The organism is Geodermatophilus sp. SYSU D00742 (genome assembly GCF_054049935.1).
The window spans coordinates 1-56937 of the sequence record NZ_JBJGYJ010000023.1 but is presented as its reverse complement, the minus strand read 5'-3'; the positions used below and the strand labels follow the sequence as shown (position 1 = coordinate 56937).

At 74.5% G+C, this 56937-nt stretch carries 53 protein-coding genes (1 of these 53 only partly in view); 43 read left to right on the top strand and 10 right to left on the bottom strand.

All coding sequences use genetic code 11. The annotated features are described in order from the left end of the window. On the bottom strand, positions 1 to 785 hold the 5' portion of the coding sequence (locus tag ACI78V_RS15920) for a mandelate racemase/muconate lactonizing enzyme family protein (RefSeq protein ID WP_456852409.1). 319 nt of this gene lie to the left of the window's left edge; only the first 785 of its 1104 coding nucleotides appear in the window; the start codon lies at positions 783 to 785; its stop codon lies beyond the left edge, outside the window. After that, positions 782 to 1732, bottom strand: coding sequence for a LysR substrate-binding domain-containing protein (locus tag ACI78V_RS15915; RefSeq protein WP_456852407.1), 951 nt, complete (start codon positions 1730 to 1732; stop codon positions 782 to 784). Before ACI78V_RS15915 ends, ACI78V_RS15920 begins: the two co-directional genes overlap by 4 nt. Before the next feature lie 225 nt (positions 1733 to 1957). On the opposite strand from ACI78V_RS15915, the gene benA reads away from it, so the two are divergent. The 6 genes from benA (at position 1958) to ACI78V_RS15885 (ending at position 11714) form a co-directional block, all read left to right on the top strand. Next, a complete protein-coding gene (gene benA / locus ACI78V_RS15910; protein ID WP_456852405.1) occupies positions 1958 to 3346 on the top strand; it encodes a benzoate 1,2-dioxygenase large subunit in 1389 nt (462 codons plus the stop codon). An 11-nt stretch (positions 3347 to 3357) separates the two neighbouring features. Next, positions 3358 to 3897 carry a benzoate 1,2-dioxygenase small subunit gene (gene benB / locus ACI78V_RS15905; protein ID WP_456852403.1) on the top strand — a complete coding sequence of 180 codons (540 nt, stop codon included), beginning with the start codon at positions 3358 to 3360 and terminating at the stop codon, positions 3895 to 3897. A 12-nt stretch (positions 3898 to 3909) separates the two neighbouring features. Beyond that, entirely contained in the window at positions 3910 to 6681 is a 2772-nt protein-coding gene (benC, locus tag ACI78V_RS15900) for a benzoate 1,2-dioxygenase electron transfer component BenC (RefSeq protein ID WP_456852401.1), read from the top strand. 53 nt (positions 6682 to 6734) lie between these two features. Further along, complete coding sequence (locus tag ACI78V_RS15895) at positions 6735 to 8102, top strand: MFS transporter (protein ID WP_456852399.1); 1368 nt, start codon at positions 6735 to 6737, stop codon at positions 8100 to 8102. Continuing rightward, complete coding sequence (locus ACI78V_RS15890) at positions 8099 to 10795, top strand: LuxR C-terminal-related transcriptional regulator (protein ID WP_456852397.1); 2697 nt, start codon at positions 8099 to 8101, stop codon at positions 10793 to 10795. Before ACI78V_RS15895 ends, ACI78V_RS15890 begins: the two co-directional genes overlap by 4 nt. 238 nt (positions 10796 to 11033) lie before the next feature. Continuing rightward, positions 11034 to 11714, top strand: a complete 681-nt coding sequence (locus tag ACI78V_RS15885) for a response regulator transcription factor (protein WP_456852395.1) — start codon at positions 11034 to 11036, stop codon at positions 11712 to 11714. Between the two features lie 39 nt (positions 11715 to 11753). Here ACI78V_RS15885 and ACI78V_RS15880 read toward each other — a convergent pair whose 3' ends face one another. Then, the gene (locus ACI78V_RS15880) at positions 11754 to 12620 is read right to left on the bottom strand and encodes an LON peptidase substrate-binding domain-containing protein (RefSeq protein WP_456852393.1); all 867 of its coding nucleotides are present in this window, start codon (positions 12618 to 12620) and stop codon (positions 11754 to 11756) included. A gap of 126 nt (positions 12621 to 12746) precedes the next feature. Here ACI78V_RS15880 and hisD point away from each other — a divergent pair, with 126 nt between their 5' ends. From hisD to hisH, 5 genes are read left to right on the top strand one after another with little or no spacing between them, the layout of a single operon-like run. Continuing rightward, positions 12747 to 14051, top strand: a complete 1305-nt coding sequence (gene hisD, locus ACI78V_RS15875; RefSeq protein ID WP_456852391.1) for a histidinol dehydrogenase — start codon at positions 12747 to 12749, stop codon at positions 14049 to 14051. Further along, the gene (locus tag ACI78V_RS15870; RefSeq protein ID WP_456852389.1) at positions 14048 to 15160 is read left to right on the top strand and encodes a histidinol-phosphate transaminase; all 1113 of its coding nucleotides are present in this window, start codon (positions 14048 to 14050) and stop codon (positions 15158 to 15160) included. The genes hisD and ACI78V_RS15870 overlap by 4 nt, the downstream gene beginning before the upstream one ends. Before the next feature lie 5 nt (positions 15161 to 15165). Continuing rightward, positions 15166 to 15762, top strand: a complete 597-nt coding sequence (gene hisB, locus ACI78V_RS15865; RefSeq protein ID WP_456852387.1) for an imidazoleglycerol-phosphate dehydratase HisB — start codon at positions 15166 to 15168, stop codon at positions 15760 to 15762. A gap of 27 nt (positions 15763 to 15789) precedes the next feature. Further along, positions 15790 to 15966 (top strand): hypothetical protein, encoded by a 177-nt coding sequence (locus ACI78V_RS15860; protein ID WP_456852385.1) that lies wholly within the window; start codon positions 15790 to 15792, stop codon positions 15964 to 15966. A gap of 55 nt (positions 15967 to 16021) precedes the next feature. Next, complete coding sequence (gene hisH / locus ACI78V_RS15855; RefSeq protein WP_456852383.1) at positions 16022 to 16657, top strand: imidazole glycerol phosphate synthase subunit HisH; 636 nt, start codon at positions 16022 to 16024, stop codon at positions 16655 to 16657. Positions 16658 to 16751: 94 nt separating this feature from the next. Here the strand turns inward: hisH and ACI78V_RS15850 are convergent, their stop codons facing one another. Next, positions 16752 to 17516, bottom strand: a complete 765-nt coding sequence (locus ACI78V_RS15850) for an SDR family NAD(P)-dependent oxidoreductase (RefSeq protein WP_456852381.1) — start codon at positions 17514 to 17516, stop codon at positions 16752 to 16754. Positions 17517 to 17542: 26 nt separating this feature from the next. Next, a complete protein-coding gene (locus ACI78V_RS15845; protein ID WP_456852379.1) occupies positions 17543 to 18142 on the bottom strand; it encodes a nitroreductase family protein in 600 nt (199 codons plus the stop codon). A 261-nt stretch (positions 18143 to 18403) separates the two neighbouring features. Here ACI78V_RS15845 and ACI78V_RS15840 point away from each other — a divergent pair, with 261 nt between their 5' ends. The 12 genes from ACI78V_RS15840 (at position 18404) to ACI78V_RS15785 (ending at position 32139) form a co-directional block, all read left to right on the top strand. Further along, positions 18404 to 20017, top strand: coding sequence for an ABC transporter substrate-binding protein (locus ACI78V_RS15840; protein ID WP_456852377.1), 1614 nt, complete (start codon positions 18404 to 18406; stop codon positions 20015 to 20017). A gap of 404 nt (positions 20018 to 20421) precedes the next feature. After that, the gene (locus ACI78V_RS15835) at positions 20422 to 21525 is read left to right on the top strand and encodes a zinc-dependent alcohol dehydrogenase (protein WP_456852375.1); all 1104 of its coding nucleotides are present in this window, start codon (positions 20422 to 20424) and stop codon (positions 21523 to 21525) included. A gap of 13 nt (positions 21526 to 21538) precedes the next feature. Then, on the top strand, positions 21539 to 22543 hold the full coding sequence (locus ACI78V_RS15830) for an amidohydrolase family protein (RefSeq protein ID WP_456852373.1): 1005 nt from the start codon (positions 21539 to 21541) through the stop codon (positions 22541 to 22543). 794 nt (positions 22544 to 23337) lie between these two features. Beyond that, positions 23338 to 24951, top strand: a complete 1614-nt coding sequence (locus tag ACI78V_RS15825; RefSeq protein WP_456852371.1) for an ABC transporter substrate-binding protein — start codon at positions 23338 to 23340, stop codon at positions 24949 to 24951. Continuing rightward, positions 24948 to 25982 (top strand): ABC transporter permease, encoded by a 1035-nt coding sequence (locus ACI78V_RS15820; RefSeq protein WP_456852369.1) that lies wholly within the window; start codon positions 24948 to 24950, stop codon positions 25980 to 25982. Before ACI78V_RS15825 ends, ACI78V_RS15820 begins: the two co-directional genes overlap by 4 nt. Next, entirely contained in the window at positions 25969 to 26862 is an 894-nt protein-coding gene (locus tag ACI78V_RS15815) for an ABC transporter permease (protein ID WP_456852367.1), read from the top strand. Before ACI78V_RS15820 ends, ACI78V_RS15815 begins: the two co-directional genes overlap by 14 nt. Next, the gene (locus tag ACI78V_RS15810; RefSeq protein ID WP_456852365.1) at positions 26859 to 27965 is read left to right on the top strand and encodes an ABC transporter ATP-binding protein; all 1107 of its coding nucleotides are present in this window, start codon (positions 26859 to 26861) and stop codon (positions 27963 to 27965) included. The genes ACI78V_RS15815 and ACI78V_RS15810 overlap by 4 nt, the downstream gene beginning before the upstream one ends. Then, complete coding sequence (locus tag ACI78V_RS15805; protein ID WP_456852363.1) at positions 27962 to 29086, top strand: ABC transporter ATP-binding protein; 1125 nt, start codon at positions 27962 to 27964, stop codon at positions 29084 to 29086. Before ACI78V_RS15810 ends, ACI78V_RS15805 begins: the two co-directional genes overlap by 4 nt. A 17-nt stretch (positions 29087 to 29103) precedes the next feature. After that, the gene (locus tag ACI78V_RS15800) at positions 29104 to 29658 is read left to right on the top strand and encodes a UGSC family (seleno)protein (protein WP_456852361.1); all 555 of its coding nucleotides are present in this window, start codon (positions 29104 to 29106) and stop codon (positions 29656 to 29658) included. A gap of 73 nt (positions 29659 to 29731) precedes the next feature. Beyond that, on the top strand, positions 29732 to 30802 hold the full coding sequence (locus ACI78V_RS15795) for a hypothetical protein (protein WP_456852359.1): 1071 nt from the start codon (positions 29732 to 29734) through the stop codon (positions 30800 to 30802). After that, on the top strand, positions 30799 to 31029 hold the full coding sequence (locus ACI78V_RS15790) for a hypothetical protein (RefSeq protein ID WP_456852357.1): 231 nt from the start codon (positions 30799 to 30801) through the stop codon (positions 31027 to 31029). The genes ACI78V_RS15795 and ACI78V_RS15790 overlap by 4 nt, the downstream gene beginning before the upstream one ends. Positions 31030 to 31206: 177 nt before the next feature. Then, positions 31207 to 32139, top strand: a complete 933-nt coding sequence (locus ACI78V_RS15785) for an SDR family NAD(P)-dependent oxidoreductase (protein WP_456852355.1) — start codon at positions 31207 to 31209, stop codon at positions 32137 to 32139. A 155-nt stretch (positions 32140 to 32294) separates the two neighbouring features. Here ACI78V_RS15785 and ACI78V_RS15780 read toward each other — a convergent pair whose 3' ends face one another. From ACI78V_RS15780 to ACI78V_RS15770, 3 genes are all read right to left on the bottom strand, one after another. Beyond that, on the bottom strand, positions 32295 to 33206 hold the full coding sequence (locus ACI78V_RS15780; protein ID WP_456852353.1) for an SDR family NAD(P)-dependent oxidoreductase: 912 nt from the start codon (positions 33204 to 33206) through the stop codon (positions 32295 to 32297). A gap of 93 nt (positions 33207 to 33299) precedes the next feature. Further along, positions 33300 to 33971 (bottom strand): 3-oxoacid CoA-transferase subunit B, encoded by a 672-nt coding sequence (locus tag ACI78V_RS15775; protein WP_456852351.1) that lies wholly within the window; start codon positions 33969 to 33971, stop codon positions 33300 to 33302. After that, positions 33971 to 34729: a CoA transferase subunit A gene (locus ACI78V_RS15770; RefSeq protein WP_456852349.1), complete on the bottom strand. Its 759-nt coding sequence runs from the start codon at positions 34727 to 34729 to the stop codon at positions 33971 to 33973. The genes ACI78V_RS15775 and ACI78V_RS15770 overlap by 1 nt, the downstream gene beginning before the upstream one ends. 412 nt (positions 34730 to 35141) lie before the next feature. On the opposite strand from ACI78V_RS15770, the gene ACI78V_RS15765 reads away from it, so the two are divergent. The 3 genes from ACI78V_RS15765 to ACI78V_RS15755 are packed head-to-tail and all read left to right on the top strand — an operon-like array spanning position 35142 to position 38878. Beyond that, positions 35142 to 36251, top strand: coding sequence for an NDMA-dependent alcohol dehydrogenase (locus tag ACI78V_RS15765; protein ID WP_456852347.1), 1110 nt, complete (start codon positions 35142 to 35144; stop codon positions 36249 to 36251). 10 nt (positions 36252 to 36261) lie between these two features. After that, a complete protein-coding gene (locus tag ACI78V_RS15760; protein WP_456852345.1) occupies positions 36262 to 37740 on the top strand; it encodes an aldehyde dehydrogenase family protein in 1479 nt (492 codons plus the stop codon). A gap of 10 nt (positions 37741 to 37750) precedes the next feature. Further along, positions 37751 to 38878, top strand: a complete 1128-nt coding sequence (locus ACI78V_RS15755) for an NDMA-dependent alcohol dehydrogenase (RefSeq protein WP_456852343.1) — start codon at positions 37751 to 37753, stop codon at positions 38876 to 38878. A gap of 112 nt (positions 38879 to 38990) precedes the next feature. On the opposite strand, the gene ACI78V_RS15750 is transcribed toward ACI78V_RS15755, so the two are convergent. Then, positions 38991 to 39854, bottom strand: a complete 864-nt coding sequence (locus ACI78V_RS15750) for an IclR family transcriptional regulator (protein ID WP_456852341.1) — start codon at positions 39852 to 39854, stop codon at positions 38991 to 38993. A 368-nt stretch (positions 39855 to 40222) separates the two neighbouring features. Here ACI78V_RS15750 and ACI78V_RS15745 point away from each other — a divergent pair, with 368 nt between their 5' ends. The 8 genes from ACI78V_RS15745 to hisF all read left to right on the top strand — a co-directional run bounded on the left by ACI78V_RS15745 (position 40223) and on the right by hisF (position 46512). Next, positions 40223 to 40786, top strand: coding sequence for a UGSC family (seleno)protein (locus ACI78V_RS15745; RefSeq protein ID WP_456852339.1), 564 nt, complete (start codon positions 40223 to 40225; stop codon positions 40784 to 40786). Beyond that, positions 40783 to 41886 (top strand): hypothetical protein, encoded by a 1104-nt coding sequence (locus ACI78V_RS15740; RefSeq protein WP_456852337.1) that lies wholly within the window; start codon positions 40783 to 40785, stop codon positions 41884 to 41886. Before ACI78V_RS15745 ends, ACI78V_RS15740 begins: the two co-directional genes overlap by 4 nt. Next, entirely contained in the window at positions 41883 to 42719 is an 837-nt protein-coding gene (locus ACI78V_RS15735; RefSeq protein WP_456852335.1) for an SDR family NAD(P)-dependent oxidoreductase, read from the top strand. The genes ACI78V_RS15740 and ACI78V_RS15735 overlap by 4 nt, the downstream gene beginning before the upstream one ends. Next, positions 42716 to 43579 carry an SDR family NAD(P)-dependent oxidoreductase gene (locus tag ACI78V_RS15730; RefSeq protein WP_456852333.1) on the top strand — a complete coding sequence of 288 codons (864 nt, stop codon included), beginning with the start codon at positions 42716 to 42718 and terminating at the stop codon, positions 43577 to 43579. Before ACI78V_RS15735 ends, ACI78V_RS15730 begins: the two co-directional genes overlap by 4 nt. Before the next feature lie 76 nt (positions 43580 to 43655). Further along, complete coding sequence (locus ACI78V_RS15725) at positions 43656 to 44579, top strand: SDR family oxidoreductase (protein WP_456852331.1); 924 nt, start codon at positions 43656 to 43658, stop codon at positions 44577 to 44579. A gap of 21 nt (positions 44580 to 44600) precedes the next feature. Next, entirely contained in the window at positions 44601 to 45332 is a 732-nt protein-coding gene (gene priA / locus ACI78V_RS15720; RefSeq protein ID WP_456852329.1) for a bifunctional 1-(5-phosphoribosyl)-5-((5-phosphoribosylamino)methylideneamino)imidazole-4-carboxamide isomerase/phosphoribosylanthranilate isomerase PriA, read from the top strand. After that, positions 45329 to 45721: a RidA family protein gene (locus ACI78V_RS15715; RefSeq protein WP_456852327.1), complete on the top strand. Its 393-nt coding sequence runs from the start codon at positions 45329 to 45331 to the stop codon at positions 45719 to 45721. The genes priA and ACI78V_RS15715 overlap by 4 nt, the downstream gene beginning before the upstream one ends. Next, positions 45718 to 46512 carry an imidazole glycerol phosphate synthase subunit HisF gene (gene hisF / locus ACI78V_RS15710; protein WP_456852325.1) on the top strand — a complete coding sequence of 265 codons (795 nt, stop codon included), beginning with the start codon at positions 45718 to 45720 and terminating at the stop codon, positions 46510 to 46512. The genes ACI78V_RS15715 and hisF overlap by 4 nt, the downstream gene beginning before the upstream one ends. 39 nt (positions 46513 to 46551) lie before the next feature. Here the strand turns inward: hisF and ACI78V_RS15705 are convergent, their stop codons facing one another. Continuing rightward, complete coding sequence (locus ACI78V_RS15705; protein WP_456852323.1) at positions 46552 to 47175, bottom strand: TIGR03085 family metal-binding protein; 624 nt, start codon at positions 47173 to 47175, stop codon at positions 46552 to 46554. 109 nt (positions 47176 to 47284) lie between these two features. Here ACI78V_RS15705 and ACI78V_RS15700 point away from each other — a divergent pair, with 109 nt between their 5' ends. From ACI78V_RS15700 to ACI78V_RS15660, 9 genes are all read left to right on the top strand, one after another. Next, positions 47285 to 49060 (top strand): ABC transporter ATP-binding protein, encoded by a 1776-nt coding sequence (locus ACI78V_RS15700; protein ID WP_456852321.1) that lies wholly within the window; start codon positions 47285 to 47287, stop codon positions 49058 to 49060. Continuing rightward, complete coding sequence (locus ACI78V_RS15695; RefSeq protein WP_456852319.1) at positions 49057 to 50886, top strand: ABC transporter ATP-binding protein; 1830 nt, start codon at positions 49057 to 49059, stop codon at positions 50884 to 50886. Before ACI78V_RS15700 ends, ACI78V_RS15695 begins: the two co-directional genes overlap by 4 nt. A gap of 114 nt (positions 50887 to 51000) precedes the next feature. Then, on the top strand, positions 51001 to 51450 hold the full coding sequence (locus ACI78V_RS15690) for a hypothetical protein (protein WP_456852318.1): 450 nt from the start codon (positions 51001 to 51003) through the stop codon (positions 51448 to 51450). Between the two features lie 73 nt (positions 51451 to 51523). Continuing rightward, on the top strand, positions 51524 to 52039 hold the full coding sequence (locus ACI78V_RS15685) for a hypothetical protein (RefSeq protein ID WP_456852317.1): 516 nt from the start codon (positions 51524 to 51526) through the stop codon (positions 52037 to 52039). 9 nt (positions 52040 to 52048) lie between these two features. Next, positions 52049 to 53701 carry an FAD-binding dehydrogenase gene (locus ACI78V_RS15680; protein ID WP_456852315.1) on the top strand — a complete coding sequence of 551 codons (1653 nt, stop codon included), beginning with the start codon at positions 52049 to 52051 and terminating at the stop codon, positions 53699 to 53701. Continuing rightward, positions 53698 to 54384, top strand: a complete 687-nt coding sequence (locus ACI78V_RS15675) for a hypothetical protein (protein WP_456852313.1) — start codon at positions 53698 to 53700, stop codon at positions 54382 to 54384. Before ACI78V_RS15680 ends, ACI78V_RS15675 begins: the two co-directional genes overlap by 4 nt. 35 nt (positions 54385 to 54419) lie before the next feature. Beyond that, positions 54420 to 54794 (top strand): phosphoribosyl-AMP cyclohydrolase, encoded by a 375-nt coding sequence (hisI, locus tag ACI78V_RS15670; protein ID WP_456852311.1) that lies wholly within the window; start codon positions 54420 to 54422, stop codon positions 54792 to 54794. Continuing rightward, positions 54781 to 56298, top strand: coding sequence for an anthranilate synthase component I (locus tag ACI78V_RS15665; protein WP_456852310.1), 1518 nt, complete (start codon positions 54781 to 54783; stop codon positions 56296 to 56298). Before hisI ends, ACI78V_RS15665 begins: the two co-directional genes overlap by 14 nt. Next, positions 56295 to 56937 (top strand): Trp biosynthesis-associated membrane protein (locus tag ACI78V_RS15660; protein WP_456852309.1); only part of this gene is annotated, 643 nt, incomplete at its 3' end. The genes ACI78V_RS15665 and ACI78V_RS15660, both read left to right, overlap by 4 nt.

Below are 56937 nucleotides of genomic sequence, written 5' to 3'. Positions count from 1 at the left end.
GCCGTCGCCGACCCGCCCAGGACCTCCCGGGTGACGTCGGCCGGGGTCACCGCCGACTCGTCGGCGATGAACGGCACGTCGCACTGCCGGACCAGCCAGCGGCGGCCGAGCACGTCGTCGGCGGGGCAGAGCTCCTCGGCGAACGTGAGTCCCAGGTCCCGCATGTCGCTCATGGCGCGGGCGGACTCCGAGGCCGTCCAGCCGCGGTTGCCGTCGACGTAGAGCTCGACGTCGGGGCCCAGGTGCTCGCGCAGCGCCCGCACGACCGCGGTGTCGAGGGACACCGGTCGGCGGCCGACCTTCACCTTGAACGTCGTGATGCCGTAGGTGTCGCGCATCCGTTCCGCCTCGGCCACCATCGCGGCCGGGGTGTCGAAGCCGAGCATGTGGGAGACCCGCATCCGGTCGGTGTAGCCGCCGAGCAGGGCGGACACCGGCTGGTCGAGCGTGCGGCCGAGCGCGTCCCAGACCGCCATGTCCACGGCGGACTTGGCGGCCGGGTTGCCCACCGTGCGGGCGAGGTCCTCGACGACCCGCTCCCGCTCCAGCAGCGTCCGGCCCACGACCTGCGGGGCGAACACCGACTCGACGACCGCGACCACGCCGGCCTGGGTCTCGCCGTAGGTGAACGGGCGCGGCACGGCGTCGGCGGTGCCCACGACGCCGTCGTCGGTGTGCACGCGGACCAGCACGTGCTCGGCGGCGTGCACCTCGCCGCTGGCGAACCGCAGCGGCTTGCGGTACGGGACCGCGTAGGGGATGGCCTCGACGCGGACGATCTTCATGCGGTGGCCTCCGGGCCGGGGGTGGTCAGGTGGGTCGGGTCGTGCTCCGGTCGCAGCACCCCGGTGGTCTCCAGGACGCCGAGCACCGAGCGGATCAGCGGGGAGCCGGCGGCGGGGGAGTCCAGCCGGGTGTGCCAGGCGAGGGCCACCTCGATGGACCCGGCGTCGGCCACCTCGCGGAAGGTCACACCGGGCACCGGCAGCGAGCGCGCCGAGGCGGGGACCAGCGCGACGCCGAGGCCCGCGGCGACCAGCGCCAGCAGCACCACGGTGCCGGTGACCTCGTGCTCGCGGCGCGGGGTGAACCCGGCGTCCCGGCAACTGCGCAGCACCGCCTCGTTGACCGCCGACTCGCGGTCGGCGTAGAGGACGAAGCCCTCGGTTCGCAGGTCGGCCATCGCGATCTCGGGCTCGGCCACCAGCCGGTGGTCGCCGGGCAGGGCGAGCACCAGCGGCTCCACCTCGATCGTGCGCAGGCCCAGCCCGTCCCCGGACACCGGTGGGCGCAGGACACCGAGGTCCAGGTTGCCGTCGCGCAGCCCGTCGCACTGGGCCGGGGTGAGCACGTCACCGTGGATCTCCAGCGCCACCCCGGGGAGCTCCCGCTTCACCACCCGGGCGATCCGCGGCAGCTGGGTGACGACGGCCGTGCCGGTGAACGCGATGCGCACCAGCCCGAGACGGCCGTCGGCGATCCGGCGCACGCCGCGGACGCTGTCGTCGACGGCGTCCAGGACGCGCCCGGCCTCCTCGCGGAGGAACCGGCCGGCCGGCGTGAGCCGCACCTGCCGGGTGGTGCGCGTGAACAGGGAGGCGCCGAGCTCGGCCTCGAGCTGGCGGATCGCCTGGGACAGCGCGGGCTGCGCGATGTGCAGCCGCTCGGCGGCCGCGCCGAAGTGGCACGTGTCCGCGACGGCGGCGAAGTAGCGCAGGTGACGCAACTCCACGGCGGGCTCCTCCCTGGGTGACCTGAGCCACGCTACGGACGCCACCGATAGGGCGCAAAGACGTATCAGGCGCGGATTGATAAGGCGCATCGATCGATCGACCCCTGGGTGGGGACTAGGCATTCACCCGGTGTGACGCGCACCACCCCGCTGTGACGCTGGGACGGACCGACCGGCCGCGGACCGCCACCGCGGGGCCCCGGAGCGAGCACCCCTGGAGGACTCATGACCCAGACGCTGACCCACGTGGAGTCGGTGCTGTCCGACGCCGTCGTCGAGGACGCCGAGGCGGGGATCTTCCGCGCCAACCGCCGGATCTTCACCGACGAGGAGCTCTTCGAGCTCGAGATGAGGCACATCTTCGAGGGCAACTGGGTGTACCTGGCGCACGAGAGCCAGGTGGCCCACCCCGGCGACTACGTCACCACCTACATCGGCCGCCAGCCCGTGGTCATCACCCGGGACAAGAGCGGCGAGCTGCACTGCCTCATCAACGCCTGCGCCCACCGCGGCGCGATGATCTGCCGCCGCAAGACCGACAACCGGACGACGCTGACCTGCCCCTTCCACGGCTGGACGTTCCGCAACGACGGGACGCTGCTCAAGGTCAAGGACCCCGAGGGCGCCGGGTACCCGGAGTCGTTCAACCGCGACGGCTCGCACGACATGACGAAGGTCGCGCGGTTCGACAGCTACCGCGGGTTCCTGTTCGGCAGCCTGAACCCCGACGTCGTCCCGCTGCGCGAGCACCTCGGCGACACGACGACCGTCATCGACATGCTCGTCGACCAGTCCCCGGAGGGGCTGGAGGTGCTGCGCGGGTCCTCGACCTACACCTACGACGGCAACTGGAAGGTCCAGGCGGAGAACGGGGCCGACGGCTACCACGTCACCGCGACGCACTGGAACTACGCCGCCACCACGTCGCGGCGCAGCACCGGTGAGTCGACGAACGCCACCAAGGCGCTGGACGCCGGCAGCTGGGGGAAGTCCGGTGGCGGCTACTGGTCCTACCCGAACGGCCACCTGTGCCTGTGGACCTGGGCCGGCAACCCCCAGGACCGGCCGCTGTGGGACCGCCTGGACGAGCTCAAGGCCCAGTTCGGCGAGGCCAGGGGCGAGTTCATGGTCAAGGGCTCCCGCAACCTGTGCCTCTACCCGAACGTCTACCTGATGGACCAGTTCAGCACCCAGATCCGGCACTTCCGACCGATCGCCCCGGACAAGACCGAGGTGACGATCTACTGCATCGCGCCGAAGGGCGAGAGCGCCGAGGCCCGCGCGCACCGGATCCGCCAGTACGAGGACTTCTTCAACGCCTCCGGCATGGCCACCCCCGACGACCTGGAGGAGTTCCGCTCCTGCCAGCTCACCTTCCAGGCGACCGCCGCGCCGTGGAACGACATGAGCCGGGGCGCCGAGCACTGGCTGCACGGCCCCGACCCGATGGCCGAGGCGCTCGGCATGACCGGCGTCGTGTCGGCCGGCCTGCGCAACGAGGACGAGGGGCTCTACCCCGTCCAGCACGGCTACTGGCTGCAGACCATGCGCGCCGCCCTCGCCCGCGAGCAGGCCACGGCTGCGACCGGCGCCGCCCCCGCCCCGACCGCCTGAGGAGGACCGTCATGACGATCACCGAGCCCCGCCCGGCCGTCTCCGACCGGCCGGCCCCCGACCGGATCGACCAGAACGCCGTCGAGCAGTTCCTCTACCGCGAGGCGCGCTACCTCGACGACCGCGAGTTCGAGAAGTGGCTCGACTGCTACGCCGACGACGTCGTGTACTGGATGCCCTGCTGGACCGACGACGACCGGCTCACCGAGGACCCGCAGCGCGAGATCTCACTGGTCTACTACGCCAACAAGGGCGGCCTGGCCGACCGGGTGTTCCGGATCCGCACCGAGCGCTCCAGCGCCACGTCGCTGCCCGAGCCCCGGACCAGCCACAACATCAGCAACGTCGAGGTCATCGAACGCCGCGGCGACGTCGTCGACGTCCGCTTCAACTGGCACACGATGTACTTCCGCTACAAGACGGTGGACCCGTACTACGGGACGTCGTTCTACACGATCGACTTCTCCGGGCCGTCCCCGCTCATCCGCCGCAAGACCGTGGTGCTGAAGAACGACTACATCCACCACGTCGTCGACGTCTACCACTTCTGAGGCGGCACCGTCATGACCCACACCCTCCCGGCGCGGGGCGACGCCCACCGCGTCGCGCTGTCCTTCGAGGACGGCGTCACCCGGTTCATCACCTGCGCGCCCGACCAGACCATCGCCGACGCCTCCTACCGCTCGCGCATCAACATCCCGCTCGACTGCCGCGACGGCGCCTGCGGGACGTGCAAGGCCTTCTGCGAGTCCGGCGAGTACGACGGCGGCACCTACATCGAGGACGCCCTCTCCGACGACGAGGCGCGGGCCGGCTACGTGCTGCCGTGCTCGATGAGGCCCCGGTCGGACCTGGTCCTGCAGATCGCCAGCACCTCCGCGGTCGCCAAGACCCAGGCGGCCACGCACACCGGCACCCTCACGGCGCTGGAGCGGCTCTCCCCGACCACCGTCTCGCTCACCATCGAGACGCCCGGTCGCGACGAGTTGGCCTTCCTGCCCGGCCAGTACGTCAACCTCACCGTCCCGGGCACCTCGGTCAGCCGGTCCTACTCCTTCAGCAACGGCCCCCACGAGAAGGCGCTGACCTTCCTGGTGAAGCTCACCCCGGGCGGGCTGATGTCGGGGTACCTGACCGACCGCGCGGCCGTGGGCGACCCCCTGACCTTCACCGGCCCGCACGGCAGCTTCTTCCTGCGGGAGGCCGACGACCCGGTCCTGCTGGTCGCCGGCGGCACCGGCCTGGCGCCCATCCTGTCGATCCTGCGCACGCTGCGGGACGGCGGCAGCGACCGGCCGGCGCACCTGGTCTACGGCGCCAGCACCGACGACGACGTCGTCGAGCTCGCGACGCTGGCGCAGCTGGCCGAGCAGGTGCCCGGGTTCACCTGGGACTACTGCGTCGCCGACCCGGCGACCACGGCCCCCAACCAGGGGTACGTCATGAGCCTGTTCCGGCCCGAGCACCTCTACGGCGGCGAGGTCGGCGTCTACCTGTGCGGCCCCCCGCCCATGGTGGAGGCCGTCCGCGGGCACTTCGCGGAGCAGGGCGTCGTCCCGGCCGGCTTCTACTACGAGAAGTTCGCCCCGTCCGGGACCGGGGGCGCGCCCGCGCCCGCGGAGACTGCCGGCGGCGCGCCCGCCCCGGTCGAGGCGGCCCCGCAGCAGCCGACCGCGGCAACGACCCCCCGGCCGCGCGCGGCCGAGGCGGTCGCTGCGCCCACCCCCGCCGCTGCGCCCACCCCCGTCACGGCGGCCGCGACGCCGGCGCCCGCGGCGGCCGCCGGCGGGGCCCGCGCCCTCGCCGGCCAGGTCCTCCTCCCACCCGCCGACCTCGCCCCGCTGGGCGCCACCGGCACGCCGGCACCGGTCGACGAGGCCGCCACCGCCCGCACCGTCGCCGGCCAGCGGCTGGCCCGGCCCGGCGCCGACGGTCCGGTCGTGCCGCTGGACCCCGACGGCGGCCTGCGCCCGGTCGGGGAGGGGCGGTCGGTCGCCGGTCAGGAGCTGTTCCCGGAGCGCGTCGACCTGGCTCCGCTGCACACCCGCGCCGCACCGCCGGCCGGTGGCTACGAGATCGGCGAGGAGCACCCCTCGGTGCACCACTCGGACGCCGTCTTCGAGGCCCGCCAGGCCCTCGAGCTCGGTGCGCTCGAGCTGACCCTCGGCCGGCTGTCCAGCCGGCAGATCGCCGGCTACCGGCTGCTGGCGGAGTCGACGGTGCCCTACGTCCAGGGCGATCGCTTCGTCGACGCCGCCGCCTACACCGAGGCCAACGCCGCGTTCCACGACTACCTGTTCACCCTCACCGGCAACGAGCACCTGCTGCAGGCCTACCAGGCGCTCGGTGTGAAGGGGCACATGGAGCAGGTGCTGCGGCACGCCACCTGGTGCCACCCGCGCTGCACGCGGGACCACCTCGAGATCGTCGACGCGGTCGAGGCGGGGGACCGCGCGCGGGCCCGGGACCTGGTCGTGCAGCACGCGGAACGGTCGAAGCAGACCGTGCGGCGGGCGATGGCCGACGCCGACGCCGGGGTGCGGCCGGCGTTCGTGAGCCCGGGCCGCTTCGACGGCAAGGTCGTGCTCGTCACCGGCGCCGCCCAGGGCATCGGGGAGCGCACGGCCCGCCGGATCAGCGCCGAGGGCGGTGCGCTGGTGCTGGCCGACCGCGCCGACCTGGTGCACGACCTGGCCGGCGAGCTGGCCGACGCCGGCCGGGAGGCGCTCGCGGTCACCGCCGACCTGGAGACCTGGGCGGGCGCGCACGACGTCGTCGAACGGGCCGTGGCCCGCTTCGGTCGCGTCGACGTCGCCATCCACACCGTCGGCGGCACCATCTGGGCCAAGCCCTTCCCCGAGTACCCGCCGGAGCAGATCGAGGCCGAGATCAACCGGTCGCTGTACCCGACGCTGTGGTCGTGCCGGGCCGTCGCCCCGGTCATGGTCGGGCAGGGCTCCGGGACCATCGTGAACGTCTCCTCGGTGGCCACCCGCGGGCTCAACCGGGTGCCGTACGCGGCGGCCAAGGGCGGGGTCAACGCGATCACCACCGCCCTCGCGCTCGAGCTCGCACCCTCCGGCGTCCGGGTCGTGGCCACGGCGCCGGGCGGCACCGAGGCGCCGCCGCGGCGGATCCCGCGCGGCCCGGCGCCGGAGACCGAGCAGGAGCAGGCCTGGTACCGCACGATCGTCGACCAGACCGTCGACTCCTCGCTGATGAAGCGCTACGGCACGCTCGACGAGCAGGCCGCCGCGCTGGCCTTCCTCGCCTCCGACGAGGCCTCCTACATCACCGGGACGATCCTGCCCGTCGCCGGCGGCGACCTCGGCTGACCCGCCGTCCCCCCGCTCGCACCCCACCCCCTTCACACACCCGGAGTCCCGCCATGCCCGAGAACGACCGCACGACGGAGGAGCGCCGACGGCGCAGCACCCTCTGGGTCGTCGCCCTGTCCACCGCCGCCCTGGTCTTCGACGGCTACGACCTGGTCGTCTACGGCACCATCGTGCCGACGCTGCTCGGGGACCCGAGCCAGCTCGGCCCGCTGTCGCCCGCGCAGGCCGGGACCCTCGGCAGCTACGCGCTCGTCGGCGTCCTCGTCGGGGCTCTCGCGGCCGGCGCGGTCGGCGACCGGATCGGCCGCCGCCGGATCATGCTGGTGAACCTCGCCTGGTTCTCGATCGGCATGGCGGCCACCGCGCTGGCGCCCACCGTCGGCACGTTCGCCCTGTTCCGCTTCCTCACCGGCATCGGCGTGGGCGCCCTGGTCGCGACGGTCGGGGCCCTGGTGGCGGAGTTCGCGCCGCCGGAGCGGCGCAACCGGCTCAACGCGGTCGTCTACAGCGGGATCCCGGCCGGCGGTGTCCTGGCCTCGGTGCTGGCGCTCGTCGCAGGCGACGCCGTCGGCTGGCGGGGCCTGCTGTGGATCGGGGCCCTCCCGCTGGTCACGCTCCTGCCCCTGGCGCTGGTCCGGCTGCCCGAGTCGCCGCGGTGGCTGGCCTCGCGGGGCCGGGCGGCCGAGGCGGCGGCGGTGGCGGCACGGACCGGCGTCGTCCTCGACGAGGCGCCGCCGGCCGCCCCGGTCCCGGCGCAGGCCGCTCCGGTCCGGTTCGGGTTCGCCGCGCTGGTCCGCCGGCCCCTCGCCGTGCCGACGCTCCTGCTGGGCACGATGAGCTTCGCCGGCCTGCTGCTGACCTACGGCCTCAACACCTGGCTGCCGCAGATCATGACCGGCAACGGCTACGGGAAGAGCTCGTCGCTGGCGTTCCTGCTGGTGCTGAACCTCGGCGCCATCACCGGCGGCCTGCTGGCCTCCTGGTTCGCCGACCGGGTGGGCGCGAAGCGGATCATCGTGGTGACCTTCGTGCTGGCCGCGCTCGCCCTCGCCCTGCTGCCCGCGCAGCTGCCCCTGGCGGTCCTGCTGCTGGCGGTGGCCGTCGCCGGTGTCGGCACCATCGGCACCCAGGTGCTGGTCTACGGGCTGGTCGCCAACTACTACCCGACCCGGGCTCGCGCCGCCGGCGTCGCCTGGTGCGCCGGGTTCGGCCGGCTGGGCGGGATCATCGGGCCGGTGCTGGGCGGGGTCCTGGTCGGTGCGGGCCTGGGAGGGACGACGGCGTTCTTCCTCTTCGCCGGCATCGCGCTGCTCGGCGCGCTGGTCACCGCCCTGGTGCCCCGTGCCCGGCAGGCCGGCGGCCAGCCCGCCGCGACGGCGCCGGCACCGGCAGTGGTGGGAGCTACCGTTACCGCGTGACGGGGGCCACACCGGTGCTGGTCGCCAGGGAGGCCGAGCTCGCCGGCCTGGAGCAGCTGCTCCGGGCCGGCGGGCTCGCCCCGTCCCTGGTCCGGGTCACGGGGCCGCCCGGGGTCGGCAAGACGGCGCTGGTGCGGTGCGCCGCAGACCGCCATCCGGGTCCGGTCCTCGAGGCGCGCGGGGCCCCGTGGGAGAGCGCCCGCCCCCACGCCCTGCTCGACCAGCTGCTGGCCGGCGACCCCGTTCCGCCCGATCCCTTCGGTGCCGCCGAGCTCGTCGCCCGGCGCGCCGCAGGCACGGCCGACGCCCGCGCCCTCGTCCTGGTCGACGACGCCCACTGGAGCGACCCGGAGTCCCTCCAGGCGCTGGCGACGGCGGTGCGCCACCAGCACCGGGCCGCCCTCACCGTCGTCCTGGTCGCGCCGGCCACGCCCGGGGAGGCGCCACCGGCCACCCTCGAGGTCCTGCTGCGGTCGGCGACCGCGACCGTCGCGGTCGAGCCGTTCTCCGCCGAGGACGTCGCCCGCCTCGCCGCCGCCCGCGGCATCCCGCTGTCCCCGGCGGCGACCGAGCACCTGTGGCGGCACACCGGGGGAGTCGCCGGGCACGTGGTCGCCCTGCTCGACGAGCTGCCCCGCGGGACGTGGACCGGTCACCGCCCCGAACTCCCGGCGCCGGCCGCCGTCGCGTCGCGGGTACGAGACCGGCTGGCCCGCTGCGGAGCGGAGGAGCGCGCGCTGGCCGAGGCCGTCGCCGTCCTCGGTCCGGCTCCGCTCCCTGAGGTCGCCGCGCTGTCCGGGGCGGGGGACCTGCTGGCCGCCCTCGACGGCGCCCAGCGGGCCGGCCTGCTCCGCCCCACCGGGCCGGGCCGGCCCACCGAGCTCGCGCCCCGGGACCCGCTGGTGGCCGCCGCCGTCCTCACCGCCATGGGGCCGGCCGCCGCCGCGCGGGCGCACCGCCGCGCCGCCGAGGTCGTCGAGGACCCGACCCGCCGGCTCGGCCACCTCGTCGCGGCGACCGTCGGCCCGGACGCCGCGCTCGCCGGCGACCTCGACGAGCTGGCGCGCCGGCGCTCGGCCGCGGGCGCCTGGGCGGAGACCGCGACGCTGCTGGCCGACGCCAGCCGGCTGTCCGAGGACCGCCGGTCCCGCGAGGACCGGCTCGTCCGGGCGGTGGACGCGCTGGTCGGCGCGGGCGACTCGGTCGGTGCGGCCGCGCTCGTGCCCGAGGTGGAGAGCCTGCGGGAGACCCCCCTGCGCAACGCCGTCCTCGGCTACCTCGCCGTCGTCCAGGGCCGGGCGGTGGAGGCGGAGGCGCGGCTCCGGCGCGCCTGGGACCTCGTCAACCCCGACCGGGACCCGGGGACGGCCGCGCTGGTCGGCCAGCGGTTCGTGCTGCACGAGCTGGCCCGCTGCCGGCCCGCGGAGCTGGTGACCTGGGCCGACCGGACGATCGGGCTGGCCGGCCCGGAGGCGCCCGAGGCGCTGGAGGCGGTCGCCATCCGCGGGCTCGGCGTGGCCGGCGCCGGCTCCCCGGCCGAGGCCCTGGCCGGCTACCGCGCGTTGTCCGAGCGGGTGCGCCACGGCGCCCAGGCCCAGCGGGTGCAGCTGGGCGAGGGCTGGCTGCACCTGGCCCTGGACGAGGTGGCGCAGGCCGCGGCGGAGCTGGAGAGCGCCGTCCCGACGACCTATCTCGGGGGCTCGCACCGCATCTCGCTGTGGTCGCTGGGCTGGCTGGCCAGGGCCCGCTTCGTCACCGGTGAGTGGGATGCCGCGCTGGGTGCCGTCCGCCAGGGCGTCGACCTCGTCGCGCGCACCGGGATGGTGCTGGTCGGCCCGCTGCTGCACTGGACGGCGGCGCAGGTCCACGCCCTGCGCGGGGACTGGGACGCCGCCGGACGGGCGCTGCGGGAGGCGGAGGCCGGGAGCTCCGACTACGCGATCATGCAGGTGCCCTCGATGCTCGCCCGCGCCCACGTCGCCGAGGCCCAGGCCGACTACGCCGGCGTCCTGCGTGCGCTCGAGCCGCTGAGCCAGGGGAGCCCGCACGGCTGGGTCGACGAGCCCGGCTTCTGGCCGTGGACCGACGTCTACGCCAACGCGCTGGTCCTCGAGGGGTTGCTCGACGAGGCCGACGCCTTCCTCACCCCCCACGAGCGGCGTGCCGCCGACCGCGGGCACCGCTCCACCCGCGCGCGGCTCGGGTACGCCCGGGGCCGCTGGTTCGGCGCGCACGGCGACCTCGAGGCCGCCCGCGAGGCGTTCCGGACCTCGCTCGGGCTCCTCGAGCACCTGCCGCTGCGCTACGACCGGGCCCGCGTCACCTTCGCCTTCGGCCAGACCCTGCGCCGGGCCGGTAAGCGCCGCGAGGCCGACGCCGCGATCTCGGCGGCCCGCGACGGCTACCTCTCCCTGGGGGCCGCCACCTACGTGGCGCGCTGCGACCGCGAGCTGCGGGCCGCCGGCCTGGGCGCCAGCCGGGCCGAGGAGGGGGCCGACCTGCTCACCCCGCAGGAGCGGACGGTGACCGGCCTGGTCGCCAGCGGGTTGTCCAACCGCGAGGTCGCCGCCGAGCTGTACGTGTCGGAGAAGACGGTCCAGTACCACCTGACCCGCATCTACACGAAGCTCGGTGTCCGCTCGCGGGCCGAGCTGGCCGCGCTGCGGGGGCAGGCGCCGACCGGGCAGGCGTGAGGCCGCCGGGGGAGCGGCCGCTGCCGGCACGGAACCGGCCGGGGGTGCCCGCGCCGGCCGGCCTCCTCGCTACGAGACGCCACCGATCCGGTACGCAGCGTCCAGGCACGCTCACCACCGCGCGCGGCCCGTAGGGACTTTGGTCAGCAGTTCCACCCGGCGACTTCCCGCCCGGACCGTGCGGCGGTCTCATGGTCGTGAGCCCCGAGACGGGGCCCGACCGCACGGGGGACCCTTGATGACCGCCCAGCTCGACCGTCCGGCCGCGCTCGACCGACCGCGCGTGCTCGTCGTCGACGACCACCGCACCTTCGCCGAACTGCTCTCCGGGGCGCTGCAGACGGCCGGGATGGACGTCCTGGGGACGGCGCACTCCGCCGCCCAGGCCGTCACGATGGCCCAGGACCTGCAACCGGACGTCGTGGTGATGGACATCGAGATGCCCCGGCAGGACGGCCTGTCGGCGACCCGCCGGCTGCGGGAGGTGGCCCCGGGCGCCGTCGTCGCCGTGGTCACGGCGCACCGGGACCCGGAGTGGGTGGTGCGTGCCACGCAGGCCGGTGCGTCCGCCTTCATCCCGAAGGACGGGTCCCTGACCGAGATGATCGACGTGCTCAGCCGGGTGCGGGCCGGCCAGATGCTGGTCGCCCCGTCCACGTTCTCCGCCGCCCCGACCGCCGGCACCCGTCCGGTGTCGGGGGGCGAGCTCCGGCCGCACCTGACCCGCCGCGAGCAGGAGGTGCTCGACTGCCTGGGCCGGGGGATGCAGGTCAAGGCGATCGCCCGGGTGCTGGGGGTGACCCTGGAGACCTGCCGCGGCTACGTGAAGGCCCTGCACGTCAAGCTCGGCGTCCGCTCCCAGCTGGAGGCCGTCGTCAAGGCCCAGCAGCTGGGTCTGCTGGCCTCCGGCCACGACTGACCGCCCGGTCCCCGCGGTCGCCCGTCCAACGGGGGCGGGTCAGTTGACGCTGGTCGGGCCGGCGAAGCGCTGCAGCGGGGCGGGCACCGCGCCGAGGGTCTCCAGCAGGGTGAGCTCCCGCCGCAGCAGCCGCGACTCCGCCCGCAGCCGCCGGCGCGTGGCGGACTCGGCGAGCAGCCCCTGCCGGTCCTCGGTGGTCAGCAGCGCCGCCGAGGCGACCAGGTAGGACAGCGCCCGCGGGTCGTCGGCCACACCCTCCAGCAGCGCCGGCGCCTCGGCCTCGTCGCCGGCGTCCCCGGTCAGGCCGGCGACCGCCACGACGTACCGCGCGAACAACTCACCGACCCCGCGCACCAGGACGTCCAGCGAGCGGCGGGCCACGTCGGTCACCATGTCGTCCAGCTCGGGGCCGGGGACCCCTCCGCCGGGCGGGGACAGCTCCTCCTGGTCGCCGGCGGCCTCCTCGGCCGCCTCCTCCTCGTCCAGCCACTCGACCTCGGCGCGCAGGTAGGGCGGGTCCTCGCCGACGACGACGTCCAGCAGCCGGAACCGGTCGCCGCCCACCGTGACGATGCGGAAGCCGCCGTCGGGCTGCGGACGCACCACCTGCAGCCGGGCGGTGCAGCCCACGTCGTAGAGCGCCTCGGCCGGCGCCACCCGCTCCACCTCCCAGCCCTGCCGGATGGCGACCACGCCGAAGAACCGCCCACCGCCCTCGGGCCGGGCGAGGAGGTCGCGCACGAGCCGCCGGTAGCGCGGCTCGAACACCTGCAGCGGCAGGACCACTCCCGGGAACAGGGGCGTACCCAGCGGGAAGAGCGGGATCAGGTCGCCCACGTCCCCTCCTCGCCGGCGCTCGTCGGCCGCGCGGGCGGCGCCACCGTGCCGGTACACGAGCTCGCGCACCCGCTCATGTCCGTCGAGCCTAGAGGTGGGGGAGGTGGCAACGGGCGGCGCGGCGGCCGCCCGTGCGGCCCCGTCTACCCTGGGGTGTTCCCGTTCCCCGCCTCGGAACCGCCCGGAGGTCCGCCCGTGCTCGCCCGCATCGACCTGCGTGGATCCGCGCTGCCGGGGGTGCGCGAGCTCTCCGGCCTGCTGCCCCGTGCCGCCACCGACATCGACTCGGTGCTGGCCACGGTCCGGCCCCTGTGCGAGGACGTCCGCATCCGCGGCGCCCAGGCGGTGCGGGAGATCACCGCCCGGATCGACGGCGTCGACCTCGAGGACTTCGCCGTGCCCCGGGCCGCGATCGACCGCGCGCTGGCCGAGATCGACCCGACCGTCCGCGCCGCGCTCGAGGAGGCCATCGCCCGCGTCCGGCGCGTCCACGCCGACCAGGCCCGCACCGACGTCACCACGCAGGTGGTCCGCGGCGGCACCGTCACCGAGCGGTGGGTCCCGGTGCGCCGGGTCGGCCTCTACGTGCCCGGCGGGCTGGCCCCGCTGCTGTCCAGCGTCGTCATGAACGTCGTCCCGGCGCAGATCGCCGGGGTGGAGTCCATCGCGGTCGCCTCCCCGCCGCAGCGCGACCACGGTGGCCTGCCCGACCCCGGCGTCCTGGCCGCGTGCGCGCTGCTCGACGTCACCGAGGTCTACGCCGTCGGCGGCGCCCAGGCCATCGCCGTGTTCGGCTACGGCGCGGGCAGCTGCGAGCCGGTCGACATGGTCACCGGCCCGGGCAACGTCTACGTGACGGCGGCCAAGCGGCTGCTGCGCGGGCTCATCGGCATCGACTCCGAGGCCGGCCCCACCGAGGTGGCGGTCCTCGCCGACCACACCGCCGATCCCGTGCACGTCGCCGCCGACCTGATCAGCCAGGCCGAGCACGACCCGCTGGCCGGCGCGGTGCTGGTGACGACGAGCGAGGAGCTGGCCGACGCCGTGGTCGGGCTGGTCCCGGGGCAGGTGGCCGCCACCAAGCACTCCGACCGGATCACCACCGCCCTCGAGGGCAGCCAGTCGGGCATCGTCCTCGTCGACGACGTCGAGGCGGGTCTGCGGGTGGTCGACGCCTACGCCGCCGAGCACCTGGAGATCCAGACCGAGAACCCGCGCGAGGTGGCGATGCGTGTGCGCAACGCCGGTGCGGTCTTCGTCGGCGCGTGGTCCCCGGTGTCGCTCGGCGACTACTGCGCCGGCTCCAACCACGTGCTGCCCACCGGCGGCTGCGCCCGGCACTCCAGCGGCCTGTCGGTGCAGTCGTTCCTGCGCGGCATCCACGTCGTCGAGTACGACGAGCAGGCCCTCGCCGAGGTGGCCGGCCACATCGACGCCCTCGCCGGCGCCGAGGACCTCCCCGCGCACGCCGCCGCCGTCCGGGCCCGGCAGCGCGCATGACGCGCCTGGAGGAGCTCCCGCTGCGGCCGGAGCTGCGTGGTCGCACGCCCTACGGCGCCCCGCAGCTGCCGGCGAAGTACCGGCTCAACACCAACGAGAACCCGCACCCGCTGCCCCCGGAGCTGCTGGCCGACCTCGGCGAGGCGCTCGGGCACGCGGCGCTGGAGCTCAACCGCTACCCCGACCGCGACGCCCTCGACCTGCGCCGCGACCTCGCCGCCTACCTGACGCGCACCAGCCGGGAGCCGATCGAGGCCGCGCAGGTGTGGGCGGCCAACGGCTCCAACGAGGTGCTCCAGCAGGTCCTGCAGACCTTCGGCGGCGCGGGCCGGCGCGCGCTGGGCTTCACACCCTCGTACTCGATGCACCCGATCATCTCCGCCGGCACCGGCACCGCCTGGGTCGACGGCCACCGGCGGGCGGACTTCACCATCGACCCGGCCGCGGCCGCCGCGCAGGTCCGCGGGGTCGCCCCCGACGTCGTCTTCGTGACCAGCCCGAACAACCCGACCGGCACCGCGGTGGAGCTGGCTACCGTGGAGGCGCTCTACGACGCCACCGACGGGGTGGTCGTCGTCGACGAGGCCTACGCCGAGTTCGCCCGCACCGGCACGCCGTCGGCGCTCACCCTGCTGCCGGGCCGGCCGCGGCTGATCGTCAGCCGCACGATGAGCAAGGCGTTCGGCATGGCCGGGCTGCGGCTGGGCTACCTCGCCGCCGACCCCGCCGTCGTCGACGCGCTGCAACTCGTGCGGCTCCCGTACCACCTGAGCTCGCTGACCCAGGCCGCCGCCCGGACGGCGCTGGCGCACACCGACGCCCTGCTCGCGACCGTCGACGCGGTCAAGGCCGAGCGGGACCGGATCGTCGCCGCGCTGCCCGGCCTCGGGTTGACCAGCGTGCCCAGCGACGCCAACTTCGTGCTCTTCGGCCGCTTCGCCGACGCCCGCGCCGCGTGGCAGGCACTGCTGGACCGGGACGTGCTCGTGCGCGACGTCGGGCTCCCGGGCTGGCTGCGGGTCACCGCCGGCACCGCGGAGGAGACCGACGCCTTCCTCACCGCGTTGGGTGAGGTCGCGCCGGACCACCGCACCACTGAGGGAGGATGAGCGCCATGGCGCGCACTGCACGGGTCGAGCGGGAGACCAGCGAGACCAAGCTGGTCGTCGAGCTCGACCTCGACGGCACCGGGAAGAGCTCGATCAGCACCGGGGTCGGCTTCTACGACCACATGCTCACCGCGCTGTCCAAGCACAGCGGCATCGACCTCACCGTGCGGGCCGACGGCGACCTGCACATCGACGCCCACCACACGGTCGAGGACGTCGCGATCGCGCTCGGCCAGGCGTTCGCCCAGGCCCTGGGGGACAAGAAGGGCATCACCCGCTACGGCGACGCCACCATCCCCATGGACGAGGTGCTCGCGCAGGCGGCGGTCGACCTCTCCGGCCGGCCGTACTTCGTGCACGCCGAGCCCGAGGGCATGACGCCGATGATCGGGCCGGACTACCCGACCAGCCTCACCAAGCACGTGCTGGAGTCCTTCGCCTTCAACGCGCGGATCAGCCTGCACGTGCGGGTGCTCTACGCCGGCCGCGACGCCCACCACATCGTCGAGGGGCAGTTCAAGGCCCTCGCGCGGGCGCTGCGGGCGGCCGTGGCGCTCGACCCGCGGGTCACCGACGTGCCCTCCACCAAGGGTGCGCTGTAGCCCTGTGATCCCGCTCCGGTCCCGCGCATGACCTTTGCCGTCCTGCTGCTCGTCCTGGGCGGCTTCCTGCTCGGCGGGGCCTGGAGCATCTGGAAGGCCGACTCCGACACGGAGGGCCGCACCGGTCCGCAGGTCTTCTTCGCGGTGGTGCTGCTCGCCGCCGCACTGCTGGCCACGGCCTCGGGCATCCTCCGGATGGTGTGAGCCACCTCCCGGAACACCCCCGGGCCGTTCCCGGCTGATCGATACCGTGGGAGCCATGAAGAAGGTCGTCGTGCTCGACTACGGGTCGGGCAACCTCCGCTCGGCCGAGCGCGCGCTGACCCGGGTCGGCGCCGACGTCACCGTGACCGCCGACCCGCAGGCGGCGCTGGACGCCGACGGCCTCGTCGTCCCCGGTGTGGGCGCCTTCGCCGCCTGCATGGCGGGCCTGCGGGCCGTCGACGGCCCCCGGGTCATCGACCGCCGGCTGGCCGGCGGCCGGCCGGTGCTCGGTGTCTGCGTCGGCATGCAGGTCCTCTTCGAGCGCGGCGTGGAGCACGGCCGGGACGCCGAGGGGTGCGGTGAGTGGCCCGGCGTCGTCGAGCCCCTGCAGGCGCCCGTGCTGCCGCACATGGGGTGGAACACCGTCGAGGTGCCCGAGCGCAGCGTCCTGTTCGACGGCCTGGCCGACCAGCGCTTCTACTTCGTGCACTCCTACGGCGTGCGCGAGTTCCCGCTGGGTGCCGACGGGGCGCCGACCCCGCTCGCCGCACCGCTGGTGACCTGGGCCGAGCACGGCGACCGGTTCGTCGCCGGCGTGGAGAACGGCGCGCTGTCGGCCACCCAGTTCCACCCCGAGAAGAGCGGTGACGCCGGCGCCCAGCTGCTCACCAACTGGCTCCGGACGCTCTGACGTCGCGGTCCTCCCGGACCGCACCTCGACGCTCGGGGACACGCTCGCTGCCCGCGCTGCGCGGAGAGGGCCAGGGTCGGCGGCCGAGCAGGTCCTAGCTGCGCAGGTAGGACGCGCCGTTGACGTCGATGATCGTGCCGGTGGAGAAGCGGGCCCCCGGCGAGGCCAGCCAGAGCACCGCCGACGCCACCTCCTCGGGGCGGGCCACACGGCCGTAGGGCGACTGCGCCCGCACCGCGTCGCCGCCGGGCCCGTCGAGCACCTCGCGCGCCATCTCCGTCTGCACGAACCCGGGGGCCACGGTGCCCACGGAGATGCCGTGCGGCGCCAGCGCGATCGCCATCGACTGCCCGAAGGCGTTGAGCCCGGCCTTGGACGCGCCGTACGCCGGGGTGTCGGGCTCGCCCCGGAACGCGCCGCGGCTGGAGACGTTGACGATCGCGCCCCCGCCCGCGGCGACCAGGTGCGGCACCGCCCGGAACGTGGCGTTGGCCGCGCCGACCAGGTTCACCGCCAGCGTCCGCGACCACGTCGCCTGCCACTGGTCGTAGGAGGTGGTCAGGGGCGGGTGCGCGGTGAACACCCCGGCGTTGTTGACCAGCACCTGCAGCCCGCCCAGGCCCGCGGCGGCGTCGTCCACCATGCGGCCGACGGCCTCGGCGTCGCCCAGGTCGGCCTGTACCAGGACGTGACCGTCGCCGGGGAGCTCGGCCAGCACCCGCTCGGCCCGAGCCCGCGAGGAGCCCCAGTGGACGGCGACCCGGTCGCCCCGCTCGGCGAAGGCGAGGGCGATCGCACGGCCGATGCCGCGGGAACCGCCGGTCACCAGGACGGCGCGGGACTCGGTGTCGTCTGCCACGGTGGGCAGTCAACCAGCAGCGCCGGTCACCACCGGCCGCGGTGCACGACCTCGTCGACGCCGCGCCGGCCCCGCCGCAGCGAGGGGGAGCGGCGGTCCTCGGCGCCGGGGTAGCCCACCGAGACGCAGCCGACCGGCCGGTGGCTGTCCGGGACGCCGAACGCGGCGCGGAACGCCCCCACCCGCTCGGCGGGGATCCCGAAGAAGCAGGCGCCCAACCCCTCGTCGACGGCGGTCAGCAGCATCAGCAGTGCCGCCATGCCGGTGTCGACGTCCCAGAAGGGGACCGGCCAGCGGGCCTCGTCGCGGTCGGTCCAGCCCTTGTCCGGCTCCGCGTAGCGGTCCAGGTAGGCGTCCTTGGACGACAGCGGCACCACCAGCAGCGGAGCCCGGCGCATCCGTACCAGCCAGGGGTCGGGCGCGCCGGGGCCCGTGGTCGCCGTCCAGAACCGCGCCCGCTCCTCCGGCGACTCCAGGACGAGGAACGCCCAGCCCTGGCTGAACCCCGCCGACGGCGCCCGGGTGGCGTGCTCCAGCAGCCGCTCCCGGACCTCCGGGGGAACCGGCCGGTCGGGGTCGTAGTCCCGGACCATCCGGCGCCGGCGGACGACGTCAGCGAACTCCACGGCGCCCACCCTGCCAGCCGGCCACCGTGACCGGTTCGTTGCGCGGGAACGCGCGGGTGCACCCGCCCACGGCGAACTTGTCTTCCACCCCGCGCAAGCGCCGGTCCGCCCGATCGGCTCCTCCCAGGATCTTGGCCGTCGCAGTGACGCCCGTCACTGCGACGGCCGGGCGGCCCGTGGCCCCTGGCTCGCGAGCTCCACCGCACCTCCCAGCTCAGCCCGCAGTTGTCTCGAGGCCGACCCAGCAAGGGGAGCACACACATGAAGAAGCGGACGATCCCGTCCATCCTCCTCGCCACCGCCCTGGCGCTGTCCGCGTGCGGCGGTGGCGACTCCGGGAACGGCACCAACCCCGGGACGCAGGCCGCCGCCGGCGAGCCGCAGCAGGGTGGCGAGCTGACCGTCCTGGAGGACGCCGCGTTCGCGGGCAGCTGGCCCACCGGTCTCGACCCCGCCTCGAACACCACCGGTGGCGCCAACATCGCGATGATGCAGGCGATCTACGGTGGCCTGTTCCTGCTGCGCGCCGAGGACGACGGCTCCAACGCCCGCATCGAGGGGCACCAGGCCGAGAGCTCCGAGCTGTCCGAGGACGGGCTGACGCTCACCGTCAAGCTCCGCGAGGGCATCGAGTTCAGCGACGGCACCCCGCTGGACGCCGAGGCGGTCAAGTTCAACTGGGAGCGGGCGCTGGCCGCACCCTGCAGCTGCAAGCCGACCTGGCAGCTCGCCGAGGACCCGATCAAGGTCATCGACCCGCTGACGGTGTCGATCACGTTCACCTCGCCCAACGGCGCGGTCATGTCCGGCTTCCCGGCCAGCAACGTCAACTGGATCGCCTCCCCGACGGCGCTCCAGGAGATGGGCGAGGACGCCTTCAAGATCAAGCCGGTCGGCGCCGGCCCGTTCGTCGTCGTCGAGAACCAGTTGAGCTCGGTGCTGGAGCTGGAGCGCAACCCGGACTACTTCAAGGAGGGCCTGCCCTACCTGGACAAGCTCACCTTCCAGTCCATCGGTGGCGACCAGCCGGCCTACCAGGCGCTGCAGGCCGGTCAGGCGCAGGCCTACGAGGGCATGAACACCACGCCGCTGGTGGAGCAGGCGCAGGCCAACGGGCAGATGCAGGTGACCATCCAGCCGGCCACCTCGCCCTACGTCATCCAGCTCAACACCGAGACGGGGCCGTTCACCGACCCCCGGGCCCGTGAGGCGATCTACCGGGCGACGGACTTCGACGCGATCAACGAGGGCATCTTCGGCGGCAACTACGAGGTCAGCCAGGGCTTCACCGCGCCGGGCGGCAAGTTCTACGAGCGCGAGGTGGCCGGCTACCCGGAGTACGACCTGGACCGCGCCAAGGAGCTGGTCGAGGAGCTCGGCGGCCTCACGGTCAACCTCGGGACCATCAGCAACTACGTCGCCACGCAGATCAACACCGCGCTGCAGACGCAGTGGCAGGAGGCCGGGATCGACGTCACCATCGAGGACTTCCAGCTCTCCGGCCTGGTCGAGTCGTTCAACTCCGGTCAGTGGCAGGCGATGCTGCAGACCGCCGGCGCCTGGGACCCCGCCGCCGGGGTGGGCGTCGGCTTCCGGTTCACCTCCACGTCGCCGTTCAGCGGCATCGCGGACCCGGAGCTGGACACGCTGCTCGCCGACGCGGCGGGCACGCTCGACGAGGACGCGCGGGCCGACCTGTACCGGCAGGCCGCCGAGCGGATCGCGGAGAACTCCTACGCACCCTTCGGCCTGGCCTTCGCCCCGGCCAACCTCGCCGTCGCGGGTGTCCACGGTCCGGGCCTGACCACCAGGATCCCGCCGCTGCTGGTCAACTCCGGCGTCATCTGGGACGAGGTCTGGCGCGAGCAGGGCTGACCGGCCCGACTCCCCGCGGGCCCCGGGCGACCGGGGCCCGCGGGATGGCTCGTCCCCGGCGGGGACGGCTCCGGCCGTCCCCGCCGGTCCCGGGCCCCGTGCCCGCAGGCAGGCACCGTGCGCCTGCGCTCGGCCGTGGACCTCGCCGGCGTCCGGGAGGCCGCCCGCCGGCGCGCGCCGCGGCCGACGTCGACCGCGGTCTGCTCCTCCTGCCCGGCGGCCGGCCGCACCGACCGGTCCACCGCACGGCGGAAGGGTCGTGGTGACCCCCTGCGCACCGCACCTAGCGTGACCCGCGGCACACGAGTGGTGCGGGGCCCCGGGCGGTCCCGCCCGGGTCCGGTAGCCCGACGGCGCACGACGATCGGCGCCCGTTCCCCGCTCGCACGAGGAAAGAGGACGACATGGCCGACATGGTGCGCGCCGCGGTCCAGGTGGGCCCGCGCAAGATCGAGATCCGGGAGTTCCCCCGGCCGCAGGTGGGCCCGGACGACGGACTGCTCCGCCTGGAGGCCAACGGCCTGTGCGGCAGCGACGTCGAGTTCTACAAGGGCCACGCGCGCCCGGACAGCCCGGCGTTCGTGCCCGGCCACGAGCCCATGGGCATCATCGAGGAGGTCGGCGAGAACGCCGCCCGGCGCTGGGGCGTGCAGCCGGGTGACCGCGTCGCCCTCGAGGTCGTCGTCCCGTGTCGCAACTGCTTCGACTGCCTGACCGGCAACTACCAGGCCTGCCGCAACAGGGTCGGCGGTCACGGGGTCACCCCGGTCGACGTCGCACCGTCCCTGTGGGGCGGGTTCGCCGAGTACATGTACCTGGCCCCGGGGTCCGTCGTCCACAGGATCGACAACACCCTGCCGGTCGAGGTCGCCGCCATGTACAACTCGATGGGCGCCGGCGTCCGGTGGGCGCTGCACTACGGCCAGGTGCGGCTCGGCGACACCGTGCTCGTGCTCGGCTCCGGCCTGCGCGGCATCGCCGCGGTCATCGCGGCCAAGGCCGCCGGGGCGGGGACGGTCGTCGTCACCGGCCTGGAGGCCGACGCGCACAAGCTGGCGCTGGCCCGGGAGTTCGGGGCCGACCACGCCCTGGTCGTCGACGGCGACGCCGCCGAGGACGTCGTCGAGCGGGTGGGGGACCTGACCGGCGGCCGCGGTGTCGACGTCACCCTGGAGCTGACCCCGATGGCGGCGGGCCCCGTCACCGACGCGCTGCTGGCCACGAAGCACGGCGGCCGCGTCGTGCTCGCCGGCATCAAGGGCAACCGCGAGATCCCGCTGCGCACCGACCTGATCATCAACCGGGCGCTGACCGTCCAGGGCGCGTTCGGCGTCGACGCCACGGCGATGGCCGAGGCGATCGCGCTCATCGAGTCCCGGCGGTTCCCGCTGGAGCGGCTGCACACCCACACCTTCGGCCTGGACGACACCGCGCACGCCATCGAGGTCCTCGCCGGCGAGGTGCCCGGGGAGTCCGCCGTCCACGTCTCCGTCCACCCGAACCTCTGACCGGAGGGCCCGCATGCTCATCGACACCCACGCCCACCTGCTGCCCTACGACTACCCGGCCGACGCCCCCGAGTGCTTCCCCCGCATGGAGGCCGTGGACGGCGAGACCGCCCGCACGCTGCTGTTCGGGCAGATGCAGTTCAAGGCCAAGGACGTCTTCTTCGACGCCGAGCGGCGCATCGAGGCCATGGACGCCAACGGTGTCGACGTCGAGGTGCTCACCCCGATGCCGCCGCTGCTGCGCTACGACCTCCCGCTGGACGACGGCCTGTCCCTGGCCCGCCACGTCAACGAGTTCAGCGCCACCCTGGTGCAGGCCGACCCGACGCGGCTGATCGCCCTGGGCATGGTCCCGATGCAGGACCCGGACGTCGCGACCGCCGAGCTCGCCGCCATCGAGGAGCAGGGCCTCAAGGGCGTCGAGATCGCCTCCAACGTCCTCGGCTCCTCCATCGGGCACGAGAAGTTCCTGCCGTTCTTCGCCGAGGTCGAGCGCCTGGGGCTGTCGGTCTTCGTGCACGCCATGCCCTCGCCGACCGAGCGGCTGCCGATGTCGGCCATGGGCACCTACGTCGTCGGCGTCGAGGGCGCCTTCGCGGCCGCCTCGATGGTCACCGGCGGCACCGCGGCCAAGTGCCCCGACCTGCGGATCTCCTTCAGCCACGCGGCCGGCGGCTACCCGCTGATGATCCCGCGTCACCAGTACTTCTGGGGTGGCTCGTGGAACGAGGAGCCGAAGAACCCCGAGCGCGCCGTCATGCCCGACGACGGGCCCTCGCCGCTGGAGTACGCGCGCCGCTTCTACTACGACTCGCTGGTGTTCGACCGCCGGGCGCTGACCTACCTCATCGACCTGCTCGGCTCCGACCGGCTGCTGGTCGGCTCGGACTTCCCGGCCATGCCGCGGGAGGAGCCGGCCGGCCGCACCCTGAGGTCGATGGGCCTGCCCGACGAGGTCCTCGAGGACATCCTCTGGAACAACGCCTGGCGCTGGCTGGGCATGGCGCCTCCCCGCTGAGGCGCTGGGGCCCCCGGGACGCCGTGCGGCGTCCCGGGGCGCCCACGCGGTCGCGGCCGGCGACGGACCGCCGGCCGCGCGGACCGCGCGGGAGATGCCGCGCGCGGTGGCGTCGAGCCCCGGTACGAACGCCTGCGCTGCGTCGTGCCGCCGACACCGTCACCCCGAGGGAGCCGACCACCTCGTCACCGGCGCCCCGCACCGGGACGGCGACGGCGAGCGCGGGCGCGTCGGCAACACCTGACCGGTGCCCGCCGTGGGCAGTGGCCACCGCCCACCGATCCGGCTCCCCGGTCGGACCGTCCCGCGGGGTGCGCAACGCCTCGACGTCGACGACGTCGGACCCGTCCCCGTACGCCCGGGACGACGTCGGCCCGCGCGGCCTGGTGCAGGTGGTCGACGTGGGGGACCGCCACCTCGCTGACCCGGGGTCCCTGCGGCGCCAGCGCGCCCGCGCCGAGGGCGAGCGGGGCGTGCGCCGGGCTCGGTCACCCCTCCGCGGCGGCCGGCCGAGGGCCCGCTGTGCCCGGTTCCACGGGCCCCGGCGGCCCCGCCGGCCACCAGCCGTCACAGCCGCTCGAACGGACCGGTCGGTCCGCCCGGCGGGCCCGAAGTTGTCTTCCGCCGGGTGAAAGCGGCGGGGCCCCCAGGCAGGTCACTCGCGGAATCTGGTCCGGCCCCCAGTGACCCCCATCACTGCGTGTGCCCACGTTCCCGACGGCGCGAGCGAGGACTCCCACGTCGGCTCGCACCGTCCACCCCGAAGTCACCGAGGCCCCAAGGGGAGCACCCAGATGAAGCAACGGACGATCCTGTCCCTCCTCACCGCCGCGGCGCTGGCGTTGTCAGCCTGCGGCGGTGGCGGCGACAGCGGAGGCTCCGCCTCCGGTGCGACCGGGGGACCGGTCGGCGAGCCCCAGCAGGGCGGTGAGCTGACCGTCCTGGAGGACGCCGCGTTCGCGGGCAGCTGGCCGGCCGGCCTCGACCCCGCCACCAACACCACCGGTGGCTCGAACATCGCCATGAACCAGGCCATCTTCGGTGGCCTGTTCCTGCTGCGCGCCGAGGACGACGGCTCCAACGCCCGCGTCGAGGGGCACCAGGCCGAGAGCTACGAGATGTCGGAGGACGGGACCAGCTTCACGGTCAAGCTCCGCGAGGGCATCGAGTTCACCGACGGCACCCCGCTGGACGCCGAGGCGGTCCGGGCCAACTGGGAGCGGGCACTGGCCAACCCGTGCACCTGCAAGCCGACCTGGCCGCTGGCCGAGAACGGCATCCAGGTGGTCGACCCCCTGACCGTCTCCCTCAGCTTCACCCGGCCGTACCCGGCCATCCTGGCCTCCTTCCCGGTCAGCAACGTCAACTGGATCGCCTCCCCGACGGCGCTCCAGGAGATGGGCGAGGACGCCTTCAAGATCAAGCCGGTCGGCGCCGGCCCGTTCGTCGTCGTCGAGAACCAGTTGAGCTCGGTGCTGGAGCTGGAGCGCAACCCGGACTACTTCAAGGAGGGCCTGCCCTACCTGGACAAGCTCACCTTCCAGTCCATCGGTGGCGACCAGCCGGCCTACCAGGCGCTGCAGGCCGGTCAGGCGCAGGCCTACGAGGGCATGAACACCACGCCGCTGGTGGAGCAGGCGCAGGCCAACGGGCAGATGCAGGTGACCATCCAGCCGGCCACCTCGCCCTACGTCATCCAGCTCAACACCGAGATCGCACCGTTCGACGACCCGCGGGCCCGTGAGGCGATCTACCGGGCGACGGACTTCGACGCGATCAACCAGGGCATCTTCGGCGGCAACTACGAGGTCAGCCAGGGCTTCACCGCCCCCGGTGGCAAGTTCCACGAGGAGACGGTCGAGGGCTACCCGGAGTACGACCTGGACCGCGCCAAGGAGCTGGTCGAGGAGCTCGGCGGCCTCACCGTCAACATCGGCACGATCAGCAACTACGTCGCGACGCAGATCAACACCGCGCTGCAGACGCAGTGGCAGGAGGCCGGCATCGACGTCACCATCGAGGACTCGCAGCTGTCCGGGGTCATCCAGAAGTTCACCGGTGGCCAGTGGCAGGCGATGCTGCAGACCGCCGGCGCCTGGGACCCCGCCGCCGGGGTCGGCGTGGGCTTCCGGTTCAACTCCGGCGTCCCGTACAGCGGGGTCAACGACCCCGAGCTGGACACCCTGCTCGCCGACGCCTCCGCGACCGTGGACGAGGCCCAGCGGGCCGACCTGTACCGGCAGGCCGCCGAGCGGATCGCGGAGAACTTCTACGCACCCTTCGGCCTGGCCTTCGCCCCGGCCAACCTCGCCGTCGCGGGTGTCCACGGCCCGGGTCTGACCACCAGGATCCCGCCGCTGCTGGTGAACACCGGCGTGATCTGGGACGAGGTCTGGCGGGAGCAGTGACAGCCACGGCCACCCCGCGGGTCCCGGTCAGCCGGGACCCGCGGGTCTCCCCCCTCTCCCGGCTGACCGGCTCCCCGGTGCTGCGGCTGGTCGTCAAGCGACTGCTGATGGCCATCCCGATCATGCTGGGCGTCACGGTCCTGACGTTCTGGGTGCTCAGCCTGATCCCGGGCAACGCCGCCCAGCAGCTGCTGGGCCCGGAGGCCACGCCCGAGGACATCGCGCTCCTCGAGCAGCAGCTCGGCCTCGACCAGCCCGGGGTGGTCCGCTACTGGGAGTGGCTCCAGGGTGCCGTCACCGGCGACCTGGGCAACTCCCTGGTCAGCCGGCAGCCGGTGAGCGACATCCTCGGCCAGCGCTTCCCGGTGACCGCCGAGCTGGTGCTCCTGGCCTTCGTGGTCTCGCTGCTGCTGGCCATCCCGGTGGCCCTGCTCGCCGCGCACAAGCCCGGTGGCCTCATGGACCGGATCAGCATGATGATCAGCACCCTCGGGCTGTCGGTCGCCAACTACGTGCTGGCGCTGCTCCTGGTGCTCGTGTTCGCCGTCTCCCTGGGCTGGCTGCCGGCCATCGGCTACACCCCGCTGGAGGACGGCCTCGCGGCCAACCTCGAGGGGATGATCCTGCCGTCGGCGGCGATCGGCTTCCCCCTGTTCTGCTACTACACCCGGTTCCTGCGCGGGGACCTGGTCGACCAGATGCAGCAGGAGGAGTACGTCACCACCGCCCGGGCCAAGGGCGTCGGCTCCTGGGCGGTGCTCATCAAGCACGCGTTCCGGAACTCCTCCTTCGGTCTGATCACCATCGTCGGCCTGAACCTGGGCACGCTCATCGGCGGCACGGTGATCATCGAGCAGATCTTCGCCCTGCCCGGCATCGGCCAGATGCTGCTGCAGGCCATCAACACCCGTGACTTCGTGGTGGTGCAAGCGGCGGTCGTCATCTTCGCCCTGGTCGCCGTCGTGGCGAACCTGGTCGTCGACCTCCTCTACGCCGTCCTGGACCCGAGGATCCGTTATGGCAGTCGTTGAGCCGGCCCCGTCGTTCTCCCTCAGCCCGGAGATCGACGAGGCCGAGGCCAAGGCCGGGACGCGCAGCGGGCGCTGGCGCGGCCGGCTGGGCACCTGGATCCCCGCCGGGCTGATCCTGTTCGTGCTGGTGGCCTGCTTCCTGGGGCCGACCCTGCTGTCGCTGCCGAGCCCCGTCGGCGGGAACGTCCTGGAGAGCAACCAGCCGGCGCTCTCGCCGGGGCACCTCCTGGGCACCGACCCGAACGGCAACGACATCCTGTCGCGGCTGCTCAACGGCGGTCGGTCCTCGCTGTGGATCGCCCTCGCGGTCAACCTGCTCGGCCTGGTCGTCGGCGGGACCCTCGGCGCGCTGTCGGGTCACGTCGGTGGCTGGGTCGACACGGCCATCATGCGCGTCCTCGACGTGCTGATCGCCTTCCCGTCGCTGGTGCTCACCCTGGCCGTGGCCCAGGCGCTCGGCCCGAGCATGACGAACACGATCTTCGCCCTGGCGTTCTTCAGCGTGCCCGCGTTCGCGCGGCTGGCCCGCTCGGCGGTGCTGCGGCTGCGGGAGATGCCGTTCATGGCGGCGGCGCAGCTGGCCGGGACGTCGTCCTGGCGGATGCTGTTCAAGCACCTGGCCCCCAACATCGCCCCGCAGCTGATCACCTTCGGCATGCTGGGCATGGGCATCGTGATCATCATCGAGGGCGCGCTGAGCTTCCTCGGTCTCGGCATCCCGGACCCCGCCCCGAGCTGGGGGAACATGGTCTCCACCGGGCAGCTGAGCCTCTCGGCGACGCCGATGCTGGTGGTCTGGCCCAGCGTGGCCCTGCTGGTCACCGTGCTCGCCTTCAACCTCCTGGGCGAGAACCTGCGCGCGCGATGGAGCGGTCGATGAAGGAGCAGTCGGTGACCTACCCGCGAGGAGGGACCATCGTGTCCGAGGGCGTCATCGACCCGGCGTCCCACGCCGCGCCGGCGGCCGCCGCCGACCGGCCGGGCGAGCCGCTGCTGGTGGTGGAGGACCTCCGGGTCCAGTTCACCCGCGGCGGGCGCACGATCAACGCCGTCAACGGGCTGTCCTACGAGCTGGCACCCGGGTCCATGCTGGCCATCATCGGGGAGTCCGGGTCGGGCAAGAGCGTCAGCTCCCGGGCCCTGATGGGGCTGCTGCCGCCGACGGCCAGGATCTCCGGCTCCGTGCGGTTCGACGGCCGCGACCTGCTCGGCCTGTCCGAGCGGGAGATGCAGGCGCTGCGCGGCGGCGACATCGCGATGGTCTTCCAGGACCCGGCGCGCTCGCTGAACCCGACGATGAAGATCGGGGCGCAGATCACCGAGGCGGTGCGGCTGCACAGCGACCTGGACAAGAAGGGCGCCCACGCCCGCGCGGTCGAGCTGCTGAAGCTGGTGCGGCTGCCCGCCGCCGAGCGGCGCTTCCACGAGTACCCGCACCAGCTCTCCGGCGGGATGCGCCAGCGCGTGATGATCGCGATCGCGCTGGCCGGTGAGCCGCGGCTGCTGATCGCCGACGAGGCCACCACGGCCCTCGACGTCACGACGCAGGCGCAGATCATGGAGCTGCTGGTCGAGCTGCAGGAGCGGCTGGGCATGGCGGTCATCATGATCAGCCACGACCTCGGGCTGGCGGCCAGCTACGCCCAGGACGTCGTCGTCATGTACGCCGGCCGGGCGGTCGAGTACGCCCCGACGAAGGTGCTGTTCGCCAACGTGCGGATGCCCTACACCCACGCTCTGCTCGGGGCCATCCCGGCGCTGGACCGGGAGCCGCACTCGCTGTTCGAGGTCACCCCCGGGCAGCCGCCGGACCTCTCGGCGCTGCCCAAGGGCTGTCCCTTCCGGCCGCGGTGCTCCAACGCCACCGACCAGTGCCTCCAGATGCCCCCCTTCACCGAGCACGACCCCGAGCACTGGTTCGCCTGCTGGCACCCCGTGGGCTCGGGCACGGTCGAGCACACCGCGAACGGAGAACAGCGATGACCGCGGTCGAGGAACGCACGGCGGGGGACCGGTCGGCCGCCCGCGCCCCGCTGCTCAGGGCCCGCAACCTCGTGCAGGAGTTCCCCGTGCGGGCGGCTGGGGGCGTCAAGGGTGGTGTGGTGCACGCGGTGTCGGACGTGTCGTTCGACATCTACCGGGGCGAGACCCTCGGTGTCGTGGGGGAGACCGGCTCCGGCAAGTCCACCCTCGCCCGCTCGGTGATCCAGCTGCCGCGGCCCAAGTCCGGCGTCGTGGAGTTCCAGGGCACCGACCTGATGAAGGCGAGCCGGAAGGAGCTCAAGGAGTCCCGCCGGCAGATGCAGATGGTCTACCAGGACCCCTTCGGCTCGCTGAACCCGCGCTGGCGGGTGAGCGAGCTGGTCGAGGAGCCGCTCGTCGGCCACGGCCACGGCAACGCGACGTCGCGCAAGCGGCGGGTGGAGGAGCTGCTCGACCTCGTCGGCCTGGACCCGTCGCAGTACGCCAGGCGGCGTCCGTTCGAGCTCTCCGGCGGTCAGTGCCAGCGGGTCGCCATCGCCCGCGCCGTCGCGCTGGAGCCTGCCCTGATCGTGGCCGACGAGGCGGTTTCCTCCCTCGACGTGCTCATCCAGGCCCAGGTGCTGAACCTGTTCGAGAAGCTCCGCCGCGAGCTGGACCTCTCGTACCTGTTCATCGCCCACGACCTCGCGATGGTCAAGCAGGTCAGCGACCGGGTGGCCGTCATGTACCTGGGGCAGCTGGCGGAGATCGGTCCCGCCGAGGGCATGTACCGGCAGCCGCTGCACCCGTACACGTCGGCGCTGCTGGACTCCATCCCGCGCGTGGACCCGGTCACCGGCGCGGCGCACCGGCCGGTCGCGCTCCCGGGCGAGCCGCCGTCGCCGATCGACCCGCCCAGCGGGTGCCGGTTCCGCACCCGGTGCCCTCGGGCGCAGCTCAAGTGCGCCGAGGAGGCGCCGCAGCTGGTCGAGCGGCTGCCCGGCCACCAGGTCGCCTGTCACTTCCCGCTGGACATCGTCGAGGCGGACCTGCCGCCGAGGCCGGCCGGTGCGACGCTGGCGCCCCCGCCGGTGCCGGCCCAGCCGACCGCGCCGCCCCGGCCGGCTCCGCAGGCCCTGTGACCCGCGAGGAGGGACACGTGTTCGACAGCATCGTCGACCCGACCGTGGGGGCCCCCGGCGACGACCGGGGCCGCACCGCGCTGGCCACCCGGCCGGCGCAGCTGTCCGGGCTGAGGCTCGGGCTCCTGGTCAACACCAAGCGCAACGCCGCCGACTTCCTCGAGGAACTGTCGGCGCTGCTCGAGTCCGAGTGCGGCGTGACCACCGTCCTCACCCGGACCAAGCCGAGCATCGTGCACCCGGCCCCGCCGGAGATGCTCGAGGAGTTCCGCGGGGAGACCGACGTCGTCGTCGTCGGGGTCGGCGACTGCGGTTCCTGCAGCGCCTCCGCCGTCGCCGACGGTCTCCAGCTGGAGGCGGCCGGCATCCCCGCGGCGGTCATCTGCAGCGACGCCTTCCGGGTCAGCGCCGACGCGATGGCCGACCTGCAGGGGACACCGGGCTACGAGTACGTCACCACCGCCCACCCGGTCGCGAGCCTGTCCCGCGAGGGGGTCCGCGAGCGCGCCGTCCAGGCGCTCCCGCGGATCGTCGGCATGCTGACCCGCCCCCCGGCGGCGGTGGCCCCGTGACCGAGCTCGCCAGGTCGCGCACGGGCACGGCACGACCCGGCACAGTGCCGACGAGCGCCGGCGAGGAGGCACTGTGACGACGGTGCAGGACCCGGTCCGGACGGCGAAGGAAGCCATCCGGTACTGCTACGAGCAGGGGTGGACCGACGGCCTCCCGGTCGTCCCGGCCACGGCGGAGGACGTCCAGGCCTTCCTCGCCACCACCGACCGGGATCCCGACGAGGTCATCGGCGCGCAGGAGCACCTCAACCGCCGGGTGACGGTCCGGCAGGCCGCGGTCAACGCGATCATGGCCGGGTGCGAGCCGGAGTACTTCCCGGTCGTGCTCGCCGCCTGGGACGCCCTCAACGGGGAGCCGTCCACCAACGGCGGCGCCTGGCAGTCCACCAGCGGGCCGGCGCCGCTGCTCGTGGTCAACGGCCCGGTGCGCCAGCGCCTCGGCATCAACTGCGCCGGCGGTGTGTTCGGCCCCGGCTTCCGCGCCAACGCCACCATCGCGCGGGCGATCGGGCTGATCGTGCGCAACGGCTACGGCATCAGGCCCCAGCAACTGGAGCAGGCCACCCAGGGCGTGCCCGGCCGGTGGCAGCTGCTCATCGGCGAGAACGAGGAGCTCTCGCCGTGGGAACCGCTCAGCGTCGTCGGCGGGCTCGAGCCCGGCGTGGACGCGGTGTCGGCGATGCTCATCCGCTGCTGCGAGTACGTCGACAACCGGCACACCGAGAGCGCCGAGGCGGTCCTGCAGGACTTCGCCGACTCGCTGTCGCGCATCGGCGCCTACCTCGGCATCCGGCACTCCACCGGTGGGCTGGTGCTCGGCCCGGAGCACGCCACGGTCCTGGCCGACGCGGGCTACAGCCGCGCCGACGTCCAGCAGTGGCTCTTCGAGCACGCCACCCGCAGCCACGCCGAGCTCGCCGCAGCCGGCAAGGCCGGGGGCCCCGGCGGTCCCGGCGAGGGTGACGAGGCGTTCCCGCTGATGCCCTCACCTGCGGAGATCCCGGTGGTCGTCGCCGGCGCGGCCAACGCCGCGATCTCCATGGTCTTCCGTCCGTTCGGCTGGGCCACCTGGTCCGGCCGCTCGGTGCCCGTCCGCTGGTCGGCCCAGTCCCGGCCGACCACCCCCCAGGAGGTGTCCCCGTGACCATCGACCAGGCGCAGCTGGACCGGCTGCAGCAGACGCTGCAGGCCGACGACTACCGGCTCGACGTCGACGTGCAGGGCGACTCGGCGAACGTCGCCATCGTCGCCGGGCCCGACGCGTGCGAGGAGTGCCTCGTGCCCAAGCCGCTCATGCAGTCGATGCTCGCCCCCGTCCTGGGCGTGCAGCCGGAGAGCATCCGGCTGACGTACCCCGCCGACAAGGGCTGACCGACCCAGCTCGACCCGGTAGCCCCGGCGGGGTCCACCCCGCCGCGACGACCACCCCGCGGACCCGTGGGCGCGGCCCAGCCCGCCCACGGGTCCGCGGCGTGCCCGCGGGACAGCCCGGGCCACCCCACCCGCTGCAGCGCGAGCCGCAGCACGAAGACGAGACGGAGCACGGACGTGGAGATCTCCCTGGAGGGGAAGGTCGCGCTGGTCACCGGCGTCGGCCCCAACATCGGCAGCGGCATCGCACTGGCGCTGTCCCGGTACGGCGCCAAGGTCGCCTGCAACGACGTCGACGACGCCGTCATCAAGACCGCGATCGCGCGGATCGAGCGCAACGGCGGCGAGGCCATGGCCGCGCCGGGCGACGTCACTGACGAAACCGCGGTGCAGGGCTACGTCGACGCCGTCCTCGAGCAGTGGGGCCGCATCGACATCCTCGTGAACAACGCCGCGATGCTCGGTGGCAAGGGGGTCCTCGACGAGGACGCGAGCACCTTCGAGCGGTCGATCAAGGTCTCCGGTCTCGGCTACTTCCTCAACACCAAGATCGTCGGCCGGGCGATGGCCGAGCGGGGCATCCGCGGCTCGATCGTGTGCATCTCGTCGTCCAACGGCTGGAACGGCTCGGCCGGCGTCATCGCCTACGCGTTCAACAAGGGCGGCGTGAACAACTTCGTCCGCGCCGCCGCGATGGACCTCGCGCCGTACGGCATCCGGGTCAACGGCTACACCCCGACCGCGCCGACCATCGACAACCCCGAGCTGCTCGCCGAGCTGGCGGCGCAGGGCCGCCCGGCCGACATGCTGGGCGCCGGCCGCAAGGGCGGCGGGCTGGGGGGCAACACCGGGGACGAGCCGTGGCGCCGACCCGCCCGCTGGACGGGGGAGCGCCCACCGCTGGTGCCGATGGGCAGCACCGGGACGCCGACCGACATCGGGCACGCCGTCGCCTGGCTGTGCTCGGACTACGCGCGGCTGATCACCGGCACCGACCTGGTCGTCGACGGCGGGGCGCGGGCGAAGAACTTCGCGTACTTCCCGGCCGACCCCGAGGACCTCGCCGGCCCGGTCCCGCTGATCCCCCTGGACGAGACCCCCGCTCCCTGACCGGCGTCCGGGAGGGGCACAGAGGCCGTCTCTGCCCCTCCCGGACGCCCCGGGCCGGCGCTGCCCGAACGCGCGCGCGACCACGGCGTCCCGTCAGCCGGGCCGACCGGACCCCGGCGCGGCCACGGGCGGTCCTGCCCTTCGAGGGCGGGGGTTCAGCGCAGGTCGGTGAGACGGGGCGAGGGGAGGCGCTCGTCCGGGGCGTAGATCGTGTGCCCGGTCAGGAACGGGATCGCCGCGGCGCGGGCCTCGTCGATCGGCTCGTCGGGGAAAGCGGCCATGGTCGTGTCGAACCGGTCGCGCACGCCGGCGGCGAACTCCGGGTGGGTGAGGATGAACAGGTCGTTGCGGCGGACGCCGTTGAGCACCCGCTCCCCGGCCTCGACGTAGCTCATGTACGGCTGGGTCTTGGCCCGCTCGAGGAACTCCGCCGGCGGCGGGGTGTAGCCGCTCTCGCCGTACCGGGCCGGCCGGTTGGCGACCGCACCCGCGATGTTGCTGTGCACCGGACCGGGGCAGTAGGCCGAGACGCCGATGCCGTCGGCGGCCAGCTCGATCGCCAGGGCCTCGGACAGCGCGACGACGGCGGCCTTGGTCATCGAGTACAGCCCCGCGACGATCGGCATGAGCGCGGCCATCGACGCGGTGTTGACGATGTGCCCGCCCTCCCCGTGCGCGCGGATGCGCGGCACGAACGCGGCGATCCCGTTGCCGACGCCCTTGATGTTGACGTCGATCAGCCAGTCCCAGTCCGCCGGGGTGGCCGCCATGACCGGCCCGGTGAGGCCGATGCCGGCGTTGTTGACCAGCACGTCGACCCGGCCGTGGCGGCGCTCGGTCTCCTCTGCGGCGCGCTCGACGGCCTCCCGGTCGGTGACGTCGAGGAGGACCGAGTCCACCTCGAGGCCGGCGTCGGCGAACTCCGCCCGGGTCTGGTCGATGTGCTCCTCGCGGCGGCCGCTGATGACGACGGTCATGCCGGCGCGGGCGAACGCCAGCCCGATCCCGCGGCCGATGCCGCTGGAGCCGCCGGTGATGAAGGCGACCTTGCCCTGGACGTCCTGCATGGAGCTCTCCTCGTCTCGACGATGGATCGGGCCCGCACCGCACGACGGCGGTGCGGGCCCGGGCCGGGGTCCGGCCGTGGTCCGACGGCCGGGTCAGCCGGCCAGGTGCTCGGTGTAGGGGGCGGTGGTGCGGGCCCGGACGTCCTCGGGGCTGACGCCGGGTGCGCACTCGACCAGGCGCAGCTGCCCGTCGACGACGTGGAAGACGGCGAGGTCGGTGTAGACCCGGGTGACCACGCCCTTGCCGGTCAGCGGCATCGTGCACTCGGGCACGATCTTCGGCTGCCCCTTGCGGTCGACGTGCTCCATGGCGACCCACACCTGCGGGGTGCCGGCGACGAGGTCCATCGCGCCGCCCACGGCCGGGTTCTTGCCGGGCACGTACCAGTTGGCGAGATCACCGGACGCCGACACCTGCAGCGCGCCGAGGATGGTGCAGTCCAGGTGGCCGCCGCGGATGATCGCGAACGACATCGCGGAGTCGGTGATGGCGGCGCCGCTGATCAGCGTGATGGGCTGCTTGCCGGCGTCGGTCAGATCGGGGTCGGCCTCCTCCGGCGAGGCCTCGGCGCCGATGCCCAGGACGCCGTTCTCCGCGTGGAGCACGACCTCCTTGTCGGCGGGGAGGAAGCGGGGGACCAGCAACGGGATGCCGACGCCGAGGTTGACGACGTAGCCGTCCTGCAGGTCCTGGGCGAGGCGCTCGGCGATGCCCTCGCGCGTGCGGCCCACGACGGGGGCCGGGGCGGGGATGGTGCCGGTCATCAGGAGACCTTCCTCGTCGTCGCGGCGGTGTCCTCGGTGGCGGGGGCCTTGCCGGTGGTCATGACCACGTCGTCCACGAACACGCCGGGCAGGTGGACGTCGTCGGGGTGCAGCTCGTCGACCTCGACCAGCTGCTCGATCTCGGCGACGGTGTGCCTGCCGGACATGCCGGCCATCGGGTTGAAGTTCCGGGCCGACAGGCGGAAGCGCAGGTTGCCCTTGCGGTCGCCCTTGTGGGCCTTGACGAACCCGAAGTCGGCCACGATGCCCTCCTCCAGCACGTACTCGCGGCCGTTGATCAGCCGCGTCTCCTTGGCCGGCACGTGCTCGGCCACGCCGCCGTCGGGGGAGTAGCGCAGCGTGAAGGAGCCGTCGGAGAGCATCGTGCCCGCGCCGGACGGCGTGAAGAAGGCCGGGATGCCCGAGCCGCCGGCCCGCAGCCGCTCGGCGAGGGTGCCCTGCGGGATCAGCTCGAGCTCCACCCTGCCGGCGAAGTACTCGTCGTAGAACTCCTGCAGGATCGGGAAGGACGCCGTCACGCGGCGCAGCCGGCCCTCGTGCAGGAGCCGCCCCACGCCGGTGAAGTCGTGGCCCACGTTGTTGACGATGACGTGCAGGTCGCGGCGGTCGAGCTCGCAGAGCGCGTCGAGGAGCCCGTCCGGGCGCCCGGAGCTGCCGAAGCCGCCGACGGCGATGGAGGCACCCGAGGGCACGCCGTCCACCACGGACAGGATGTCCTTGCGGAACTTGTCGATCACTGGCGGTCCTTCACGGGGAGGGTCCTTCCACGGGTGAGGTCGCTCGTGCACCGCGCCGCGGCCACACGGGAGGGGCGCCGGGGTGGCGCGGGGATCCGGACCGACCGGACCGATGCGGTCGACGTCGGTCGAGCACGACGAGTGCAGCAGCCGTGCACGGCGGGCAGCAGCGCATCTTCCACGTCCCGGAAAGGAGACGGGGCGCACACCGGGGAAGCGGCCCGGCCTCCGTGCCGTCACCGCACGGTCTTCCGTGCTGGGGAAGGACTGTGGTCCGCGCCACCCCGGGAGCCGGATCGTGGACCCCGGCCGGGGAGTGCGCCCGTGCAGCTCGCGACGGTCGGTCGAACTCGTCGCCGTCCTGCCGGGCACCCCGTTGCGGCCGACGTCCAGTACTGGGAAGGAGCCCCATATGAGCATGACCACGCGCGCCGCGGTCTGCCGCGAGCCGGGTCGGCCGTGGGAGATCACCGAGCTCGAACTCGACGAGCCGAAGGCCAACGAGGTCCGCATCAAGTTCATGGCGGCCGGGATGTGCCACTCCGACGACCACATCCAGAAGGGCGACGCGCAGATGCGCTTCCCCGTGGTCGGCGGGCACGAGGGCGCCGGCATCGTGGACGCCGTCGGTGAGGGCGTCACCCGGGTGAAGGTCGGCGACCACGTCGTCTGCTCCTTCATCCCCGCCTGTGGCAAGTGCCGCTACTGCTCCACCGGCCGGCAGAACCTCTGCGACGAGGGCAAGAACGCCTCCACCGGGGAGTTCCCCGACGGCACGTTCCGATTCCACCAGAACGGTGAGGACTTCGGCGGGCTGTGCGTGCTCGGCACCTTCTCCCAGCACGCCGTGGTGAGCGAGTACTCGGTCATCCAGATCCCCGACGACATCCCCTTCGAGATCGCCGCCCTCGTCGGCTGCGGCGTCCCGACCGGCTGGGGCAGCGCGGTGCACCTCGCCGGCGTCAAGGCCGGTGACACCGTGGTGGTCTACGGCGCGGGTGGTGTCGGCAGCAACGCCGTCCAGGGCGCCGCCCTCGCCGGTGCCGAGCGCGTGGTCGTCGTCGACCCGGTGGAGTTCAAGCGCGAGATGGCGACCGTCTTCGGCGCCACGCACACCTTCGCCTCGGCGAAGGAGGCCCACGACTTCGTCGTCGAGTCGACGTGGGGCGAGCTCGCCGACCACGCGATCATCACCGTCGGCAGCCTGCACGACCAGGTCATCGCCGACGCCATGCAGGTGGTCGGCAAGACCGGGCAGGTCACCATCACCGCCGTCGGCAACGGCTGGGTCGACGAGCACCCGGGCGCGTTCATCGGCTACCAGCGGCGTGTCCAGGGCGGCATCTTCGGCGGCTGCAACCCGCTGCACGACGTCCCGCGGCTGATCAGCCTCTACCGCTCCGGGAAGCTCAAGCTCGACGAGCTGGTCACGCGGACCTACACGCTCGACGAGGTCAACCAGGGCTACCAGGACATGCTCGACGGCAAGAACATCCGCGGCGTCATCATCCACGAGCACTGAGGACACAGACATGACGATTGCTCCCCCTGCGCCCTCGGCGGGTGCGTCCCTGATCATCGACAACGCGCAGCTCATCGGTGGTGACTGGGTCCCCGCCGCCGGCGGCGAGACCATCGACGTGATCAACCCGGCCACCGGCGAGGTCCTCGGCCGGGTGCCCCGCGGCACGGCCGCCGACGTCGACGCCGCCGTCCGGGCCGCCGAGGCCGCGTTCCCGGCCTGGCGCGACACCAACGCCACCGCCCGCGCCGCGCTGCTGTTCCGCTGGGCCGCGCTGATCGACGAGAACATCGCCGAGCTCGACGCCCTGGAGTCCCAGGAGGTCGGCCGCCCGCACTGGGGCCCGCCGCCCATGGCCGGGCAGCTGCGCTTCACCGCCGGCCAGGCCGACAAGGTGCAGGGCCTGTCCCTGCCGACCTACACCCCCGACGCCCTCGGGCTGACCCTGCGCGAGCCCTACGGCGTCGTCGGCGCGATCATCCCCTGGAACGCCCCCGGCCCGATGTTCGTCACCGACGTCGGCCCGGCGATCGCCGCCGGCAACACCATCGTGATCAAGCCGGCCGAGGACGCGCCCCTGACCGGGCTGGCGCTGGCCAAGCTGGCGCTGGAGGCGGGCATCCCGCCGGGCGTGGTCAACGTCGTCACCGGCTACGGCCACGAGGCCGGCGCCGCCATCCCCGCCCACCCGCGGATCCGGCGGATCAGCTTCACCGGCTCGCCGCAGACCGGTGAGCTGATCATGGCCGCCTGCGCGAGGAACCTCACCCCGCTGCACCTGGAGCTGGGCGGCAAGTCGCCACAGGTCATCCTGGCCGACGCCGACCTCGACGCCGCGATCCCGGCGATCGCCCGGGGCATCACGCTCAACACCGGCCAGATCTGCGCGGCCGGCTCCCGGGTCGTCGTCGCGCGCTCGATCCACTCCGAGGTCGTGCAGCGCCTGGCGCAGCACATGTCCGAGGTCAAGGTCGGCCCGTGGTACGAGCAGGTGAACATGGGCCCGCTCATCAACGCCAAGCAGCACGAGCGGGTGCTCGAGTACATGCAGCTGGGCCAGCAGGAGGGCGCCGACCTCGTCCTCGGCGGCGGCCGTCCGTCCGGGGCCGAGTTCGAGCGTGGCTTCTTCGTCGAGCCGACCCTGTTCGACAACGTGGACCCGCAGATGCGCATCCACCAGGAGGAGATCTTCGGCCCGGTCCTCGGCGTCACCCCCGTGGACGACGACGAGCAGGCCCTCGAGGTGGCCAACGGCACCGACTACGGCCTGGTCGCGTCCGTGTGGACCCGCGACGTGGGCAAGGCCGTGAAGTTCGCCCGCGGACTGCAGGCCGGGCAGGTCGCGGTCAACTCCGCCCTGGGCGCCGGCGTCATCGGTGGCCCCTTCGGCGGTTACAAGCGCAGCGGCTTCGGCCGCTCGATGGGCGCCGACGCGGTGCTCGACTACACGCAGGTCAAGACCGTGTCCCTCCGTGGCACCGGGAACTGAGAGGGATCGCATGAGCAGCAGCATCACCACGCGCGCGGCCATCGCCCGGGCGCCCCACAAGGGCTGGGAGCTGGTCGACCTCCAGCTCGACGCCCCGAAGGAGCACGAGGTCCGCGTCAAGTTCGCCGCCTCGGGCCTGTGCCACTCCGACGACCACATCACCCAGGGCGACGCGCCGGTGCGCATGCCCGTGGTCGGCGGCCACGAGGGTGCCGGGATCGTCGAGTCGGTCGGCCCGAACGTCACCCGGGTCAAGCCGGGTGACCGGATCGTCTGCTCCTACATCCCGGCCTGCGGGGCCTGCCGGCCGTGCTCCACCGGGCACCAGAACATGTGCGTCAAGGGCCTCAACGCCGGCACCGGCATGTTCCTCGACGGCACCTTCCGGTTCCACCTCGGCGACGAGGACCTCGGCGGTTTCTGCACCGTGGGCTCCTTCTCTCAGTACGCGGTGATCTCGGAGTGGGCGGCCATCCCGCTGGCCGACGACATCCCCTGGGAGGTCGCCTGCCTGGTCGGGTGCGGCGTCCCCACCGGCTGGGGCTCCGCGGTCAACGCCGCCGGTGTCCGTGCCGGCGACACGGTGGTCGTCTTCGGCTCCGGCGGCGTGGGCAGCAACGCCGTCCAGGGCGCCCGGTACGCCGGCGCCAAGAACGTCGTCGTCGTCGACCCGGTCGCGTTCAAGCGCGAGATGGCCACCTCGGTCTTCGGTGCGACGCACGCCTTCGCCACGGCCGGAGAGGCCCACGAGTTCGTCGTCGAGACGACCTGGGGTCAGCTGGCCGACCACGCGATCCTCACCCCCGGTGTGGTGACCGAGGAGATGGTCAACGCCGCCATCCAGATGACCGGCAAGGGCGGCAAGGTCACCATCACCGGCGTCGGCAAGCTGACCGAGAAGGCGGCGCACTTCCACGCCGGCGCGCTCATCGGCTACCAGCGGCAGGTCCGCGGCGCCCTGTTCGGCGACTGCAACCCGCTCTACGACGTGCCGCGGCTCCTCCGTCTGTACCAGGACGGTCAGCTCAAGCTCGACGAGCTGGTCACCCGCACGTACAAGCTGGAGGAGGTCAACGAGGCCTACCAGGACCTCGCGGACGGCAAGAACATCCGCGGCGTGATCCTCCACGAGGGCTGATCGGGGACTCCCGGACGACAGAGGCCGCCGGCACCGCACGGGTGCCGGCGGCCTCTGTCGTGTCCGGCGCGGCCGGTGCCGGGCGGACCCGCGGGCCGGCCGGCACCGCGGCTCAGCCGGCGGAGCGGGGGGTGCGGGACGCGCGGATGGCGTTGCTGGCCTCGGGCTTGGCCGAGGGGGCGCCCAGGGCCCGGGAGATGCCGCGGGCGGTGGCGGCCAGGGCGGGGACCAGGGCGTGGCTCTGCACGGTCCCGCGCTGCACCGTCACGCCCAGGGCGGCCACGACCTCGTCGCGCTGGCCCCGGACCGGCACGGCGACGGCCAGCGCGTCGGGGGTCAGCTGGTTCTCCGCGATCGCCACGCCGGTGCGCCGGACCTCGGCCAGCACCCGCCGCAGCTCGGCGACGTTGGTGATCGTGTCCGGGGTGAACCGCTTGAGCGGGGCCTGCAGCAGCTCGTCCTGCACCTCGCGGTCGGCGTAGGCCAGCAGCACCTGCCCGGTGCCCGTGGCGTGCAGCGGCCAGCGCCCGCCCAGCCGGCTGAGCACCTGGACCGCGCCGCGGGCCCGCAGCGCCTCGACGTACACGCCGTCGGCGCCGTCCCGGACGGCGAGGTGCACGTTGGCACGGGTGGCCTGGTGGAGGTCGTCGAGGTAGGGGAGGGCCAGCTCGCGCAGCTGCAGCCCGTGCGGGGCGAGGGCGCCGAGCTCCAGCAGGCGCAGCCCGATGGCGTAGCGCCCGTCGGGCGCCCGCTCGAGGCCGCCCCACTGCCGCAGCTCGCCGACCAGGCGGTGCGTCGTCGTGAGCGTGAGCCCCGAGCGCCGGCTGATCTCGCTGAGGGTCAGGGAGGGGTGGGCCGGCCCGAAGGCCGACAGGACGGCGAGCACCCGTCCGGCGGCCGTGGCGGCGCCGCTGGTGGGCAGCCGGCTCGGCCGGCTCTCGGTGGCGGCCGCCGGCAACGGTCTGGTGGCTCCCATGCACGCCCTTTCGTTTCACACGACATCTGGTTGGCTGCTGCACCGAAGTGGGCCGCGTCACTGTGCGTGGGCCACCGTGGTGGTGTCAAGCACGTCCGCCCGACCGTGGCGTGCCGCCCTGGCTTCCACCTCAGGGAAGTGCCGTCGCTGCCGGGGTGTGGCCCGGCACACGATGGTCGAGGACGGCGTGAGCCCGGTCACCGCGTCCCCGGTCGGGGAGCCGGCCGTCGGGGTGCCGTCCGCCAGCCGTGATCCGCACGCCGGCCGGCGCCCTCGCGCGCCACCGGCGGCGACCATCCCGCCGAGAGGACACGAGGCCGCGTGAACCCGACCACCTGCCCGACCCCCACCCCGGTGGTGGGGGACTGATGGCCACCCTCGCCGACATCCTCGACCCCACGGGGCAGACGACCACCCGCACCGGCGCCACCGCGCAGGCGCCCCGGCGCACCGACCTGACCGGCGTCCGGCTCGGGCTGCTGGAGAACACCAAGCACAACGCCGCGCTGCTGCTCGACGAGCTCGCCGCGCTGCTGCACAGCGAGCACGGTGCCTCGGCGACGGTGCTGCGCCGCACCAAGACCGCTTTCGCGCTGCCGCTGCCCGAGGAGCAGCTGGCCGAGCTGGTCCGCGAGTGCGACGTCGTGCTGACCGGCGTCGGGGACTGCGGGTCCTGCAGCGCGTCGGCCGTCGCCGACGGCATCGCCCTCGAGCGCGCCGGCGTGCCGGCCGCGGTGATCTGCTCCGACGCGTTCACCGCCACGGCCAGCGGCATGGCCGAGGTCCAGGGGGCGCCGGACTACCGCTACCTGACCACCGCCCACCCGGTGGCCATCCTGGACGCCGACGCCGTCCGCGAGCGGGCCCGGCAGCTGCTGCCGCAGGTCGTCGCCACCGTGACGGCGGCGACCGCCCGGCAGGTGGCGTCATGACCCTGCAGGCCGATGCCCCCGTCGTCGTCCCCGACGCCGACCCCGAGGCCGCCCAGGCCGCCGTCGAGCACTGCTACGCGCAGGGCTGGTCCGACGGGCTGCCGCTGGTCCCGGCCACCCGGTCGCTGGTCGACCGGTTCCTCGCCACCGTCGACCGGCAGGCCGGCGAGGTCATCGGCACGCTGCCGCACCTGAACCGCAGCGTGACCGTGGAGCTCGCGGCCGTCAACGCGGCCATGGCCGGCTGCCGGCCCGAGTACTTCCCGGTCGTCCTCGCCGCGTGGGAGGCGGTCCAGCGGGACCGCTCGGCGCAGGGCGGCGGCTGGCAGTCCACCAGCGGACCCTCGCCGCTGCTGGTCGTCAACGGCCCGGTCCGACAGGAGCTGGGCCTCAACGCGGCCGGCGGCGTCTTCGGCCCCGGCTTCCGCCCCAACGCGACCGTCGCCCGGTCGATCGGGCTCATGGTGCGCAACGCCCTCGGCGTCGTCCCCCACGGGTTCGAGCAGGCCACCCAGGGCCTGCCCGGCCGGTGGCAGGTCTGCCTCGCGGAGAACGAGGAGGAGAGCCCCTGGGAGCCGCTGTCGGTGGAGGGCGGCGTGGCCGCCGGCACCTCGGCGGTCTCCGGGATGCTCACCCGCACCGTCGAGTACGTCGACAACCGGCACACCGCCGACCCCGAGCAGCTGCTGGCCGACTTCGCCGACACGATCTCGCGCAGTGGCGCCCAGATCTTCCGCCACCACCCGGCCGGGATCGTCTTCTGCCCCGAGCACGCGCAGATGCTGGCCGGCGCCGGGATGAGCAAGGCCGACGTCCGCGCGTGGCTGGTCGAGCGCTGCGGCCGCAGCAAGGCCGACCTGGCCCGGGTGGGCAAGGACGGCGTCGGCGACAACGGCGTTCGCTTCGCCGACGGAGGCACCGACCCCGAGGCCTTCGACCGGCTCTTCTCCGGCGAGGGGCCCGAGGTCCTGCCGATCGTCGTCGCCGGTGCCCGCAACGCCGGCATCTCGATGGTGGTGCGCGTCTTCTCCGGCTGGTCGGCGAGCTCGGTGCCCGTCGTCGGCCGGACCACCCCGACCCAGGCAGGAGACCGGCAGTGACCGAGTTCAGCGAGTCCCTCACCGACCCCTTCGGGGACGCGGGCGAGCTCTGGATGACCGGGCGGACCGCCCTGGTCACCGGTGGCGGTCAGCAGAGCACCACGGAGCCCGGCGTCGGCTACGCGATCAGCCGGGTCCTCGCCGCCCACGGCGCGCGGGTCGCCGTCCTCGACCGGGACCTCGCCGCGGCGCAGCGCACCGTGGACGCGATCGAGGCCGACGGCGGCAAGGCGGTCGCCGTCGTCGCCGACCTGCTCGACGACGACGCCTGCAAGCGGGCCGTCGAGGAGACCGTCGCCCAGTTCGGCGGGTTCGACACCCTGGTCAACAACGTCGCCGTCGGTGACCGGGCGGGCATCTTCGAGGTGACCCCCGAGCGGTTCCACCAGCTGATGGACCTCAACCTGACCACCGCCTGGCAGATGACCCGGCACGCGGTCGAGGTGCTGCCCAGCGGCTCGGCGATCGTGAACATCAGCTCCGTCGGGGTCCGGGCCCGCGGGCCGGGCATGGTCTACAACCTGGCCAAGGCCGGCCTGGAGAACATGACCGTCGGCGCGGCCAACACCCTGGGCGAGCGCGGCATCCGGGTGAACTGCGTGCAGGTGGGCGCCATCTGGGGGGCGTTCGCCGCGGCGAACATGTCCCCGGAGATGCGCGAGATCCGCAGGGGCTGGTCCGGGCTGGGCACCGAGGGCAGCCCCTGGGACATCGCCCAGGCGGTCCTCTTCCTCTCCAGCGACCGCGCCCGCTGGGTGTCGGGCCAGATCCTGTCGGTCGACGGCGGCCCGAGCAGCCCCAAGCCGCCGAAGCCGGCCGGGGACGCGACGTGACGGCGCAGCGGGTCGCGCTCGTCACCGGCTGCGGCAAGCCGGACGGCATGGGCCAGGCGATCGCGCGGACGCTCGCGGCCCGGGGGGTGGCCGTCGTCGTCACCGACCTGCAGGCCACCGGTGTGCCCAACCGCCAGCAGGAGCACCGGTCGGCGGAGTGGGGCGGGGTGGAGGCGCTGGTCGCCGACATCACCGCCGGCGGGGGGACGGCGCACCCCGCGCTGGGCGACGTCGCGGTCGAGGCCGACGCCCGGCGCATGGTGGCCGAGGCCGTCGACCGGTTCGGCCGACTCGACGTCCTGGTCAACAACGCCGCCGCGCCGCAGGGCCCCGACCGCGCCGACGTGGCCGACATCCCGGTCGAGGTGTTCGACCGGGTCATCGCGGTCAACCTGCGCGGGCCGTGGCTGATGAGCGCCGCCGCCGTCCCGGTGATGCGGGCCCAGCGCTCGGGCCGGATCGTCAACATCTCGTCGATGGCCGGGCTCACCGCCGCGCCGTTCTCCGGGCCCTACTCGGCGTCCAAGGCCGGTGTCATCGGGCTGACCCGGGCCCTGGCGATGGACCTGGGGCCGTGGGGGATCACGGTCAACGCCCTGTGCCCCGGGCTGGTGGGCACCAGCCGGGCGTTCCTCAGCTCCGGCCCGGACGTCGACGAGGCGGCGCTGCTGGCCTCGCGCGGGCGCAACATCCCCGTCGGCCGGGTGGGCCTGCCCGACGACATCGCCGCCGCGGTGGCGTTCCTCGCCTCGCCGGAGGCCGGGTACATCACCGGCCAGGCGATCCCGATCGACGGCGGCGGGATGAGCCCCTTCCCGCTGCGCCACCCGGAGCCGGCCGAGGCAGCCGCCGTCTCCTGAACGCCCGGGAGTGCCCCGGCGCAGGTCTCCTGCGCCGGGGCACTCGGCTGTCGGTGGCCGGGTGCAGGCTGCCGGCATGGACTACACGCCGCCGGACCTCTCCGGCACCGTCGCCCTGGTCGCCGGCGGCACCCGCGGCGCGGGGCGGGGCATCGCGGTCGCCCTGGGCGCGGCCGGCGCCACGGTGTGGTGCACCGGGCGCAGCACCGCCGGGCGCCCCTCGGAGTACGGCCGCCCGGAGACGATCGAGCAGACCGCCGACCTCGTCACCGCCGCCGGCGGCCGCGGCGTCCCGGTGGTCTGCGACCACCTCGACCCGGCGCAGGTCGCCGCGCTCGCGGCCCGCATCGACGCCGAGTCGGGGCACCTCGACGTGCTGGTCAACGACGTCTGGGGCGGCGAGCTGCTCGTGGAGTGGGACGTCCCGCTGTGGGAGCACGACCTCGACGGCGGCCTGCGGATGCTGCGGCTGGCCGTGGACACCCACCTGGTCACCAGCGCGCACACCCTGCCGCTGCTGATCCGCCGCCCGGGTGGTCTCGTCGTGGAGGTCACCGACGGCACGGCCGCCTACAACGAGCGCACGGTGCGGCTCAACGCCTTCTACGACCTCGCCAAGTGGTCGGTGCTCCGGCTGGCGTTCTCCCAGGCCCACGACCTGCGCCCGCACGGCGCGACGGCGGTCGCGCTCACCCCCGGGTGGCTGCGCTCGGAGATGATGCTCGAGCACTACGGCGTCACCGAGGAGAACTGGCGGGACGGCACCGCGGTCGAGCCGCACTTCTGCATCTCCGAGAGCCCGGCGTTCGTCGGCCGGGCCGTCGCCGCGCTCGCCGCCGACCCGGGCCGCGCCCGCTGGTCGGGGCGGTCCACGTCCAGCGGGGAGCTGGCCCGCGAGTACGGCTTCCCCGACGTCGACGGCACGCAGCCCGACGCCTGGCGCTACATCGTGGAGGTCCAGGACGCCGGCCGACCGGCCGGTGACGACGGCTACAGATGAGGGCTCACTAACCTGTCAGGCGTGCCGAAGCTGCAGCTGCTCCCCGCCGTCGACGTCGCCGACGGCCAGGCCGTCCGTCTCGTGCAGGGGGAGGCCGGCAGCGAGACCTCCTACGGCGACCCGCTCGAGGCGGCGGTGCAGTGGCAGCGCGACGGCGCCGAGTGGGTGCACCTGGTCGACCTCGACGCCGCCTTCGGCCGCGGCAGCAACCGCGAGCTGCTGGCCCGCGTGGTCGGGGAGCTCGACGTCGACGTCGAGCTGTCCGGCGGCATCCGGGACGACGAGTCCCTGGCCGCGGCGCTGGCCACCGGCTGCCGGCGGGTCAACCTGGGCACCGCGGCGCTGGAGTCGCCGGAGTGGTGCGCCCGCGCGATCGCCGAGCACGGTGACCGGATCGCCGTCGGCCTCGACGTGCGCGGCACCCGGCTGGCCGCCCGCGGCTGGACCCGCGAGGGCGGTGAGCTCTACGAGACCCTCGCCCGACTCGACGCCGAGGGCTGCGCCCGCTACGTCGTCACCGACATCACCAAGGACGGCACGCTGCGCGGCCCGAACCTGGACCTGCTGCGCGAGGTGTGCGCCGCCACCTCCCGGCCGGTCGTCGCCTCCGGCGGGGTCAGCTCGCTGGACGACATCCGCGCGCTGGCCGGCCTGACCGCCGTCGGTGTCGAGGGCGCGATCGTCGGCAAGGCCCTCTACGCGGGGGCGTTCACCCTCCCCGAGGCGCTGCGGGTCACCGAGGAACTGGCATGAGAGTGGTGCGGTTCGGCTCCGACACGCCCTGGGAGGCGGTGGTCGGCTACAGCCGCGTCGTCGTCCACGGTGACATGGCCTGGGTGAGCGGCACGACCGCGACGGTGGACGGCGAGGTCGTCTGCCCCGGCGACGCCGCCGGGCAGACCCGCCAGGCGCTGGCCAACCTGGCCGAGGCGCTGGAGCGGGCCGGGTTCACCGTCGCCGACGTCGTCCGCACCCGCCTGTTCGTCACCGACATCACCCGCTGGGAGGAGGTCGGTCGGGCGCACGGCGAGGTGTTCGGCGACGTCCGCCCGGCGACGTCGATGGTGCAGGTCGCGGCCCTCATCGACCCGGCGATGCTGGTGGAGGTCGAGGCCGACGCGGTGCGGAGGGCGGGGGCATGAGTCTGGCGGTGCGCGTCATCCCGTGCCTGGACGTCGACGCCGGGCGCGTGGTCAAGGGCGTGAACTTCGTCGACCTGCGGGACGCCGGCGACCCGGTGGAGATGGCCCGCGTGTACGACGCCGAGGGCGCCGACGAGCTGACCTTCCTCGACATCACGGCCAGCTCCGGCGACCGCGAGACCACCTACGACGTCGTCCGCCGGACCGCGGAGAGCGTCTTCATCCCGCTGACCGTCGGCGGCGGCGTCCGCAGCGTCACCGACGTCGACCGGCTGCTGCGCGCCGGCGCGGACAAGGTCGCCGTCAACACCGCCGCCGTCGCCCGGCCCGAGCTGATCAGCGAGATCACCGACCGGTTCGGCAACCAGGTGCTCGTGCTCTCCCTCGACGCCCGCCGCTGCCGGGACGGCGCGGTCACCGACTCCGGCTTCGAGATCACCACGCACGGCGGGCGCCGCGGCACCGGGCGGGACGCCGTCGAGTGGGTGGTCCAGGCCGCGGAGCTGGGGGTGGGCGAGGTGCTGCTCAACTCGATGGACGCCGACGGCACCCAGGCCGGCTTCGACCTGGAGCTGATCCGGGCGGTCCGCCGGGAGGTCACCGTGCCGGTCATCGCCAGCGGGGGTGCGGGGGAGCCCGGGCACTTCCCGCCCGCGGTCGAGGCCGGCGCCGACGCGGTGCTGGCCGCGAGCGTGTTCCACTTCGGCAAGCTGCGCATCGGCGAGGTCAAGAGCGCGCTGGCCGACGCCGGTGTGCCCGTCCGCCGGGAGGCCGACTCCCCGATGCGGTAGCGCCGCCGCCGGGGGTGGGCCACTCCTCGGCGATCCCGCTCAGGAGATCTCGACGCGGGCGACGTCCTCCCGGCCGCTGGCCCACAGCAGCAGCTCCAGCGGCTCGCCCTCGACCGTGGTGGCCGGCTCGGCCCGCGAGATCCGGCGCACCATGCCCGGGACGTCGCTGCGCCGCAGCCGCAGGCCGCCGGGGACCCTGCCGACCGCGCGGCGGGCGTAGAGGACAGCGGCCCCCCACAGCTCGTCCTGGTCGGCACGGGTCAGGGCGCGCGGGGACCAGCCCGGCTGGGCCCGGCGGGCGTCCTCGTGGTGGACGACGAACTCGGCGGTGTTGAGCAGCCGCGCCAGCAGCGGCCAGCCCAGCGGCGACCAGACCGGCGGGCCCGAGCGCAGCCGGGCGACGACGTCGGCGTGCGGGGTGGACTCCCGCAGCTGGTCCTCCAGCCGGTGCGACCAGGCGGTGAGCGGCCGGGCCACCCCGAGCTGCTCGACCGCCAGCCCCGGCATCGCGTCGGGCCGCCGCTCGCGGACCACGAGGTGCGCGGCGAGGTGGGCGGTCGTCCACCCCGCACAGCAGGTCGGCGCGTCGGGCCCGAGCCGGTCGAGCAGGTCGGCCAGCTCCGCGCGCTCACGGTCGACGAGGGGCCGGGAAGAGGAGGTCACCCGGCGAAGTTACCGAGGGTGCGGAGCCGGGGACACCGGTCCGCGGAGCGAGATGTCCGAGGCCCCCCGTACGGTCGCGACGCCGCCCGAACGACGACCGAGGAGGACCGTGCCCCGCCGCCGAGAAGCCGTGGTCCGGCGAGGGGTGCGCCACATCGGGCGCGCGATCGCCGAGCAGCCGGGCATGTTCACCCTCGCCTTCCTCGCCAGCAGCCTCTACGGCGCGATGACGGTCGCCAGCGCCTACGTCATCGGCGAGGTCACCGGCCGCGTCGTCCTGCCCGCGTTCGAGCAGGGGACGACGACGGCGGCGGCGCTGACCCTGGCCGCCGGCGCCATCCTCGCGGTGGCCGTCCTCAAGATCCTCGGCATCCTCGGCCGGCGGCTGTTCGCCGGCATCATGGGCTACCGGCTGCAGGCCTCCTACCGCCGCCGGGTCACCGGCCAGTACCTGCGGCTGCCGCTGTCGTGGCACCAGCGCCACCCCACCGGGCAGCTGCTGTCCAACGCCAACTCCGACGTCGAGGCCGCCTGGTTCTTCGTCGCGCCGCTGCCCTTCGCCTGCGGTGCGCTGGTGATGATCGCGATCACCGTGGTCGCCCTGGTCGCGACCGACCCGTGGCTGGCGCTGGTCGGCCTGGTCGTCTTCCCACTGGTGTTCCTGGCCAACGCCGTCTACTCGCAGGTGATGAGCCCCCGCATGCAGCGGGCCCAGCAGCTGCGCGCCGAGGTCAGCGAGATCGCCCACGAGAGCTTCGACGCCGCCCTGGTGGTCAAGACCCTGGGCCGGGAGGACGTCGAGACCGCCCGCTTCACCGCCCGCGCCGAGCAGCTGCGCGACGGCCTGGTCGCCGTCGGTCGGGTGCGCGGCCTGTTCGACCCGCTCATGGAGGCGCTGCCCGGTCTCGGCACGCTGGCGGTGCTGCTCATCGGCGCCCAGCGGGTCGCCGTCGGGGCCACCGACGCCGGCGACCTCGTCGCCATCGCCTACCTGTTCACCCTCCTGGCCCTGCCGATCCGCGCCATCGGCTGGGTGCTGGCCGACCTGCCGCGGGCGCTGGCCGGCTTCGACCGGGTCACCCCCGTGCTCGACGCGACCGGCGAGACACCGCACGGGGAGCACGCCGCGCCGCGCGGCACCGCCGGCGCCGGCCTCGACCTCCGCGACGTCGGGTTCACCTTCGACGGCACCGCCGCTCCCACGCTGTCGGGCATCACCTTCGACGTCGCCGCGGGCAGCACCGTCGCCGTCGTGGGCCCCACCGGGTCGGGCAAGTCGACGCTGGCCGGCCTGCTGGTGCGGCTGGTCGACCCCGGCAGCGGGCAGGTGCTGCTCGACGGTGTCGACCTGCGGGCCCTGCGCGAGGGCGAGGTCAGCGGGCAGGCGGCGTTCGTCCCGCAGGGCACCTTCCTCTTCGACGACACCGTGCGCGGCAACGTCACCCTGGGCGGCGACTTCTCCGACGAGGAGGTGTGGTCGGCCCTGCGGGTGGCGGCCGCCGAGGAGTTCGTCGGCCGGCTCCCCGAGGGGCTCGACACCCGGGTGGGGGAGCGCGGCGCGTCGCTGTCGGGCGGCCAGCGGCAGCGGCTCGCGCTGGCCCGCGCGGTCGTCCGCCGGCCGCGGCTGCTCGTGCTCGACGACGCGACCAGCGCCGTCGACCCGGCGGTGGAGGCGCGCATCCTCGACGCCCTTCGCGACACCGACCGGCCCTCGACGGTGGTCGTGGTCGCCTACCGCCAGGCGACGATCGCGCTCGCCGACGAGGTCGTGTGGCTGGAGGGCGGCCGGGTGCTCGCCCGGGGCACGCACGAGCAGCTGCTCGCCGAGGTGCCCGGCTACCAGGCGCTGGTGCGGGCCTACGCGCAGACGGAGGTGGCGGCATGAGCACCGCGCTCGCCGAGCACCGCGACGAGGGCGCGCTGCGCACCCTGCGCCGCGGCCTGCGGATGATGCCGGAGTTCCGCCGCGGCCTCCCGGCCACCTTCGCCCTCGCCCTGGTCGCCACCGCCGGGCGGGTGGTCGTGCCGATCGCCGTCCAGCAGGTCATCGACCGCGGCCTGTCGGGCCCGGGCGGACCGGATCTCGGGCTGGTCCGCGACCTCGTGCTGCTGTGCGCCGTCGTCGTGGTGCTCACCGGGGTGGCGGTGTACCGGATGAACGTCCGCCTGTTCCGGACGACGGAGACCGCCCTGGCCGGGCTGCGCGCGCGGGCGTTCCGCCACGTCCACGACCTGTCCGTGCTGCACCAGCAGGGCCAGCGGCGCGGGTCGCTGGTCTCCCGGGTCACCAGTGACGTCGACCAGCTCTCCACCTTCATGCAGTGGGGTGGCGTGCTCGGCGTGGTGAGCCTGGGCCAGCTGGTCGTGGCGACCGTGGTGATGGCCGTCTACTCCTGGCAGCTGACCCTGCTGGTGGTGGTCTGCTTCGTGCCGCTGGCCGTCGCCATCCGCTTCTTCGCCCGGCGGCTGGCCGTGGTCTACGGCGTGGTCCGGGAGCGGGTCGGCGACGTCCTCGCCGCCGTCTCGGAGGCCGTGGTGGGCGCCGCGACGGTGCGGGCCTACGGCATCCGGGAGCGCACCGCCGCCCGCCTCGACCGCGCCGTCGACGGGCACTACCGGGCGCAGGTGTCCGCGCAGCGCACGACGGCCGCGGTGTTCGTCAGCGGCGAGTTCGTCGCCGCGATCGCCAACGCCGCGGTGGTCGTCGTCGGTGTGCTGCTCGGCGTCGGCGGCGACCTCACCGCCGGCACCCTGGTGGCGTTCCTCTTCCTCGTGACGCTGTTCGTCGCCCCGGTGCAGACCGCCAGCGAGGTGCTCAACGAGGCGCAGAACGCCGTCGCCGGGTTCCGCCGGGTGCTCGACGTGCTCGACACCGAGCCCGACGTCCGCGACCCCGCCGTGGCCGACCCCGCCGGCGCGCGGGAGCTGCCGGGTGGCCCGCTGGGGGTGCGGTTCGAGCACGTCACCTTCCGGTACGCCCCCGGTGCCCGGCCGGCCCTGGACGACGTCGACCTGGACATCGCGCCGCGCCGGCGGGTCGCGATCGTCGGCGAGACCGGCTCGGGCAAGACGACCTTCGCCAAGCTGGTGACCCGGCTGATGGACCCGACCGCGGGGCGCGTGCTGCTCGGCGACGACGCCACGGGGTGGGTGCCGCTGGACCGGGTCTCGTTCGCCTCGCTGCGCCGGCGGGTGGTCATGGTGCCGCAGGACGGGTTCCTCTTCGACGCCACCGTCGCCGACAACGTGCGCTACGGCCGGCCGGGGCTGACCGACGCCGAGGTGCTCGCCGCCTTCGACCACCTGGGCCTGGCGGCCTGGGTGGCGGGCCTCGCCGAGGGCGTGGCGACCCGCGTCGGGCAGCGGGGGGAGTCGCTGTCGGCGGGGGAGCGGCAGCTGGTCGCCGTCGCCCGCGCCTACGTCGCCGATCCCGACCTGCTGGTGCTCGACGAGGCGACCAGTGCGGTCGACCCGGCGACCGAGCAGCGGCTGACCCGTGCCCTCGACGCCCTCACCGACGGGCGGACGACCCTCACCATCGCGCACCGGCTGTCGACCGCCGAGCGCGCCGACGAGGTGCTCGTCGTCGACGCCGGACGGGTCGTCCAGCGCGGCACGCACGCCGACCTGGTGGACGCCGAGGGTCCCTATGCGCGGCTGCACGCCTCCTGGCGGCGCTCCTCGGCCGGCGAGCCGCAGCCGGCGGGCTGAGCCACCGGGCCCGGACGGCGGCGCACGCGCTCCTCCGGCCGCGCTGCGACGGCCGCGACGCTGCGCCGGTGCCACAGGCCCCGCCGGCGGCTCCGGCGCCCTAGCCTGCGGAGCATGCCCACACCCACCGGCCGCGCCCGGCCCCCGGTCGACGACGTCCCCCCGTCCGACCCGCGCATGCCGGGCCCGGCGCTCGCTGCGGGCGTCCTGGGCATCGTCGGTGCGCTGCCGCCGGCCTTCGTCGCCCTCTCCGCCGTGGCCCTGGGCGGGCTGACCGCCGACGCCGGTCCCGACCCGTGGACCTACCTGCTCGTCGTCGCGCCGGTGCTGCAGCTGTGGGGCGCGCTGTGGCTGCTGGCCCGTCGCGGCTGGCTGCTGCTGGTGCTGTCGGTCGTCCCGGTCGCCGTGCTGACCGGTGCGGTCATCTGGGCCGCGGCGCGGACCGAGACGGGCGGCTCTGCCTGGCCGCTGCTGCTCCTCGTCCTCCCGGTGCTCGCGGCGGCCCTCGCGCTCACCCGGCGTGTCCGCCGGTGGATCGCCGGCCGCCCCCGCCGCGCCCGCTGAGCGACCGGCGCCGCCCGCCCGAGGGGTCCCCGGCCGCGGGTCGTCGACCGCGGGCGGCCCTACGCTGCCGGGCATGCCGTCGTCCTCCTCGCGGAGCCGGGCCGTCCCACGCCGCTCGCCCCGCCCGGCACCACGGCCGGCACCGGGTCGCACCGCGGGCGCGGCGCCGCTGGAGCGCCCCCTGCTGGCCCCGTTCGCCGCGGTGTTCGGGGTGCTCGTCGCCGCCGAGGACCTCTTCCTGGGCTACCTGCTCTGGGAGCCGGACCGCGGCTGGCACTGGTACGTGGTGGGCGCCGCTCTCCTGGCCGGCTGGGCGGCCACGGGTGCGGCCATGGTCTGGCTCGGCCGGAGCAGGGGGTGGCTGGTGCTCGCCGCCGGTGCTGCGCTGCCGCTGCTGCTCCTCGCCGGCCTGGCGGTCCTGTTCGGCGTGCTCGGCGGCGGGTCGGCGACGTGGTGGGCGGTGCTGCTCCTCGTCGGGCCGGCCGGCTGCCTGGCGCTGACGCTGCGCCGCCCGATCCGGGAGTGGACCCGCCCCGCCCGGGCGACGCGCTCCCCGCAGCGGGGCCGCCGTGGTGCCCGCGCCCGCTAGCGTGCGTCCGTGATCGACACAGACGTCGTCGTGGTGGGCGCGGGCCTGGCCGGGCTGGTCGCCACCGCCGAGCTGGCCGACGCCGGCAGGCGCGTGGTGCTCCTCGAGCAGGAGCCCGAGGCCTCCTTCGGCGGGCAGGCCTGGTGGTCCTTCGGCGGGCTGTTCCTCGTCGACTCCCCGGAACAGCGCCGGCTGCGCGTGCGCGACTCCCTGGAGCTGGCCCGGCAGGACTGGTTCGGCACCGCCGGGTTCGACCGCGACGAGGACCACTGGCCCCGCCGCTGGGCCGAGGCCTACCTGCAGTTCGCGGCGGGGGAGAAGCGGGCCTGGCTGCGGGAGCAGGGGGTCGGGTTCTTCCCGGTCGTGGGCTGGGCCGAGCGCGGCGGGTACACCGCCACCGGCCACGGCAACTCCGTGCCGCGCTTCCACATCGTGTGGGGGACCGGGCCCGGCCTGGTCGAGCCGTTCGCCCGCCGGGTGCGCGCCGCCGTCGACCGCGGCCTGGTGGACCTGCGCTTCCGCCACCGGGTCGACGAACTGGTCGTCAGCGGCGGTGCCGTGACCGGCGTGCGCGGCGGCGTCCTGGAGCCCAGTGACGTCGCCCGCGGGGTGGCCAGCTCCCGCACCGAGGTCGGCGCGTTCGAGGTCACCGCGCAGGCCGTCGTCGTCACCTCCGGCGGGATCGGCGGCAACACCGACCTGGTGCGCCGGAACTGGCCGGCCCGGCTCGGGCCGGCCCCGCAGCGGCTGCTCTCCGGCGTCCCGGCGCACGTCGACGGCCGGATGCTGCAGGCCACCGAGGCCGCCGGCGGGCACCTGATCAACCGCGACCGGATGTGGCACTACACCGAGGGCGTCGCCAACCACTCGCCGGTCTGGGAGCGGCACGGCATCCGGATCCTCCCGGGGCCGTCGTCCCTGTGGCTGGACGCCACGGGCGCGCGGCTGCCGGTGCCCCTGTTCCCGGGCTTCGACACCCTCGGCACGCTGGCCCACATCGGGCAGACCGGGTACGAGCACACGTGGTTCGTGGCGACGCAGAAGATCGTGGAGAAGGAGTTCGCGCTGTCGGGCTCCGAGCAGAACCCCGACCTGACCGGGAAGGACGTCAAGCTCCTGCTGAACCGGGTCAAGGCGGGGGTGGCCGGGCCGGTGCAGGCGTTCCTCGACCGCGGGGAGGACTTCGTCGTCGCGTCGACCCTCCCGCAGCTGGTGGCCGGGATGAACCGCATCACCGGCGGGACGCCGGAGCTGGACCTGGGCACGGTGGAGCGGGAGGTCGTCTGCCGCGACCGCGCCATCGCCAACGGGTTCGGCAAGGACCTGCAGGTCACCGCCGTGCGCGGCGCCCGCCAGTACCTCGGCGACAAGCTCATCCGCGTCGCTCCGCCGCACCGGCTGCTGGACCCCGAGGCGGGGCCGCTGATCGCGGTGCGGCTCAACCTGCTGACCCGCAAGACCCTCGGCGGGCTGGAGACCGACCTGTCCGGGCGGGTGCTGCGCGCCGGCGGGGAGGTCTTCCCCGGCCTGTACGCCGCGGGCGAGGTGGCCGGCTTCGGCGGCGGGGGCATGCACGGTTACCGCTCGCTGGAGGGCACCTTCCTGGGTGGCTGCCTGTTCTCCGGCCGGACCGCCGGCCGCGCCCTGGCGGCGGCGCTGTGAGCGCACCGCGGGACCCGTGGTCGGACCCGGCCACGCAGACCGAGCAGGGCGCCCCCTATGCCGGCCCGCCCCCGACGGCGGCCGTCCCGCCGTGGATGGGGCCGCCCTACGGTGCGCCCGGCGATTGGAGCCCGTACGGGGCGACGCCCTACGGCGCCCCCTACGCGCCGTACGGGATGCCGTGGCCGCCGCCCCCGGCCGGGCCCCGGCGACCCGGCCAGGTCGTCGCCGCCGCGGTGCTCGCCTTCGTGCAGGCGGCCGGGGTCGCCGTGGCATCGGCCTACGTCTTCCTGGTGGCCTCCCTGTTCACCCTCGCCGACGGGGAGCCCGGCTTCCCGGGCGACGGCCGGGCGCTGGCCGCGGAGGCGACCGTGCTGGCCGCGGTCCAGATCGTCTCGGTCGTCGCGCTGGTCGTGGGCGGGGTCATGGTGCTCAGCCGGCGCAGCCGGGCCGCGCGCCGGACGCTGGTCGCGGCCCTGGGGCTGCAGGTGGCCCTGGCCGTCTACTGGGCGGTGCGGCTGATGGCCTTCCTCGGGCAGGTGCCCGGCGCGGACCCGTCCGCGGTGCTGCTGTTCGGCGTCTTCTGCTTCGCCGTCGCCCCGGCGGTCGCCCTGGGGCTGTCGGCCGGGCGGTCGGCCCGCGAGTGGTTCGCCGTCGACCGGCAGGGGGCGCCGAGCCGGTGACCGGGGCGGACGCCGTCGGGTGGGACGATCGGGGCATGTCCGTCGTCCCCGCTCCCGAGTCCGCCCTGGACCCGGCCGTCGCCGCGCTGCTGCGCCGTGACGACGCCGGCCTGGTCGCCGCCGTGGTCCAGCAGCACGACACCGGCGAGGTGCTCATGGTCGCCTGGATGGACGACGAGGCGCTGCACCGCACCCTCACCACCGGGCGGGCCACCTACTGGTCGCGCAGCCGGCAGGAGTACTGGGTGAAGGGCGAGACCTCCGGGCACCGCCAGTGGGTCCGCGACGTGCGCCTGGACTGTGACGGCGACGCCCTGCTGGTGCTCGTCGACCAGGAGGGCCCGGCCTGTCACACCGGGGCCCGCAGCTGCTTCGCCCGTCCCCTGGAGGTGTCCCGTGCGGCTCGGTGAGACCACGCCGTCGCGCGAGGAGTTCGAGGCCCTCGACCGGACCGGGCGCGCCGTGGTGCCGGTCACCCGCCGGCTGCTGGCCGACGGCGAGACCGCCGTCGGCATCTACCGCAAGCTCGCCGGCAACCGGCCCGGCACGGTGCTGCTGGAGTCCGCCGAGCAGGGCAAGCGGTGGGCGCGGTACAGCTTCGTCGGCGTCCGGAGCGCCGGCGTCCTCACCGAGCGGGACGGCGTCACGCAGTGGCTGGGGCAGCCGCTGCCCGGGCTGACCGACGACCTGCCGGACGACCCGCTGGCCGCCGTCCGGACGCTGGCCCGCCGGCTCCGCTCGCCACGCACCGAGGGCCTGCCGCCGCTGACCGGCGGCCTGGTCGGCTACCTCGGCTACGACGTCGTCCGGCGGCTGGAACGGCTGCCGGTCCTCGCCGCCGACGACCTCGGCATGCCGGAGCTGGCGCTCACGCTCGTCACCGACCTCGCCGTGCTCGACCACACCGACGGCACGGTGCTGCTCATCGCCAACGCGCTCAGGGGCGCGGGCGAGGACGGCACCGGCTGGGACGACGCCGTCGCCCGGCTCGACGCGATGGCCGCCGACCTCGCCAAGGCCGTGCAGCCGGGGGTGGCCACCTTCGCCACCGCCGAGCCGCCGCCGGTGGTCAGCAACATGGCGCCCGGGGTGTTCGAGGACGGCGTGGAGCGGGTCCGCGAGCACATCCGGGCCGGCGACGCCTTCCAGGTGGTGCTGTCCCAGCGCTTCGAGGTGCCGACCGAGGTCGACGCGCTCGACCTCTACCGGGTGCTGCGGGCGACCAACCCCTCGCCGTACATGTACCTGCTGCGCTTCGCCGGCCGGGAGACGCCGTTCGACGTCGTCGGCTCCTCCCCGGAGGCGCTGGTGACGGTGACCGGTTCCTCGGCCGTCGTCCACCCGCCGGCCGGCACCCGGCCGCGCGGCGCCACCCCCGAGGAGGACGCCCGGCTGGCCGAGGGGCTGCTCGCCGACCCGAAGGAGCGCGCCGAGCACGTCATGCTCGTCGACCTGGCGCGCAACGACCTGGGCCGGGTGTGCGTCCCCGGCACGGTGGAGGTGCCCGACTTCATGCGGGTCGAGCACTACAGCCACGTCATGCACCTGGTGTCCACCGTCGCCGGTGAGGTCGCCCCGGAGTGGGACGCCCTCGACGTCTTCGACGCCACGTTCCCGGCCGGCACCGTCTCGGGCGCGCCCAAGCCGCGGGCGATGGAGATCATCGAGACGCTGGAACCGACCCGCCGCGCGCTGTACGCGGGCACCGTCGGCTACGTCGACGCCAGCGGCGACCTCGACATGGCCATCGCCATCCGGACGGCGGTGCTGCACCAGGGGCGGGCCTACGTGCAGGCCGGCGCCGGCATCGTCGCCGACAGCGACGCGGTCACCGAGGAGGCCGAGACCCGGCACAAGGCCCGGGCGGTCCTGTCCGCCATCGCCACGGCCGAGGGGATGCGGGAGCTCCCGTGAGCGCCCCGTGGGAGGCGGGGACCGCTCCGCCGGGCCGCGCCCGCCGGGAGCTGACCCTGGCGGTGGCCGGTGCCGCGCTCGCCGGCGGGCTGGCCCTCTCCGCCGGCGGGCAGACGTGGACCACGGCCACGCTGCGGCGTCCGGCGCCGCTCCCGCCGACCACCACCGAGCTGACCGGCAGCACGCTGGCGCCGCTGGTCCCCGCCGGGGGGCTGCTGCTCCTGGCCGCCGCGGTGGCGCTGCTCGCCGTCCGCGGCGCGGGGCGGACCGCCGTCGGCCTCCTCGTGGCCGTCGCCGGGGGCGTGCTCGGCTGGTCGGGGCTGCGGTCCCTGGTCGGCGACGCGGACGCCGCCGCGGCGGCCGCCGTCGGCGCCGGCGCGCCCGGCAGCGACCTCACCGCCGAGGTGCACGCGGCCTGGCCGGTGCTGGCCCTGCTGGCCGGCGTGGTCGCCGTCCTCGCGGGGCTGCTCACCGTGCTGCGCGGCCGCGCCTGGCCGGGGATGGGCCGTCGCTACGAGCGGACGCCGGACGGCGGCGCGGCCGCGCCGCCGCGGACCGACGAGGACCGCGCCCTCGACCCCTCGCGCGCTCTGGACCGCGGGGTGGTCCCGACCGAGCCCGGTGGACGCGAACCCAGAA

Coding starts and splice junctions, on each gene's coding strand:
- ACI78V_RS15885 (WP_456852395.1), top strand. CDS start 11,034: ATGACCGCCCAGCTCGACCGTCCGGCCGCGCTCGACCGACCGCGCGTG.
- ACI78V_RS15685 (WP_456852317.1), top strand. CDS start 51,524: ATGCCGTCGTCCTCCTCGCGGAGCCGGGCCGTCCCACGCCGCTCGCCC.
- ACI78V_RS15690 (WP_456852318.1), top strand. CDS start 51,001: ATGCCCACACCCACCGGCCGCGCCCGGCCCCCGGTCGACGACGTCCCC.
- ACI78V_RS15810 (WP_456852365.1), top strand. CDS start 26,859: ATGAAGGAGCAGTCGGTGACCTACCCGCGAGGAGGGACCATCGTGTCC.
- hisH (WP_456852383.1), top strand. CDS start 16,022: ATGAAGAAGGTCGTCGTGCTCGACTACGGGTCGGGCAACCTCCGCTCG.
- ACI78V_RS15860 (WP_456852385.1), top strand. CDS start 15,790: ATGACCTTTGCCGTCCTGCTGCTCGTCCTGGGCGGCTTCCTGCTCGGC.
- ACI78V_RS15760 (WP_456852345.1), top strand. CDS start 36,262: ATGACGATTGCTCCCCCTGCGCCCTCGGCGGGTGCGTCCCTGATCATC.
- ACI78V_RS15805 (WP_456852363.1), top strand. CDS start 27,962: ATGACCGCGGTCGAGGAACGCACGGCGGGGGACCGGTCGGCCGCCCGC.
- ACI78V_RS15840 (WP_456852377.1), top strand. CDS start 18,404: ATGAAGAAGCGGACGATCCCGTCCATCCTCCTCGCCACCGCCCTGGCG.
- ACI78V_RS15745 (WP_456852339.1), top strand. CDS start 40,223: ATGGCCACCCTCGCCGACATCCTCGACCCCACGGGGCAGACGACCACC.
- ACI78V_RS15695 (WP_456852319.1), top strand. CDS start 49,057: ATGAGCACCGCGCTCGCCGAGCACCGCGACGAGGGCGCGCTGCGCACC.
- ACI78V_RS15815 (WP_456852367.1), top strand. CDS start 25,969: ATGGCAGTCGTTGAGCCGGCCCCGTCGTTCTCCCTCAGCCCGGAGATC.
- ACI78V_RS15765 (WP_456852347.1), top strand. CDS start 35,142: ATGAGCATGACCACGCGCGCCGCGGTCTGCCGCGAGCCGGGTCGGCCG.
- ACI78V_RS15715 (WP_456852327.1), top strand. CDS start 45,329: ATGAGAGTGGTGCGGTTCGGCTCCGACACGCCCTGGGAGGCGGTGGTC.
- hisB (WP_456852387.1), top strand. CDS start 15,166: ATGGCGCGCACTGCACGGGTCGAGCGGGAGACCAGCGAGACCAAGCTG.
- ACI78V_RS15780 (WP_456852353.1), bottom strand. CDS start 33,206: ATGCAGGACGTCCAGGGCAAGGTCGCCTTCATCACCGGCGGCTCCAGC.
- ACI78V_RS15725 (WP_456852331.1), top strand. CDS start 43,656: ATGGACTACACGCCGCCGGACCTCTCCGGCACCGTCGCCCTGGTCGCC.
- benA (WP_456852405.1), top strand. CDS start 1,958: ATGACCCAGACGCTGACCCACGTGGAGTCGGTGCTGTCCGACGCCGTC.
- hisI (WP_456852311.1), top strand. CDS start 54,420: ATGTCCGTCGTCCCCGCTCCCGAGTCCGCCCTGGACCCGGCCGTCGCC.
- benC (WP_456852401.1), top strand. CDS start 3,910: ATGACCCACACCCTCCCGGCGCGGGGCGACGCCCACCGCGTCGCGCTG.
- ACI78V_RS15835 (WP_456852375.1), top strand. CDS start 20,422: ATGGCCGACATGGTGCGCGCCGCGGTCCAGGTGGGCCCGCGCAAGATC.
- ACI78V_RS15755 (WP_456852343.1), top strand. CDS start 37,751: ATGAGCAGCAGCATCACCACGCGCGCGGCCATCGCCCGGGCGCCCCAC.
- ACI78V_RS15750 (WP_456852341.1), bottom strand. CDS start 39,854: ATGGGAGCCACCAGACCGTTGCCGGCGGCCGCCACCGAGAGCCGGCCG.
- ACI78V_RS15825 (WP_456852371.1), top strand. CDS start 23,338: ATGAAGCAACGGACGATCCTGTCCCTCCTCACCGCCGCGGCGCTGGCG.
- ACI78V_RS15740 (WP_456852337.1), top strand. CDS start 40,783: ATGACCCTGCAGGCCGATGCCCCCGTCGTCGTCCCCGACGCCGACCCC.
- ACI78V_RS15870 (WP_456852389.1), top strand. CDS start 14,048: ATGACGCGCCTGGAGGAGCTCCCGCTGCGGCCGGAGCTGCGTGGTCGC.
- hisF (WP_456852325.1), top strand. CDS start 45,718: ATGAGTCTGGCGGTGCGCGTCATCCCGTGCCTGGACGTCGACGCCGGG.
- benB (WP_456852403.1), top strand. CDS start 3,358: ATGACGATCACCGAGCCCCGCCCGGCCGTCTCCGACCGGCCGGCCCCC.
- ACI78V_RS15895 (WP_456852399.1), top strand. CDS start 6,735: ATGCCCGAGAACGACCGCACGACGGAGGAGCGCCGACGGCGCAGCACC.
- ACI78V_RS15830 (WP_456852373.1), top strand. CDS start 21,539: ATGCTCATCGACACCCACGCCCACCTGCTGCCCTACGACTACCCGGCC.
- ACI78V_RS15775 (WP_456852351.1), bottom strand. CDS start 33,971: ATGACCGGCACCATCCCCGCCCCGGCCCCCGTCGTGGGCCGCACGCGC.